A 56,597-nucleotide genomic window follows, 5' to 3' on the forward strand; every position below is an offset into this window, starting at 1 on the left:
TTCTGATGTGTTACCTTCGGGCCGCACTCCCTGTGCGGCAAAAGCCACTCGATTTGTTAAGCCATTGTTGGTTAAATAATTTTCTTAACATTTCTCGAAAGCAAAGACATTATCGCTGATTTACGATGTTTGCATGGGATTTCCGCAGCGCCAGGAAGTCCAGCAGTGTTCCCGTCACAATCCCGCCCAGTACCAGCACAATACCTGCTTCAAACAGACGGGTACTCAACTCGGGATAGGAGAACCAGTCCAGCGCGTCCATCGCCAGCACCAGCAGCCAGAAAGCCAGCAGTGCACAGCCAGCAATCAGTCCGCGTACTGCCCAGCGATAGCCGGAGCGATAGGCGGTTCGCGGCAGAAAGTCAGGGTGAGCTTGTGCATATTCCAGCGTCGAACGGCACCCGAGCAGTAATAGCAGTCCGGGCAGTGCTGCCACCACAGAGAAGGCATAAAACGTCGGCCAGCCCCAGGACTCAACAAACCATCCCGCCACAGGTCCCACATAGACACGCCCCACCGCTGAGAGCGCGGAGAGCAGGGCAAATTGAGTCGCCGAAAAGGAGCGGTTGCACAGTGTCATTAATAGCGCCACAAAGGCCGCAGTCCCCATACCACCACACAGATTTTCCACGGTCACTGCAGCTGCCATGCTGTAAAGGTGCTTGTCAGTCACTGACAGGATCCAGTAACCCAGATTGGACACAGCTTGTAAAATACCGAACAGCATCAGGGCGCGAAACAGGTTAAGACGTTGCATCAGCACACCGCCTGCCAGTGCACCGATGATGGTGGCGACCAGGCCGAGTGTTTTGTTGACCAACCCAACATCACCTGCATCAAACCCGACGCCACGGATCAGAAAAATAGTCGTCAGGCTGGCAGCGAAAGCATCGCCCAGCTTATAAAGGACAATCAGTGACAGAATCAGCCAGGCATTATTGCGGTTGAAGAAATCGCGCAGTGGAGCAATAACGGCTTCTTCCAGTGTCTGTGGGCGATCAACGGTAGCATCTGGCTCTTTAGCCAGTAAGGTTGCTATCACACCAGGCAGCATCATTGCGGCCATCAGCCACCAGATCGCCTGCCAGCCGAGAAAACGATCTGCCAGCCACAGTGCCAGTCCGCCGGAGACCAGCATCGCCAGCCGATACCCCAGCACGCTAATTGCCGCACCGCTACCGCGCTCAGTGGCGGACAGCACATCCGTCTTCCAGGCATCAAACACAATATCCTGAGAGGCCGAGCAAAACGCGACCAACACCGCCAGCGCTGCCAGTAGAGTCAGATCGCGTGAAGGCTGCATAAAGCCCATCAGTGCGATCCCGACGATCAGTAACAGCTGAGTCACTAACAACCAGCCACGTCTGCGCCCAAGAAATGGCGGCGTGTAACGGTCCATCAGCGGTGACCAGAGGAATTTAAAGACATAAGCCTGTCCAACGAGGGAAAAGAATCCGATGGTTTTAATATCGATATTCTCAACGGCCATCCACGCCTGGAGCGTACCAGACGTGAGCGCCAGCGGCAGACCAGAAGCGAAACCGAGTAATAAAAGAAGGGCAGAGTTGCGTCGGGTAAAGATGTGCAGATAGTTGTTAGGCATACGAACCTTAAATCAGGCCCGGCGTCCTGCCGGGCCAGAGGGATTAACGCGCGTTTTGCTTGATAAAGTCGTTAACGCTGGTGTCCTGCGCCATATCGGCAATCACGTCACCGAGGGTGCTGTTGACGACATTCGTGATTTTCTGATTATTCGCGGCGAACGCGCCTTCAACACTGCTGGTCTGGCGGTAGTTTTTCACCTGCTTACTGCCATTTTTAGCCGTAGCGATGATAGAAATATCCGCTTTAGTGGTGATGCTGTAACGCACATTACCCTGGGTAACGTCAGCGTACAGGCCATTCACCACGATTTGCAGATCAACAGCGCCGCTTGGGCCGACCATATAACCGCGTGCGGTCATCTGCTTCTCCAGAGTTTCCTGTAACAGGAAACGCAGATCGCGAGACGGGGTCAACGTAATCAGCTGGCCATCGCGGTTAACTTTCGCCAGCGCCTGATCGCTACGCTGATCGGCACCCGTGATGCTGATAGTGATGCCCATCAGGCTTGGATCACGCTGTGGCAACTGAATTTTTGGTGAAATGTCGAGCGTATTGCTGCTCCCTGCGCAGCCAGCCAGAATTAACACGGCCAGCAGAGGGAAAAATAATTTTTTTAACATGCTTATTTTCTCGATTACGTGAGTAGTATTGCTGACAAAACTGCGGTCATCATATCATTGCCTGTCGGCAGGGGAAGCCCCGATCGAGCGTAAATTCATCGCGTTGCGGAATTTTCAGACTTAATGAGACTCAGGCATTCGACCTCGTGAGAGACGATGGGTTGCATAGCGGCGGTTGAAAAGTAAAGGCCATCAGGAAAAAAACGTTAAAGTGCGTCGGTTTTACACAAAAACCGACTACGATTTAAAGGGATGGGGCGCAGTTCTCTGCATCAAAGGAGTCCAGGTATGATCCGTGAACAAATAGAAGAAAAGTTACGAACGGCGTTTTCTCCTGTGCATCTTGAGGTGCATGATGAAAGCTATCGCCACAATGTGCCTGCGGGCGCTGAGAGTCACTTCAAAGTGGTGATTGTCAGTGACAGCTTTAACGATCAGCGTTTCCTGACCCGCCACCGGGCTATTTACGGTGTGCTGGCGGATGAGCTGGCCGGCAGTGTGCACGCACTGGCACTTCACAGTTATACCTTGAAAGAGTGGGAGGGTTTACAAGATACCGTTCCGTCCTCACCCAACTGCCGTGGTGCCGGTACGCTGGCTTGACTCAACGCATAAAACTGAAAACGGCCTGTTGGCCGTTTTTTCGTTTATAGAGCCCGAAAAATGTGGCAGTCAGCAAATTCTTGCGATTTGGCAGCAAAAATGTAAAAAGTAGCGGGGTTCGGGCGAGAGTGTAGCCTCGACTCATTAAGACGTTGCCGCTATAATGCTGCGTCTATTTTTTTCCGGAATGTCTTCGGGATGCTTCTGTGAAACAGGGAATGTGGTTCTGACATCAGAAGCCGTCCCGGTTCTTAGATACACCCTGGTCATCCAGTGGTGTTTGTCTGAAGTTGACCGAGCACGTGATTTTTTGAGGTAATAAGATGCAAGTTTCAGTAGAAACAACTCAGGGCCTGGGCCGTCGCGTAACGATTACCGTTGATAAAGATGTGATCGAAAACGCGGTGAAAAGTGAGCTGGTCAGCGTAGCTAAGAAAGTGCGCATCGACGGTTTCCGCAAAGGAAAAGTACCGATGACTGTCGTTGAACAGCGTTACGGTGCTTCTGTTCGCCAGGACGTCCTGGGCGATCTGATGCAGCGCGGCTTTGTCGATGCGATCATCAAAGAAAAAATTAATCCGGCTGGCGCACCGCAGTACGTACCAGGCGAATACAAAACCGGTGAAGACTTCACATTCTCAGCTGAATTTGAAGTGTACCCGGAAGTTGAGCTGAAGGGTCTGGAAGCAATCGAAGTTGAAAAACCGGTTGTTGAAGTGACGGATGCTGACGTTGATACCATGCTGGACACCCTGCGCAAGCAGCAGGCCACCTGGAAAGAAACCGATGCTGCAGCGACTGCTGAAGATCGTGCAACCATCGACTTCTCGGGTTCTGTAGATGGTGAAGAGTTCGAAGGCGGCAAAGCGTCAGACTTCGTACTGGCAATGGGCCAGGGTCGTATGATCCCTGGTTTTGAAGAAGGTGTTGTTGGCCACAAAGCGGGCGAAACCTTTACTATCGACGTTAACTTCCCGGACGATTACCACGCTGAGAACCTGAAAGGTAAAGCAGCGAAGTTTGAAATCGTACTGAAGAAAGTTGAAGAGCGCGAGCTGCCAGAGTTTACTGAAGAGTTCATCAAGCGTTTCGGCGTTGAAGATGGTTCTGTCGCGGGTCTGCGTGCAGAAGTGCGCAAGAACATGCAGCGTGAGCTGAAAGGTGCCGTGCGTAACCGCGTGAAATCTCAGGCAATCGACGGTCTGGTGAAAGCCAACGACATCGATGTTCCTGCTGCTCTGATCGACGGTGAAATTGACGTGCTTAAGCGTCAGGCTGCACAGCGCTTTGGTGGTAACGAGAAGCAAGCTCTGGAGCTGCCTCGTGAACTGTTCGAAGAGCAGGCTAAACGCCGCGTAGTTGTCGGTCTGCTGTTGGGCGAAGTGATTCGTACTCACGAGCTGAAAGCTGACGAAGACCGTGTTAAAGCGCTGATCGAAGAGATGGCTTCTGCATACGAAGATCCAACAGAAGTGATCGAGTTCTACAGCAAAAATAACGAGCTGATGAACAACATGCGTAACGTTGCGCTGGAAGAGCAGGCTGTTGAAGCCGTGCTGGAAAAAGCGAAAGTGACTGAAAAAGCCACTAACTTCCAGGAACTGATGAACCAGACTGCTACGGCCTGATTCTGAACTCTGTTAGTTGACGTTAAGCCCCCTGCCTTCTGGCAGCGGGGTTTTTTGGTTTTTGGGGTAAAATCCCACTGCTTTTATGGGCTATTTGCGCATTTAATCTGCAAATTATCGACTAAGCTACTTTTCCTGGTTAGCAGTTGATAAAAACGTTGTTATGCTTGAAACAGCGGGGGATCATCCCCAAATTGGTACAACGAAGTCATCAGGCCCGATAACTGTCCGGACGGCATCGGGTGTAAGGCCTGGAATCATAGTGTTCCTGATCGCTCTCAAGTAGAATCGCTACAGAGTGTTGCCAAATGAAATTTATCCAGGAGACGATAATGTCATACAGCGGCGAACGTGAACTAACTGCACCTCATATGGCTCTGGTGCCAATGGTGGTCGAACAAACCTCTCGTGGAGAGCGTTCTTACGACATCTACTCGCGCCTGCTGAAAGAGCGCATTATTTTTCTGACCGGCCAGGTCGAAGACCACATGGCCAACCTGATCGTTGCGCAGATGCTGTTTCTGGAAGCGGAGAATCCAGAAAAGGATATCCACCTGTACATTAACTCTCCTGGTGGCGTCATCACCGCAGGGATGTCAATTTACGACACCATGCAGTTTATTAAACCTGACGTTAGCACCATCTGTATGGGCCAGGCCTGTTCGATGGGCGCTTTCCTGCTGACTGCGGGAGCGAAGGGCAAGCGTTACTGCCTGCCGAATTCACGTGTGATGATTCACCAGCCGCTGGGCGGTTTCCAGGGGCAGGCGTCAGACATTGACATTCATGCCCGTGAAATTATCAAGACCAAGCAGATGATGAATGAACTGATGGCAAAACATACCGGGCAGACGATTGAAACCATTGAGCGCGATACCAACCGCGACCGTTTCTTGTCGGCCAGTGAATCCGTAGAGTACGGCTTAGTGGATTCTGTGCTGTCCCAGCGTAACTGATTAAACATGTTGTGACATGCTGCCGTTGCCTCCGCAGGTTGCTATGGTGGCGGCCTGCGTAACTAACCCCTGGTGGGAAGGTGAGTGTGACAATGAGGGGGAAGTAAATGACTGATAAACGCAAAGACGGTTCAGGGAAACTGCTGTACTGCTCTTTTTGCGGCAAAAGCCAGCATGAAGTGCGTAAGCTGATCGCCGGCCCGTCTGTGTATGTCTGCGATGAATGCGTTGACTTGTGCAATGACATCATTCGCGAAGAGATCAAAGAAGTTGCGCCACACCGTGAGCGTAGCTCGCTGCCCACGCCGCACGAAATCCGCCACCACCTCGATGACTACGTTATCGGTCAGGAGCGGGCGAAGAAGGTGCTGGCGGTGGCGGTGTACAACCACTATAAGCGTCTGCGCAACGGCGACACCAGCAACGGCATTGAGCTGGGGAAAAGTAACATTCTGCTGATTGGCCCGACCGGTAGCGGTAAAACGTTGCTGGCTGAAACGCTGGCCCGCCTGCTGGACGTCCCGTTCACCATGGCTGACGCCACCACGCTGACTGAAGCCGGTTACGTGGGCGAGGATGTGGAAAACATCATTCAGAAGCTGCTGCAGAAGTGTGACTACGACGTGCAGAAAGCGCAGCGCGGGATTGTCTACATTGATGAGATCGACAAGATTTCACGCAAATCGGACAACCCGTCAATTACCCGCGACGTGTCCGGTGAAGGCGTACAGCAGGCGCTGCTGAAGCTGATCGAAGGCACGGTGGCGGCAGTACCCCCGCAGGGTGGGCGCAAGCATCCTCAGCAGGAGTTTTTGCAGGTGGATACCTCGAAAATTCTGTTTATCTGCGGCGGTGCGTTTGCCGGCCTGGATAAAGTGGTGTCACAGCGCGTGGATACCGGCACCGGTATCGGTTTTGGCGCATCGGTGAAGGGCAAGTCAGAGAAAGCGACAGAAGGCGAGCTGCTGGCACAGGTGGAGCCGGAAGATCTGATTAAGTTTGGTCTGATCCCGGAGTTCATCGGCCGTCTGCCGGTGGTGGCAACGCTGACGGAGCTGAGTGAAGATGCGTTAATTCAGATCCTGCGTGAGCCGAAAAATGCGCTGACCAAGCAGTATCAGGCGCTGTTTAATCTGGAAGGCGTGGAGCTGGAGTTCCGTGAAGATGCGTTAACGGCGATTGCTAAAAAAGCGATGTCACGCAAAACAGGTGCACGTGGACTACGTTCTATCGTGGAAGGCGCACTGCTGAACACCATGTATGATCTGCCGTCGATGGATGACGTGGAGAAAGTCGTGGTGGATGCACCGGTCATCGACGGTGACAGCGAACCGAAGCTCATCTACGGCAAGCCAGAAACTCAGCAGGCATCTGGCGAATAGCCGGGTGGAGTCCTGAAAAAAGGCCCGCATTTGCGGGCCTTTTCTTATACTGTGCAACGGTTATGCTTTCAGCTCGTCCCACTGGCTGATGACGTGGGTAGTGATTCCGTAATCAACGGCTTGTTCAGGACTCATCCAGTAGTTACTGTCAGTGTCTTTCTCTACTTTTTCCAGTGGCTGGCCCGTTGCTTTGCTGATCAGCTGGTTAATACGTGCACGTGCGCGCAACAGCTCTTTCGCTTCGATCTCAATGTCAGAGACTTTACCGCGCACGCCGCCCAGTGGCTGATGGATCATAAAGCGAGTGTTTGGCAGTGAGTAACGGTCATCTTTGTCAGCCGCAAGGAAAATGGTGATACCGGCGCTGGCAACCCAGCCAGTACCAATGACCAGTACTTTAGGCTTCACAAATTTGATCATGTCGTGGATGGTGTCACCGGCTTCAACATGGCCACCCTGGCTGTTAATGAACAGCTTGATTGGTTCATCGCCCATTTCTTGCAGGATCAGCAACTGTGCGGTCACTTTCTCAGCAAGCGCCTGATTAATCTCACCTGAAATGATAATAGAGCGTGACTGCAGCAGTTTATTGACTGCCAGCGATGAATTCTTCTCTTCCTGCCCGTTTTCTTCTTTAGTTGGCTCTTGAGGCATGCTTTACACTCCATCGGATAATCATAAGTGACCAGAGTTTAGCATAATCCAATTACCAGCTAAATCAACAGGAATAATAGGCGATCTTTATTATTTAAAACAGTATGTTAAATAACATTTCCCCTTGAAAATAAAGTGGCTGGGTGTTTTTTGTCCGGAGCGTGTGTGGCCACGACTATGTCTTGTGAACATGATGCACATCGGACTTTTACTCCCAATTACAGCGGGAAATGGGCTATATTAAGGATTGGTACGTGTAAATTAAGTAAGGCATGAGGTTAACTGATGACAGATAAACGCAAAGACGGTTCAGGGAAACTGCTGTACTGCTCTTTTTGCGGCAAAAGCCAGCATGAAGTGCGTAAACTGATTGCCGGTCCGTCAGTCTACATCTGCGATGAATGCGTCGACTTATGTAACGACATCATTCGCGAAGAGATCAAAGAAGTTGTGCCACACCGTGAGCGCAACTCGCTGCCCACGCCGCACGAAATCCGCCACCACCTCGATGACTACGTTATCGGCCAGGAGCGGGCGAAGAAGGTGCTGGCGGTGGCGGTGTACAACCACTACAAGCGCCTGCGCAACGGCGACACCAGCAACGGCATTGAGCTGGGGAAAAGTAATATTCTGCTGATTGGCCCGACCGGTAGCGGTAAAACGTTGCTGGCCGAAACGCTGGCCCGCCTGCTGGACGTCCCGTTCACCATGGCCGACGCAACCACGCTGACCGAAGCCGGTTACGTGGGCGAGGATGTGGAAAACATCATTCAGAAGCTGCTGCAGAAGTGTGACTACGACGTGCAGAAAGCGCAGCGCGGCATTGTCTACATTGATGAGATCGACAAGATTTCACGCAAATCGGACAACCCGTCTATCACCCGAGATGTCTCCGGTGAAGGCGTGCAGCAGGCGCTGCTGAAGCTGATCGAAGGCACGGTGGCGGCAGTTCCCCCACAGGGTGGGCGCAAGCATCCTCAGCAGGAGTTTTTGCAGGTGGATACCTCGAAAATTCTGTTTATCTGCGGCGGTGCGTTTGCCGGCCTGGACAAAGTGGTGTCACAGCGCGTGGATACCGGCACCGGTATCGGCTTTGGCGCATCGGTGAAGGGCAAGTCAGAGAAAGCGACAGAAGGCGAGCTGCTGGCACAGGTGGAGCCGGAAGATCTGATTAAGTTTGGTCTGATCCCGGAGTTCATCGGCCGTCTGCCGGTGGTGGCAACGCTGACGGAGCTGAGCGAAGATGCGTTAATTCAGATCCTGCGTGAGCCAAAAAATGCGCTGACCAAGCAGTATCAGGCGCTGTTCAATCTGGAAGGCGTCGAGCTGGAGTTCCGTGACGAAGCATTAACGGCGATTGCCAAAAAGGCGATGTCTCGTAAGACGGGTGCCCGCGGGCTGCGTTCTATCGTTGAAGGCGCACTGCTGAACACCATGTATGACCTGCCGTCGATGGATGACGTCGAGAAAGTGGTGATCGACGAATCTGTGATTGGTGGCGAGAGCGAACCGATGCTGATTTATGGCAAGCCAGAAGCACAGCAGGCATCTGGCGAATAAATAACCAAATCATTCCAGTCAGTTATCGAAAAGGGGGAAAATGTTCCCCCTTTTACTTTTCTCGTTACCCCAACATTGAATCTATTCCGTTCATCCCCATATACTCAGATACCTGTGGGTCAAACTGCACTTTTTCTGGATGATGTGGTTCCCCTTACCCTGGCGGAAATTAAACTAAGAGAGAGCTCTATGAATCCTGAGCGTTCTGAACGCATTGAAATCCCTGTGTTACCGTTGCGTGACGTAGTGGTTTATCCGCACATGGTCATTCCGTTGTTTGTTGGTCGTGAAAAATCAATTCGCTGCCTTGAAGCCGCCATGGATCATGACAAAAAGATCATGCTGGTCGCTCAGAAAGAAGCTTCAACGGATGAACCTGGCATCAACGATCTCTTCTCAGTCGGGACTGTTGCCTCTATTTTGCAAATGCTGAAACTCCCTGATGGCACCGTTAAAGTGCTGGTGGAAGGTTTACAGCGTGCACATATCACCACCTTATCCGATAACGGCGACCACTTTACTGCCCAGGCAGAGTACCTGGAGTCGCCTGAAATTGAAGAACGCGAGCAGGAAGTGCTGGTGCGTACGGCGATCAATCAGTTTGAAGGCTATATCAAGCTGAACAAAAAGATCCCCCCAGAAGTCCTGACCTCACTGAACAATATCGATGATGCTGCCCGTCTGGCCGATACCGTTGCTGCCCATATGCCGCTGAAACTGGCTGATAAGCAGTCTGTTCTGGAAATGTCAGATATCAACGAGCGTCTGGAATACCTGATGGCGATGATGGAGTCGGAGATTGACCTGTTACAGGTTGAGAAACGCATCCGTAATCGTGTCAAAAAACAGATGGAAAAAAGCCAGCGCGAGTACTATCTGAATGAGCAGATGAAGGCCATTCAAAAAGAACTGGGCGAAATGGATGATGCGCCTGATGAAAACGAAGCGCTGAAACGCAAAATCGATGCGGCAAAAATGCCGAAAGAAGCGCGTGACAAAACAGAAGCTGAACTGCAAAAGCTGAAAATGATGTCACCGATGTCAGCCGAAGCCACTGTTGTACGTGGTTATATCGACTGGATGGTTCAGGTGCCATGGAATGCACGTAGCAAGGTGAAGAAAGATCTGTTGAAGGCGCAAGAAACGCTGGATATGGACCACTTCGGCCTTGAGCGCGTTAAAGACCGTATCCTGGAGTATTTGGCAGTACAGAGCCGCGTCAGCAAAATCAAAGGCCCAATCCTGTGCCTGGTAGGCCCTCCTGGCGTGGGTAAAACCTCGCTGGGGCAGTCCATCGCCAAAGCCACCGGCCGTAAATACGTGCGTATGGCATTGGGTGGGGTACGTGATGAAGCGGAAATCCGTGGTCATCGTCGTACCTATATCGGTTCCATGCCGGGCAAACTGATCCAGAAAATGGCAAAAGTTGGCGTTAAAAACCCCCTTTTCCTGCTGGATGAAATTGACAAAATGTCTTCGGATATGCGCGGCGATCCGGCATCTGCTCTGTTGGAAGTCCTTGATCCAGAACAGAACATTGCCTTCAACGATCACTATCTGGAAGTGGATTACGATCTCTCCGATGTGATGTTTGTCGCAACGTCTAACTCAATGAACATTCCAGCACCCTTGCTGGACCGTATGGAAGTGATTCGCCTGTCGGGTTACACCGAAGATGAAAAACTGAACATTGCCAAACAGCACTTGCTGTCGAAGCAGATTGAGCGTAACGCACTGAAGAAAAATGAACTGAACGTGGACGATAGCGCCATTGTTGGCATCATTCGCTATTACACCCGTGAAGCGGGCGTGCGTAGCCTTGAGCGCGAATTATCCAAGCTGTGCCGTAAAGCCGTCAAAACGCTGTTGATGGACAAATCCATTAAACACATCGAAATTAACGGCGATAACCTCAAAGATTATCTCGGCGTGCAGCGCTTCGATTATGGCCGTGCCGATAGCGAAAACCGCGTAGGCCAGGTAACCGGTCTGGCATGGACGGAAGTGGGTGGCGATCTGCTGACCATTGAAACCGCTTGCGTACCGGGTAAAGGCAAACTGACCTACACCGGTTCACTGGGCGAAGTGATGCAGGAGTCTATCCAGGCCGCACTGACTGTGGTGCGTGCCCGTGCTGAGAAGCTGGGTATCAATGCTGATTTCTATGAGAAGCGTGATATCCATGTTCACGTGCCTGAAGGGGCAACGCCGAAAGATGGCCCAAGCGCAGGTATTGCGATGTGCACCGCGCTGGTTTCGTGTCTGACCGGTAACCCGGTGCGTGCAGACGTGGCGATGACGGGCGAAATTACGCTGCGTGGCCAGGTCCTGCCGATTGGTGGTTTGAAAGAAAAATTGCTGGCGGCACACCGTGGTGGCATTAAAACGGTCTTAATTCCGGACGAGAACAAGCGTGATCTGGAAGAAATTCCGGATAACGTGATTGCCGACCTGGATATCCATCCGGTGAAACGCATTGAAGAAGTATTAGCCCTGGCCCTGCAAAATGCCCCGTATGGCATGCAGGTTGTTACGGCAAAATAGTGATTTAAGGCAAACTCACTGTAAAACTAAGGCTGGTAAGTGAATTGGTGCTTGCCAGCTTTTTTTTGTGCCGCTAAGTTAGGATGCTGTTAAGCCAGTGACGGCAAAGGTTGCGGGTTGCTGAGGCTCAACAAGCTCGGGCTAAACAGCCATAACAAATCACGCACGTACGTGTCCGGCAGAAAGCCTGTTCACGGTGTAAAAATAAAAGAGGGGATGAGTGAGTGAATAAGTCACAGTTGATCGACAAAATTGCTGCAAACGCCGATATTTCTAAAGCTGCAGCGGGACGTGTATTAGATGCTTTTATTGGTTCAGTCACTGAATCTCTGCAGGCTGGCGATGAAGTGGCGCTGGTCGGCTTCGGTACTTTCTCCGTGCGTGAACGCGCCGAGCGTACCGGCCGTAACCCACAAACCGGTAAAGAAATTACGATTGCAGCGGGTAAAGTACCTGGCTTCCGTGCCGGTAAAGCGTTGAAAGACTCTGTAAATTAAGTGCATTAAGCCGCCGCAGGAGCAGATTTCTTCGGCGTATTGAGGATCGCCAACGCGTTCTCATGTAACATACGGGGCACATCAGCGACTTGATGTGCCTTTTTTTATGTTTCAATGACAAACGCGTGCTGCGATTGTCTAAAATGGCTAAGTGCGTCCTCGGGAACGCGGGACGGCAGCGCAAGGTTTTACATTCACACTACAGCGGAGTGTTGTCACACCATGATGGACAATTTACGCGCGGCGTCGAACCATGTCGTGCTCAAAATTATACTGGGCCTGATCATCCTGTCCTTTGTCCTTACCGGCGTAGGCGGGTATCTGACAGGCGGTTCCGGTGATTACGCAGCCAAAGTCAACGGCCAGGAAATCAGTCGTGCACAGCTTGAACGTGCTTTCAGCAGCGAACGTGCGCGTCAGCAACAGATGCTGGGCGAACAGTTCTCGGCTCTGGCAGGTAACGAAGGTTACATGCAGCAGATCCGGCAGCAGGCGCTCTCACAGCTGATTGATGAACTGTTACTGGACCAGTATGCCAAAGATATCGGCCTGGCCATCAGTGACGAGCAAATCAAGCAGGCCATCTTCACTCAGCCTGCGTTTCAGACTGAGGGTAAATTCGATAATGCCAAGTATATGGGCATCATCAATAACATGGGCTTCTCTGCCGATCAGTACGCTGAAGCACTGCGTAAGCAACTGACCACTCAGCAGCTTATTCAGTCCGTTACCGGAACCGATTTCGTGTTGGGTAATGAAACCGATTCGCTGGCTGCACTGGTGTCTCAGCAGCGCCTGGTGCGTGAAGTGACGATTAACGTCAACGCGCTGGTAGCAAAGCAAACCGTGACCCCGGAAGAGATCAACAACTACTACCAGCAGAATAAAAATAGCTTTATGACGCCTGAGCAGTTCCGCGTCAGCTACATCAAACTGGATGCGGCGAGCATGCAGCAGCCGGTGAGCGAGAGCGACATTCAGAGCTGGTACGATCAACATCAGCAGGATTACACCCAGCCGCAGCGCAATCGCTACAGCATCATCCAGACCAAGACTGAAGCCGAAGCGCAGTCAGTACTGGATGCACTGAAGAAGGGCGGTGATTTTGCGGCACTGGCGAAAGAGAAATCATCTGATCCTATTTCTGCCCGCAACGGTGGTGATATGGGCTGGCTTGAACCGGCCACTACGCCGGATGAGCTGACGAATGCAGGCCTGAAAGAGAAAGGTCAGTTATCAGGTGTGATCTCTTCATCGGTTGGCTTTATCGTGGCTCGTCTGGATGACATTCAGCCTGAAAAAATTAAAGCGCTGGCAGAAGTGCATGATGATATTGCCGCAAAAGTGAAGCAGGAAAAAGCGGTCGACGCTTACTACAAACTGCAACAGAAAGTGAGCGATGCAGCGAGTAACGATAACGAGTCTTTGGCCAGTGCTGAGCAGGTTTCAGGTGTTAAAGCCGTCGAAACAGGCTGGTTTGGTCATGACAGCCTGCCTGCCGAGCTGAACTTTAAAGCCGTACAGGATGCGATCTTCAGCGGTAATCTGGTGGGGGGAAACGGTACGCCGGGAAGCAACTCGGACATCATCACTGTCGATGGTGACCGTGCCTTTGTACTGCGCATCAGCGAACACAAGCCGGAAGCCGTGAAAGCACTGAATGAAGTGACTGCACAGATTACCGATACCCTGAAGCAGCAGAAAGCCCAGCAGGAAGCGAAAGCACAGGCTGATAAACTGCTGGCTGAGCTGAAAGCCGGCAAAGGTGATGATACTTTGAAAGCGGCGGGTCTGGCCTTTGGTGCACAGCAGACGCTGTCACGTACCGGTCAGGATGCGCTGTCTCAGGCAGCCTTTACACTGCCTCTGCCATCAGAAGGCAAGCCTGCATTCGGTGTCAGTGAAGATGCGCAGGGCAACGTCGTCGTGATGGCCCTCGATAAAGTGCAGCAGGGCACCATGCCTGAAGCACAGAAGCAGGCTCTGGTTCAGGGTATTACGCAGAACAATGCACAGCTGGCTTTCGCAGCCATGTTGAGCAACCTGCGTAAGGACGCCAAAATCAAATACGGTGCTGCCGCACAAGCACAGTAAGCCTCGCAGTTTTACTGCAACTGCTTGCAACACTAAAGGCCGCTTATGCGGCCTTTTCCATTTCTGAAATCTGCCGTTTGCCGGGGGGGCGGTGGGGCGTTAGGGTAGGGTTGCTGTCAAACACATGGAGGAAAACAGCATGATTAATCGTACCTTACAGGCTCTCTCGCTCGCTCTGGCTATCGGACTGACGTTGCCCATCAGTGTCAGTGCCGCTCCCACTGCTGCACCTGCCACTAAAACGGCGCCTGCGAAAGTGCCGGCTGAAAATGCAGCGCAGGTCAGTATCAATAGCGCCAGCGCCCAGGAATTAATGGCGGTGATGAACGGCGTTGGGATAAAAAAGGCGGAGTCTATTGTCAGTTATCGTGAGAAATATGGCCCCTTCACCGATCTCGAGCAATTAAAGGAAGTGCCTGGCATGGGTAATACATTGGTGGAACGGAATCTTGCGAATCTTAAATTGTGATCTGCATCCAGGGTCGGCAAGTCTTACTGCAAGTCGATCCGTCTGACTGCTAATATTGATGAGGTCATACCAGTTGGTGTGGCCTTTTTTATCACAGAGGACGCAGCACGATGCAGACCACCATTAAAGTACGCGGCTACCATCTGGATGTTTATCAGCATGTTAACAATGCCCGTTACCTTGAGTTCCTTGAAGAAGCCCGCTGGGCCTGGCTGGAAGAGAGCGAGGCGTTTCACTGGATGAATAAGCTCGGCATGGCGTTTGTGGTGGTGAATATCAATATCAATTATCGCCGTCCGGCGGTCATGGGGGATGTACTGGTTATCGACAGCCAACTGATGGCGCTGGGGGGGAAAAGTGGCGTCATTGATCAGCGGGTTTCCCTGCAATCCGATGGCAGTGCCATCGCCGATGCGTTGCTGACCTTTGTCTGCATCGATCTGCACTCGAAGAAAGCCCTGCCGCTGGAGGGCGAACTTCGGTTGCAGCTGGAAAGCATAAATCAGTAGGAGCGAGAGATACGTCGCTCCGGGGAGAAATCAAACCAGTCCGGTCTTGGTTTTCATTGCCTGCATAACGGCAGTCGTGTTTTGCTGGTATTAATGCAGGCCGTTGGCACGCAGATGGCAGGCGGCACATTCACCACAACCATCACCCTGAATGCCGTTATAACAGGTCAGTGTCTGGTGACGAATTAGAGGGAGCTGCTGCCAGTAATCTGCCAGTGCCCAGGTTTCCGCTTTATTCAGCCACATCAGCGGCGTTTCGAAACGGATATCCCGCGCCATACCGAGGTTAACCGCATGGTTCAGTGCTTTAACAAATTCGTCACGGCAGTCGGGATAGCCGGAGAAATCTGTCTCACAGACGCCAGTGATTACCGCTTCTGCTTCAATCTGGTAAGCATAGATTGCTGCGAAGGTTAAAAACAGGATATTACGGCCCGGTACAAAGGTGCTTGGCAGGCCACTGGCTGTCGGGTCGTAAGCCGGTACCGGGATGTTATCGCGTGTCAGGCTACTGACAGCCAGCTCGTTGAGCATAGTCACATCCAGCACTTTGTGTGCACGGGCGCCTAGCGACAGTGACAGTGTCCGGGCAACGTCGATTTCCGCTCGGTGGCGTTGGCCGTAATCAAAAGTCACGCAGTGTACTTCGTCGTACTGCTGTAAGGCCTGAATCAGACAGGTTGTTGAATCCTGTCCACCGCTGAATACCACCACTGCACGTTTCATACTTAATCTTTCCCGGTTAGTTTCTGCCAGCTATGGTAATACCTTGTCACACAGAAAGGTATCCCCTCTTCAGACGATGTGGACGGGCGGCGGTATCCACGCACGGGAGAAATCAAACCAGCCCCAGGCGTTTAATCGTATGCCTTCAACATCCGGCGGTGCACTGACCTGATAACGATAGTTAAACAGCGGGGTGATCACCGCATCTAACATCAGTTGCTGGTACAACGCTTTTAACCGCTGGTGGCGTTGCTCCAGATCCGGGTAACGCTGCAGGGCATCTAACCGTTTCATCAGCATTTTCCAGCCTGCGGCGCCGGATAATATCGTCCACATCGGGTCGAGCCGCAGCCAGCTCTCCAGCGTAAACATCGGCGCTTCGCCAATTAACCTGTCGCCCATAATCAGGTCAGCCTCTGCAAGTAACGGATAATCCTGCCAGTTTTTTTGTGGATGAAAATGCAGCGTAAGCTGACATCCCTGAGTCGCCAGCAATTGCTGAAGCTTTGCCGCCATAGCGTGCAGCTCCACCGGCAAGTGGTAGTGCAGGCTGAGTTGTGCAGGCAGGATGATATTGGGATCGGGTTGCCAGTCAGGTATGTTCCAGCCCGGCAGCATCTCACGGCTTGGCGTGATGAGCCCTTCTTCTAATGGCAGCTGTTCAATAATGCCGGACTGATGTACCAGCGACATAATATGCCGGGCCTGAGCGGGCGAGAGCCCCGCGCGTTGACCTATCGCCAGATAACAGAATCCGAGACTGATACGCTGACTAACCGGTTGAAGGGCGTTTAAATCCTGCTGCGCACCAATCGCGATCTGAACTGGATGGCGGCAGCTGGTACCCAGTCCGGGGTCGAAAAGCTGTGGTGCAATCCAGTATTCAATCGCCTGCATAAGCGGATGTGTGGCGTGATACCAGCCGTGACTTTCCAGACGCAGCAAGGCGGGTGAATTGACCATCAACCGCCATGGGCCGGCACCCATATCCGGGTTATCCGGATGCGGCAACAGGCAGGGGACGCTCGCCAGTCGATGTGCCAGCCAGTTGTCCTGAGTATGCAGATCAATGCGCAGGCACAATGCATGGGCCTGAATAACCGTTTTGACGCTGGACAACAAGCGTTGACCGACCGGGCTGGCCAGGATCATGAGAAGCCTTTGTTGCAGTTGCCCGGTGGTGACCGCTTCGCCGTGATGCCAGCGCAACTGCGGACGCAAAAAGAAGAACCAACTCAGGCCATCCTCGCTCACTTGCCAGTGGTGGGCCAGATCCGGCACGGCGTCATCGCCTGACAGGCGGCTTAATCCGGCAAAGACCTGCTGGGCCAGATGTTGTTCAGCGCGCCCGGGCTGCATGAGCGGGCGAAGGGGATCAAGCGAGCGGTAATAGGGAATACGTAACGTTGGCTGGTTGTTCTGCCATTGTCCGCCCATAAAGGGCTGGAGTAGTTGGCTAAGTTGCTCCGGGGCCAGAGGCACAAGTTGCAGTGCGTGCTGTGGATGGCCGTTGTCGAGCTGCTGCAACATCAGCTCACTGCGCAGCGTGGCGGGAGATTGCAGAAAGGTCAGAAGGCCACGTTTTCCACGCCCGGATGAGGCCTGCCATGTCAGCCAGCCGCATGCCTGCCACTGGCGCAGCAGGGTACGTATATGCCGCTCACTGCAAAAACAGCACTGAGCGATATCAGCGACACTGGTGGACTGAGGTTGCCCGGTGCTGTGTTGCCACAGACGCTGGTACTGGTTCAAACGATTGAGTTGTCTCATCTCACCTTAAACCCGGAACAGTTTAAAAAAAGTATTCACTATTAGTTCCGCAAATGCCAGAGGATACTCAGTGCAGATGAAAAACCCATCAACCGGAGAGAAAATGGTGCGTCTTGCTGCATTTGATATGGATGGTACGTTGCTGATGCCTGACCATCAGTTGGGGCAACAAACCCTGCGCAGTCTGCGCGCGCTCCAGGCGCACCCGGTACAGCTCACCTTTGCTACCGGCCGTCACTTTATGGAGATGCAGCCGCTCATGCGGAATTACGATCTGCCGGCTTTTCTTATCAGTGGTAACGGCACACGTATTCATGATCCCTTCGGTGAGTTGCTTTATGCCAGCGATCTGCCACCGGCGGTGGCAAGGCGGGTGATCCATAGCCACTGGGATACGTGTGCCAGCCTTCACGTTTTTAACGACAGCGGCTGGTTTACTCACGACGAGCTCCCGGAGATTTTACAAGCCCATCAGCTTTCTGATTTCCGTTATCAGGTCATCGATCTGCGTACTCTTCCCGAACACCAGGTGACTAAAGTCTGTTTTATCGCTGATTATCAGGAACTGTGCGCGCTAAAAGTTCAGCTGCGGGAGGCTCTGGGAAACAGCGCTCACCTCTGTTTTTCCGCGCAGGATTGTCTCGAAGTACTGCCACTGGACTGTAACAAAGGGGCGGCGCTGGCACATCTGACCGCGAGGCTCGGCGTGTCGATGGCGGAGTGCATGGCGTTTGGTGATGCAATGAACGATCTGGAGATGCTGGGGCGCGTGGGTCACGGTTTCGTTATGCGCAATGCGATGCATGAACTGAAATCACAACTGCCTCATTTACCGGTTATTGGCGATTGTGCGACACAGGGCGTGTCTCATTACCTCAACCACTGGCTTACCACACCGCACCTGGTTTATTCCCCCGAATAATCAGCTTATTGGTCAGTGTGCCGGACAAGGATGTCCGGCTTTTTCGTCTTTAGCGGCGCAAGAGGGGGGTTGCCACTGCTGAAATCTGGCGGCTACGTGTGCCACGATACAGTGTCAGTAAAATCCCCAGCAAAAATGGCAACAGCAGCAGTAACGATTCGCGGCTGATACTACTGCCATTGATTTCACTTTCCAGCGTGATGGCGATCAGCGGGAACACCAGAAAAACCAGTGATGCCTGAAACGGCCGGGCGACCTGCTGCAAAGCAAAGTAGGCCAGTATACCCCCCACGCCAGCGACGACACCCAAATAAGCGATAGCCAGCAGCGCCTGCGGAGCAAAGGTGGTGACATCGGGAGCTTCCGTCAGCCCCGCCAGCGTCAGTATTAATCCCGCACCGAGGCAGGGCAGTGCGTTGTAGCTCAGTACTGAAATTCCGGCACAGCGCTTTTTACACTGGACGTACATCACAGCGTGAATCAGCACGGCAGCGACCAGGGCCAGAATTCCCTGGATCTGACTTTCGCCACTATCGCGGGTTTCATGCCACAGGATCGTGCTTAATGCGCCAAGACTGATGGCCAGCCCCAGTAGCTGCTGTCGTGAGGTTCTTTCGCGCAGAAACAGCAGGGAAGCCGCCAGAACGGCGGCGGGCATGGTGGCAAAGATAATCGCCGCCAGGCTGGAAGAGGTATAGCGTTCGCCATAGATCATCAGCGTAAACGGAATGGCGAAATAGAACAGCATGACGCACAGCTGAAAACCGCGTTGGCCAGCCGGAAACAGGAGCGGCGCTTTTTTATAACGCGCCAGCAGCAGGAGCAGCGGGGCGGCGCAGAGGAAACGCAAACCGGTGGCAAAGACAGGGGGAACGGTGGCAACGGTAATTTTCATTGCCATCCATGTGGTGCCCCAGGTGAGGGCTACGGCGCTGAATAAACCTATGATCAATAGATTACGGCAAATGTTTGTATTCATCCTGTTCATCCCTGAGGTGGTAGTCTTGAGTAAACAGATTAACCAAACGACTGGGGAAAAGGTTGCTATAATAGTGCTGTATTTTTAGCTTGTCGGAGAAGGTTTTGCTACCAATTGCGCTGGATAAAAAAGATCGTTTGCTGTTAAACCTGCTCCAGCAGGATTGTACGCTCTCTCTGCAGGCACTGGCTGATGCCGTTAGCCTGACAACCACTCCCTGCTGGAAGCGCTTGAAAAGACTGGAGGATGAAGGCTATATTCGCGGCCGGGTTGCTTTGCTTGATGGTGAAAAGCTTGGGCTGGGGCTGACCGCTTTTGTTCTGATCAAAACTCAGCAGCACAGCAGCCTGTGGTTTCAGCAATTTGTTGATGTGGTACAGGCGATGCCGGAAGTCATGGGTTTCTACCGTATGGCAGGAGAGTATGACTATCTGCTGCGCGTGCAGGTTGCGGATATGAAAAGCTACGATAGTTTTTACAAACGGCTGGTGAACGGCGTTCCAGGTCTGATCGATGTCACTTCGAGTTTTGCGATGGAAGAGATAAAATACACCACCGCTTTGCCGGTTGCCCTTTAACCAGCCGATAATCAGGACATTTTTTTGCGACTTTTTAGCCAACTAAGCTGGTATTTTTTGCGCGAATGGCGCCGCTATCTCGGTGCGGTTTTGCTGTTAATCGTGATTGCCTTGCTGCAACTCCTGCCACCACATGTGGTGGGAAAGATCGTCGACGGCGTCAGTCGCGATGGGATGAGCAACGGCCAACTGATGATGTGGGTTGGCGTGATGCTGGCTACGGCAATCATCGTCTATTTATTGCGTTATGTCTGGCGCGTGCTGTTGTTCGGTGCCTCCTATCAGTTGGCGGTAGAACTGCGCGAAGATTTTTACCGCCAGCTCAGTCGTCAGCACCCCGGATTCTATTTACGCCACCGTACCGGTGACTTGATTGCCCGTGCTACTAACGACGTTGACCGCGTGGTATTCGCGGCAGGCGAAGGCGTACTGACGCTGGTGGATTCACTGGTGATGGGCATGGCCGTACTGATTGTGATGAGTACCCAGATTAGCGGTACCTTAACCCTGCTTGCCCTGTTACCGATGCCGATTATGGCGTTGGTGATCAAACGTTACGGCGACCAGTTGCATCATCGCTTTAAACTGGCGCAGGCTGCTTTCTCCTCGCTAAACGACCAGACGCAGGAAAGCCTGAGCAGCATCCGTATGATTAAAGCCTTCGGGCTGGAAGATCATCAGTCAGGCCAGTTTGCGGCGATTGCTAAAGACACCGGAGAGAAGAACCTGCGCGTGGCGCGGGTGGATGCACGCTTCGATCCGACGATCTACATCGCTATCGGCATGTCGAATCTGCTGGCGATTGGTGGCGGCAGTTGGATGGTCTGGCACGGCACGATGACCCTCGGGCAGCTCACCAGCTTTGTCATGTATCTGGGGCTGATGATCTGGCCCATGCTGGCGCTGGCGTGGATGTTTAATATTGTCGAGCGTGGCAGCGCCGCCTGGACCCGAATACAGGCGCTGTTAGCAGAAGCGCCTGCCGTGGTCGATGGAGACAAGCCGTTGCCAGAGGGGCGCGGCCTGTTGCAGATTTCGGTGCGGGAGTTTTGTTACCCCGGGGCGCAGCAACCTGCGTTGCGTAATCTGAAGGTTCAGGTTAAACCGGGGAAAATGCTGGGACTTTGTGGCCCAACGGGATCGGGTAAAAGCACTTTACTCAGTCTGATCCAGCGTCACTTCGATATTGATCAGGGCGATATTCGTTACCACGATATCCCTCTGACGCAGTTGCAGCTCGATGGCTGGCGTAGCCGACTGGCGGTAGTCAGTCAGACGCCGTTCCTGTTCTCCGACAGCGTGGCTAACAATATTGCGCTGGGGTGTCCTGGTGCAACGCAAAGTGAGATTGAGCATGCGGCACAGCTGGCCTTTGTACATGACGACATTTTACGGCTGCCCGAAGGTTATCAAACAGAAGTGGGCGAGCGTGGCGTGATGCTGTCGGGTGGGCAGAAACAACGTATCTCCATTGCCCGGGCATTGCTGCTGAATGCCGAGATTTTGGTGCTGGATGATGCTCTTTCAGCGGTAGATGGCCGCACCGAACACCAAATTCTGCATAACCTGCGCAGTTGGGGCGAAGGACGTACGATTATTATCAGCGCCCATCGTCTCTCTGCCCTGACCGAGGCCAGTGAAATTCTGGTTCTGCAGCACGGGCAGGTTGTGCAGCGTGGCGATCATGAGCAACTGGCCGCCGACGCCGGATGGTATCGCGATATGTACCGTTATCAACAGCTGGAAGCGGCACTTGACGACGATGAAACAGAGCAGGGAGCCGCGCATGGCTAATGTCACTCAATTGTGGCCAACCATTAAACGGCTGCTCTCCTACGGTGCGCCATGGCGTAAATCTCTGAGCCTGGCTGTGCTGATGTTGTGGGTGGCCGCTGCCGCCGAAGTGCTGGGACCTGTGCTGGTCAGCTACTTTATCGACAACATGGTGGCAAAACACCGGATGCCTGTGGGGCTGGCCGCCGGCCTGGTGGTCAGTTTTCTGCTGTTGCAACTGCTGGCGGCGGCGCTGCATTATTGTCAGGCACTGTTATTTAATCAGGCCGCTGTTGGCGTGGTACAGCGCCTGCGCACTGATGTGATGGACGCCGCACTGCGCCAGCCTTTGGGTGCATTTGATACCCAGCCGGTTGGGCAGATTATTTCGCGTGTTACCAATGATACCGAGGTGGTACGTGATCTCTACGTGACCGTTGTTGCCACTGTATTGCGCAGTGCGGCGCTGGTGGGGGCGATGCTGGTGGCGATGTTCAGTCTTGACTGGCGTATGGCGCTAGTTGCCATCACCATTTTCCCGGCGGTCTTGATCGTGATGCTGATTTACCAGCGTTATAGCACGCCGATTGTGCGCCGGGTGCGCAGTTATCTGGCAGAAATCAATAACGGCTTCAATGAAGTCATCAACGGCATGAGTGTGATCCAGCAGTTTCGCCAGCAGGCACGCTTCGGTGAACGCATGGGGGAGGCCAGTCGCTCTCATTATATGGCGCGTATGCAGACGCTAAGGCTGGATGGTTTTCTCCTGCGGCCGCTGCTCAGCCTGTTTTCTGCCATGATCCTGTGCGGATTGATGATGCTGTTCGGTTTTTCTTCTGTAGGGTCGATTGAGGTCGGCGTGTTATATGCCTTTATCAACTATCTCGGGCGCCTGAATGAACCGCTAATTGAACTGACGACCCAGCAATCGATGCTGCAACAGGCGGTGGGGGCGGGTGAGCGTATCTTTGAACTGATGGATGCGCCACGTCAGCCATATGGCGATGACAACACGCCACTCGCCAGCGGCAGCATCGATATTCGTGATGTGACCTTTGCTTATCGCACTGGCCGCCCGGTGTTAACGGATATTAACCTGTCTGTGCCCTCGCGCCATTTTGTCGCGCTGGTCGGGCACACCGGCAGTGGAAAAAGTACGCTCGCTAACCTGCTAATGGGGTATTACCCGCTCAGCCAGGGTGAAATCACACTGGACGGACGTCCGCTCGCCTCGCTCAGCCATGCCGCGCTACGGGGGAGTGTGGCGATGGTGCAACAGGATCCGGTGGTGCTGGCCGACACGTTCTTTGCCAATGTCACGCTGGGGCGCGATATTAGCGAAGAGGCCGTCTGGCAGGCGCTGGAAACGGTACAGCTGGCGGCACTGGCGCGTGAGCTGCCGGAAGGGATCCATACGCGTTTAGGGGAGCAGGGCAATAATCTTTCTGTCGGACAAAAACAACTACTGGCAATGGCGCGGGTGCTCGTGGCAACACCTCAGATCCTGATCCTGGATGAAGCGACCGCTAACATCGATTCCGGCACGGAACAGGCCATCCAGAAAGCGCTTCAGGCCGTACGTCAGCGTACCACGCTGGTGGTGATTGCTCACCGACTGTCAACCATCACCGACGCCGACACTATTCTGGTATTGCACCGTGGGCAAGCAGTGGAGCGTGGCAGCCATCAGCAACTGCTGTCTGCGCAAGGACGCTACTGGCAGATGTACCAACTCCAACTTGCGGGTGAGGAACTGGCAGTGGCAGAGAGCAGCTAAATCTCTGCCGCTGCGCTGCACCAAATTCAGGCGAATAAACACCCAATAATCCCACAAATGCACCGCTCTAACGCATGACGCACCTTTCTGGTGCGTTTTTTTCTATACTCCTCTCTGTGCCTTTCATTTCTCTGTGATCTGCGTCTCAGCTACGACTCAGACCAGCTCTGACTAATCGTCTGAAAAATTCAGATTTTTAAACTCTGGCACAGCCTTTGCTTTAATCATTTCGTGTCGCTGAAACAACCTATTTTTTTACCTGGAGGGGATCGTATGAAGCTGGTTACCGTGGTAATCAAACCGTTCAAACTGGAAGACGTGCGTGAAGCACTGTCGTCAATCGGCATTCAGGGTCTGACCGTCACTGAAGTCAAAGGTTTCGGCCGCCAGAAAGGGCATGCAGAACTGTATCGCGGTGCTGAATACAGCGTGAACTTCCTGCCAAAAGTAAAAATTGATATCGCTATTGCAGACGACCAGCTTGATGAAGTGGTTGATGTGATTAGTAAAGCGGCCTACACAGGCAAAATTGGTGACGGGAAGATCTTCGTTGCAGAACTGCAACGTGTCATCCGTATTCGCACCGGCGAAACTGACGAAGCAGCACTGTAATTCGGGGCTCAGAATTGTGATGGGATGGGACAAAATGAAAAAACTCGCTAAGTTTGGCCTCGCCGGTGTTGCTCTTTTACCGTCGCTGGCAATGGCCGCTGCGCCTGCAGTCGCCGACAAAGCTGATAACGCCTTTATGATGATCTGCACCGCGCTGGTGCTGTTTATGACAATCCCTGGTATTGCACTGTTTTACGGCGGCCTGATTCGCGCCAAGAACGTGTTGTCGATGCTGACTCAGGTTGCCATGACCTTCGCGATGGTCTGTGTATTGTGGATGGTTTACGGCTACTCACTGGCGTTCAGCGAAGGTAATGCTTTCTTCGGTAGTTTTGACTGGGCAATGCTTAAGGGTATTACGCCGACAGCGGTGATGGGCTCCTACTATCAGTATATCCACGTCGCGTTCCAGGCTTCTTTCGCCTGTATCACCGTGGGGCTGATTGTTGGTTCTATCGCAGAACGTATTCGTTTCTCTGCGTTGCTGATCTTTGCTGTGATCTGGCTGACCTTCGCTTACCTGCCGATTGCACACATGGTATGGGCTGGCGGCTTCCTGGCGGCTGACGGCGCGCTGGACTTTGCGGGCGGGACTGTCGTTCACATTAACGCCGCGGTAGCAGGTCTGGTGGGTGCTTATCTGGTGGGTAAACGTGCTGGTTTCGGTAAAGAAGCCTTCAAACCCCATAATCTGCCAATGGTGTTCACCGGTACGGCTATCCTGTACTTTGGCTGGTTCGGCTTCAACGCCGGTTCTGCCAGCGCAGCTAACGAAATCGCGGGTCTGGCCTTCCTCAACACAGTGATTGCTACGGCAGGTGCGATGCTGAGCTGGACCTTCGGTGAGTGGGCGCTGCGCGGGAAGCCATCTCTGCTGGGTGTCAGCTCTGGCGTGATTGCAGGCCTGGTGGCTATCACCCCAGCCTGCGGCTATGTGGGTGTGGGCGGTGCACTGATTATTGGCCTGGTAGGCGGATTAGCCGGTCTCTGGGGTGTGACCATCCTGAAGAAATGGCTGCGTGTTGATGACCCATGTGATGTGTTCGGTGTTCACGGTGTCTGCGGTATCGTAGGCTGTATCCTGACCGGCGTATTTGCCTCCTCTTCACTGGGCGGCGTGGGTTATGCAGAAGGCGTCACCATGGGCCATCAGGTCTGGGTACAGCTGTTCAGCGTAGGCCTGACCATAGTCTGGACTGCGGTTGTTGCCTTCATCGGTTTCAAAGTGGCAGATATGATTGTGGGTCTGCGTGTTCCAGAAGATCAGGAACGTGAAGGTCTGGACGTCAACAGCCACGGCGAGAATGCTTACAACCAGTAAGCCATTGCCGGGCTGAAGCCTGAAGAAAAGTAGTGCGCTAAAAATAATAAAAGACGAAGCGGGCCATTATGGCCCGCTTTTTTTATGTCTTTGACTACGAACGCTGGCGGATCACGCCTTCCTGCACCGTCGATGCTACCAGCACACCCTGTAGGTTCCAGAACTCACCGCGCACAAAACCACGGGCACTGGAGGCGGAAGTGCTCTCTACGCTATACAGTAGCCATTCGTTGAGGTCAAAGGGACGATGGAACCACATCGAGTGGTCAATGGTGGCGACTTGCATACCTGGCTCCAGAAAACCTTTTCCGTGAGGCTGTAATGAGACAGGCAGGAAGTTGAAGTCAGACGCATAGCCCAGCAGATACTGATGAATGCGTTTATCTTCCGGCATGGTGCCGTTGGCGCGCAGCCAGGTATAGCGGGCGGGTTCACTGACATGCCCTTTGAGCGGGTTATGGAACTCCACTGGGCGGATCTCAAAGGGTTTTTCGGATAAAAATTTATCACGTGCCTTCTCGGGAATGTACTGCGCCAGTTGGTGAGCAATGTCTGTTTCAGAGGGCAGGTTGTCCGGTCCGGGAACCTCAGGCATCGTTTTCTGATGTTCAAAGCCGCTTTCTGGCCCCTGGAATGAGGCCGTCATATAAAAGATGGGCTTGCCGTTCTGTACGGCTTTTACCCGGCGGGCGCTGAAGCTTTGGCCATCGCGCAGGTTTTCAACATCATAAATGATCGCTTTCTGGCTATCGCCCGGGCGCAGGAAATAGCTATGGAAGGAGTGGATGATGCGATCCTGTGGGACGGTTTGTTTGGCCGCATACAACGCCTGGCCGACAACCTGCCCACCAAACACCTGGCGCAAACCCAGATCTTCGCTCTGCCCACGGAACAGACCTTCTTCCAGCGTCTCCAGGTCCAGAAGATTTAACAAATTTTGTAGCGCCTGGCCCATATTCGGTTCCTCAATAGTTTTATCGCCACCAGTTTGCGAGATCCGACCAGTTAGCGTCAACGACTGTTTATGCGATCTGTGTGAGAAGCCGATAAAGCCAGACTTGCGGTGCTTCCAGGAAAAAATCAGCAACTTGTGCCAGAATTAAAGCTACGCAGACAGTCAAAACTGTCTTTATGCGGCGAAGTGACTGCCGTAAGCATTGATCGAAAGGAGAAGCTATCAATGAAATTCTGGCATGTATTAAGTGGTGCGGCGCTGGCTGTAGCAATTTCAGGCTGTGCAGATAAAGGCAAAGATGTACCGACGCCGACGCTCGGCTCCCAGGTGGCGGGCCAGCAGACGACGATGAAACAGCCTAATGTGAGCGGTACGGTATGGATCCGCCAAAGGGTGGCTCTGCCGCCGGATGCGGTACTCACCGTGACACTGTCCGATGCTTCGCTGGCGGACACTCCATCGAAAGTGCTGTCGCAGCGTGCCGTGCGTACCGAGGGTAAACAGGCGCCTTTCAAGTTTACCTTGCCGTTTAATCCGGCTGACATTCAACCTAATGCACGCATTCTGCTGAGTGCCGCCGTGACGGTCGACGGTAAAATGCTGTTTATTACCGATACGGTGAAGCAGGTAGTGACCACCGGTGGAACACATCAGGATCTGACATTGGTGCCTGTGCCTTCCATTGCTGTACCAACGCAGAACGGAGCCGCCACGACGATGCCATCCACATCGCCAACTCAGGTTTCCCCTTCTTCTGCTGTACCGGCCCCCACCTCACTGTAACGTCTGAACGCCCCGAAAGGGGCGTTATCACGGTTGCCAACGATAACGTTTGAGATCGACCTTTCCTTCCAGGGAGACTTGAATCCCTTCGTCCATTAATGCTCTGCGCTGTCGACCGAGATCGTCCCCCACCAGCGAGATTTCTCCTTTACGGTTAATCACGCGATACCAGGGAAGTTTACTACCAGCGGGCAGGCGTTTCAGTACGCCTCCAACTTGACGTGCGGCACGAGGAGAACCGGCTAGCTGAGCGATTTCGCCGTATGTGGTCACATAGCCAAAAGGAATGGCGGCGACAATATTGTAGATGCGTTGTTGAAAGCTATCGTCTTCGAAGGTCATGGTGTTCGGTACCGGGGAAATAAACTGCAGATCGTGCAAGAAACCAACGGTCATCCCGGGGTCGCTTGCAATTGGCAGGGGCATCATTGATAATGCCTGCGCTCTGGTTACCCAGGGCACTCAATGGGGGCCCGGTTGGTTCTCCCGCAATGCTAATTTGTGAACTCGGTCAGATCCGGAAGGAAGCAGCCGTAACAGATGACGCGTGTGCCGGGATGTAGCTGGCAGGGCCCCCACCCAATTCTGCTCTTACCAGCTTTTCTCGCCTGACTCAAACCAACCACACCTTCATTAACGAACAAACTTCCAGACCGCTACCGGTATCTTGTCATAAAGCTTATTCATTGTGAGTTCTGCCAAACGGTGATCGGCAGCAGAATAAAATATGGCTAATTCGTCATCAGATAATTCGTACTTGTTCTTTTCAATCACGCGTTCAAGCGTGTCGATAGAACGACAACGCCTGAGGCGCATAAGATAATCAGTTTTCGTTAAAAGTTTGTCTGTCATTATTAAACCGTAGAAAAAGTAATGGGTTGCTAAAAGGAATGGCTGGTCTGCGTCCGACTCGTTACACACTCTTCTGCAAAAATGTTGAACAGTCTCTTTGCTGATTTCTGCCAGCGCTGTAAGTCCTGAGCATTAATGCCATAATTGCTGAACAACATGAAAGTGTCATCAAGGTATTCATCAACCTGAGTAATCAGGTCACTATCCTCAATGTGCTTAATTTTGTAATTCATCGTGAATGCCGCAATATGCTCAATCAGATCGTTAAGCTGTAGATTAGCTGCAGAGGTAGGATCATTAACCCAGCCATGATGGCTGTCGCCTAACGTTGCAAGGCTTTCATCATACAGGCTTTCACTCAAGAATTTAAGCTGGGCAATATCATGCCTTCTCGGCGAGTATTCGTCCATCTTTTTCCCCTCCTAAGCTTGCGAAACATGCTATTTAACTACACTTTTAAACATGGTGTGCCAGGAAGTGATAAATACAACTCAACTAAATTTATCTATACAAAATATAACTAAAATTAAAATAAACGTTAGGCGTTTGACTCATTATTACAATTCATCTGACATTCCACTGCGCTCGTTATCAATGAAATCAAACACCAGTGCATCTGCGTTCCAGCTAAAATTGACCGACTGGTTGGTTGTTTCAAACGCATCAATATCCAGGCAGGCATTGAACACGTTCCAGTGAAAACTATAGTTAAGTTTATAACGCGATTGCTCCAAATGTTCCAGGGAAATAATTCTGATACTGTCGGGAACATATCGCGCATTTGATGAATACCATTCAAGAGATCCCACAAGGTCATCTTCTATTTTGGGAATTATCTGTTGTATCTCTTGCATTAATTCTAGTGGATTAAGCTCGTCTTGACGATATTTTAACAGTAGAGTTTTGCGCATTTTTTCCCCACAGAGTTAATGTTTACTAATCAGGATAATTGCTTCTGATGGTAAAGCAGACCACTGTATAATGGAAGTGTAGTCTATAGTGATGATTTTTCAGTTAATTATTTTGTCGCTAAATGCTATAGATGTCACGGACGTAAAGACTTGTTGAGTTTTTTTAATATATATAGGGGCATATTACTTATCGAAAAGTGAAATACTTAGATACATTTTTGCTTTGCCGTTAGTTCCCGATTCGCGCTATTTTGTTGTTATGTTATAACATTAAAGTGTCGTCTCCATGAATTCCTCCCCCTTGTTTTTACGTATTGGCACGCTGCTGAGTTGCCCGGCGTGGCTGCGCATGGTCCTCACCGCGCTGCTGGTGAGTCTGCTGGTTCTGCTAACCTGGTGGGCCATTATCTGATGATCGTACTCAATCAACTCGTTGTTGGCTATCAGCACCGTGCAGTGAGCCCGGTGCTGGGCGGTGAATTTGCGCGTGGCAGCATGACGGCGCTGGTCGGCGCAAACGGCTGTGGCAAGTCGACACTACTGAAAACCTTATGTGGGATGCTGCCTGCTGTTAGTGGCTCGATCAGTTTTACCACGCCACGCCCCTCCATAGCCTGGCTGCCACAGCATTCTGACATTGAAAAAAGTTTTCCGCTTACCGTGTTTGATTTGGTGGTGATGGGATTCTGGCGGCACTGCGGCTGGTTCAGAGGGATCTCCCGTCAACAGCGTCAACAGGCTCTGTCGGCGCTGGATCGTGTCAATATGCTTCCCTTTGCGGAAGCGGCACCTGGAACGCTATCAGGGGGGCAACTCCAGCGCGTACTGTTTGCCCGACTGCTGGTGCAGGATGCTGAATTGCTGTTACTTGACGAACCCTTTAGCGGCGTTGATAGCGACACCATTGCGCTACTCCTGGCACTGTTGGCAGAACGTCACCGCGCGGGCTGCACACTCATCGTCGTTCTGCATGATATGGCGACGGTGGCACAGCATTTTCCTCAGGTATTACGTCTGAAAGAACAGCACAGCGAGTGGTCATGCCACGACTGCGGGGTGACCGGGCTGAACTTCGGACGCAGCGGAGGAGCCAGCGCATGATGCTGCTACACCCTTTTATTGAATTTGGTTTTATGCGTCGTGCGCTGGTTGCCTGTGTGGCGTTGTCGCTCAGTGCCACTCCGCTGGGCGTCTTTCTTTTACTACGCCGCATGAGCCTGGTCGGGGATGCGTTGTCCCATGCGGTTCTACCCGGTGCGGCGATTGGCTATTTGCTTTCCGGTCTCTCACTGGTGGCGATGGGCATTGGTGGTGCCATTGCCGGACTGACGGTGGCGCTTTTGTCTGGTGCAGTAAGTCGTTATACCCCTTTGCGCGAAGATGCCAGTTTTGCCGGTTTCTATCTGGGATCACTGGCGCTGGGCGTTACGCTGGTGTCATTACGCGGTTCCAGCGTGGATCTGCTGCACGTGCTGTTTGGCTCGCTGCTGGCGGTGGATGTTCCCTCTATCGTGCTGGTCAGTACCATCAGCGGCGTTTCTCTGCTCATTTTTTCCCTGATCTATCGGCCGCTGGTTATTGACGCATTTGATCCCACTTTTTTGCGCGCCCAGAACCGTTGGGCCTCACCACTGGTTCACGGAATTTTCCTTGTATTGGTCGTGGTCAATCTGGTGGCAGGTTTTCAGGTACTCGGCACGCTGATGAGTGTCGGATTGATGATGCTGCCCGCTGCCAGCGCCCGTTTCTGGAGTCGGCACCTTTCCGGCACGCTGGCAGCTGCAATGATACTGGCGACCATCGCCAGCTTTGGGGGTCTTTACGCCTCATTTTATCTCTCATTACCCGCCGGGCCTGCTGTGGTGCTCAGTGCGGCAATTTTATTCTTTATTTCTATTTTAATCGGACCTTGCGGCGGAATTTTTTCCTCACGCAAAACATTGTCTATGGTGAAGGAGTAAGTATGAAGAAGTTACCTGTAGCGCTGGCATTATCAGCATTAATGGCCACCCCACTGGCGATGGCAAAAACAGTCGAGGCGGTAGCCAGCTTTACCGTACTGGCTGACATTGTGAAAAATGTTGGCGGTGAACATGTCGTCGTCAAAAGCCTGGTAGGGCCAAATGGTGATCCTCACAGCTTTGAACCAACGCCGAAAGACAGCCAGGCGCTTGCCCATGCCGATGTGGTTTTTGTCAGTGGTCTGGGGATGGAAGGGTGGATGGACCGCCTGATCGCGGCATCTGGCTATAAAGGCCAGACGGTGGTGGCATCCAGTGGTATCAATACCCGTAAAATGGAAGAGGATGGACAGGCTATTACCGATCCGCATGCATGGAACAGTATGCAGAATGGTGTGACTTATGCCACCAATGTGATGAATGCGCTGATTACCGCTGATCCGGAGGATGCGGATTACTTCCGTCAACACGGGAGCGCGTATATTGAACAACTGAAGCAGCTGGATAGTTGGGCACAGAAGGCATTCAGTACAATCCCTCAGGAGAAACGTAAGGTACTGACCAGCCATGATGCGTTTGGTTATTTCGGCCAGCGTTATGGCGTGAAATTCCTGTCGCCAGTGGGTTTCTCCACGGAGTCAGAAGCCAGCGCCTCTGATGTTGCCGGGTTGATTACCCAGTTGAAGCACGAAAAAATCCACGTGTACTTTATTGAAAACCAAACCGACCCGCGCCTGGTGAAGCAAATTGCATCCTCAGGAGGAGCCAAATCGGGCGGAGAGCTTTATCCTGAGGCGTTGACTGTACAGGGCGGTCCTGCTGATAGTTATGTCGCAGCGTTCAAACACAATGTGAATGCGATGGTCAGCAGCATGAAGTAAACCGTGTGCCGGGTTCGCCCGGCCACGTTAGGTTAGCTCATACTGTTGTCAAAAAGATAAAAAAAGGGATAGCGCAAGCTATCCCTTTTGGCATGACGACATGGCTATAGCAATCAGCGTTTCTTTCCGCCCCGACCCTGTACGGCTTTGAAGCGGGGGTTACTCTTACAAATGACAAATACACGCCCGTGACGGCGAACAATTTTGCAATCTTTGTGACGCTTTTTGGCCGAAGCCAGAGAACTTAATACCTGCATGATGGCTCCTTATTTTTTCATCGCGCCAAGAAAACCGCCAAAACGCTGGCTGAAGCGTGCTGCACTGCCTTCTTTAGCAAAATCTTTCTGTTTACCGGTGTAATAAACATGTGAAGCAGAAGAGACGTCCAGCAGGACGTATGGCATCTCTTTGCCTTCGTGTTCGATTGTACGGTCAGTTTTGATGGTGGAACCCACCACAAAGTAAGCATCAGCCGTGGTGTCATGGAATACCACCTGGCGGTAAGCAGGATGAATACCCTGTTTCATTTTCTACCCCTAATGTAATGTTATACTATAACAATAGTATGCGCTGCCGCTTTTTAAATTGCAACCGCAGAAAGGGCAGGAAAATCGCAAAAAAAGAGGCCACCCGAAGGCAGCCTCTTATTCACATCAACTCAGCGTTGATCAGTGATGCTGTGAATCAACCGGATGGCTGTGTTCCAGCTCCTCTTTGTTCTTACTAAAGCGGCGGCGGACCACCACGAAGAACACAGGAACGAAGAAGATCGCCAGAACGGTTGCAGTAACCATACCACCCATTACGCCCGTACCAACGGCGTTCTGAGCACCGGAGCCTGCACCGCTACTGATAGCCAGCGGGAGAACCCCCAGGATAAAGGCCAGAGAGGTCATCAGAATCGGACGTAAACGCATACGCACCGCTTCCAGCGTGGCCTCAACCAGTCCTTTGCCTTCTTTTTCCATCAGGTCTTTAGCAAACTCGACTATCAGGATGGCGTTCTTCGCCGACAACCCTATGGTTGTTAGCAGCCCCACAACAAAGTAAACGTCATTACTTAACCCGCGCAGGGTGGTGAAGATCAGCGCACCGATCACACCCAATGGCACCACCAGCATGACAGAGAACGGGATTGACCAGCTCTCATACAGCGCTGCCAGACACAGGAACACCACAATCAGTGAGATGGCGTACAGCGCCGGAGCCTGGTTACCAGATAAACGCTCCTGGTAAGACATGCCCGTCCAGTCATAGCCGATACCGGTTGGCAGCTTAGAGGCCAGATCCTGCATCAGGTCCATGGCTTCACCGGAGCTTTTACCCGGTGCTGGTTGCCCTAACAGCTCCATAGATGGAAGGCCGTTATAACGCTCCAGACGTGGCGAACCATAAACCCAGTTGGCTGACGCAAAGGCATTAAATGACACCATTTCGCCGCTGGTAGAACGCACATACCAGTTGCCGATATCACCAGGCAACATACGGTAAGGTGCTTCACCCATCACGTAGACTTTCTTAACGCGACCACGGTCAATGAAGTCATTGACATAGGAGCCACCCCAGGCGGCTGCCAGTGTGGTGTTGATATCAGACAGCGATACTCCCAGCGCCTGTGCTTTCTCCTGGTCGATAGTCAGTTTGTACTGCGGAGTGTCTTCCAGTCCGTTAGGACGCACACCCACCAGTACATCTGGATGTTGGGCAATCATACCCAGCAGCTGGTTACGTGCGGCAGTCAGTTTTTCATGGCCTAAACCGCCCTGATCGATCAGCTGGAAGTCGAAGCCTGTTGCCTGACCCAGTTCAACAATGGCTGGCAGGTTGAAAGGAATCACCATCGCATCTTTAATGACGGAAAGTGCGCCCATTGCCCGCCCGGCAATGGCAGGAACCTTATTGTCGGCACCTGGACGTTCATCCCACGGCTTCAGACTGACAAAGGCGAGGCCGGTGTTCTGACCACGACCTGCAAAGCCAAAGCCGTTAACGGTAAACACAGAGTTAACCGTAGCTTTTTCTTTATTCAGGTAGTAATCCGTCACCTGGTCCAGCACTTTCTGAGTACGCTCCTGAGTCGCACCAGCAGGGAGCTGGGCCATCGTCAGGAACACACCCTGATCTTCTTCCGGTAGGAAGGAGGTCGGCAGACGCAGGAACAGGAAGGCCATGCCCACGAAAATCAGTAGGTAAATCACCAGATAACGACCGGTACTGCGAACGATGTGGCCAACACTTTCGGTATAATGATTGGTACTCTTGTCGAACAGGCGGTTAAACCAGCCGAAGAATCCAGTCGTCTTACCGTGATCGCCTTTCGCAATCGGTTTCAGCATTGTTGCACACAGTGCCGGGGTCAGGATCAACGCCACCACTACCGACAACACCATCGCAGAAACAATGGTAATTGAGAACTGACGGTAGATAACGCCGGTAGAGCCGCCGAAGAATGCCATCGGGATAAATACCGCCGACAGTACAAGGGCAATACCAACCAACGCCCCCTGGATCTGATCCATTGACTTACGTGTGGCTTCTTTCGGTGGCAGGCCCTCTTCGGCCATGACGCGCTCGACGTTTTCCACCACCACAATGGCGTCATCCACCAGCAGGCCGATGGCCAGCACCATCCCGAACATCGTTAACGTGTTTATCGAGTACCCGAAGGCGCTGATAATGGCAAACGTTCCCAGCAGTACAACTGGCACGGCAATCGTTGGGATCAGCGTTGCGCGGAAGTTTTGCAGGAACAGATACATGACCAGGAACACCAGCACGATAGCTTCGACCAGCGTCTTCACCACTTCGTTAATCGAAATCTTAACGAATGGCGTGGTGTCATACGGATAAACCACCTTCATCCCGGCAGGGAAGAAAGGCTCCAGCTTGGTGAGTTCTGCCTTAACGGCGGCGGCGGTATCCAGTGCGTTAGCACCCGTTGCCAGCTTGATCCCCAGACCGGAAGCCGGTTGTCCATTATAACGGGCAATAATCTCGTAGTTTTCACCACCCAGCTCAATGTGCGCAACATCACTCAGACGTACGCGTGAACCGTCACTGTTGACCTTCAGTAAAATCTTTCCGAACTCTTCCGCTGAGGTCAGACGAGTCTGCGCAATGATGGAGGCGTTAAGCTGCTGGCCTTTCACCGGAGGTGAGCCGCCTAGCTGACCCGCTGCCACCTGGGCGTTCTGGGTGTTGATGGCACTAATGACATCAACGGGCGTGAGCGAGTAGTTATTGAGCTTGTGAGGATCCATCCAGATGCGCATAGCGTACTGAGCACCGAACAGCTGTGTATCACCCACGCCTGACACTCGACTGATAGGGTCTTTAATATTCGACCCGACATAGTCGGAGAGATCGTTCTGGGTCATGGTGCCGTTGTCATTGATGAAACCGGCGACCATCAGGAAGCTGCTGGAGGATTTCTGAACCTTAATCCCCTGTTGTTGTACTTCCTGCGGCAGTAGCGGCATCGCCAGTTGCAGTTTGTTCTGCACCTGTACCTGGGCGATGTCAGCATTAGTCCCTGATTCGAAGGTCAGCGTCAGCTGCAGCGTCCCGGAGGAGTCACTGCTGGAGCCCATATACATCAGGCCGTCGATGCCGTTCATGTTTTGTTCGATAACCTGCGTGACGGAGTCTTGCAGTGTTTTCGCATCAGCGCCAGGGTAGGTTGCTGTGATCTCAATTGCCGTTGGAGCAACGTTTGGATATTGCTCGATCGGTAGTTTAAGAATCGACAGCGCGCCCGCCAACATAATAATGATGGCGATTACCCAGGCAAAGATGGGGCGATCGATAAAAAACTTAGCCATGTCTCAGTGGCTCCTGTTAAGACTTCGGTTGTTCAGACTTCGCCTGAGACTCGGAACCTGCTTTGGCGCTGTCATCGCTGACTTCCTGAGGCGTTACCGTTGCACCAGGTTTCACGCGTTGCAGACCGGTCACAATCACACGATCGCCATCTTTCAGACCGGCAGACACCAGCCACTTATCACCAAATGCCTGGTCGGCAGTCAGATTACGCACTTCAACCTTGTTGTCCGCGCCCACCACCATGGCAGTTGCCTGACCGGTTGGCGTACGGGTCACACCCTGTTGAGGAACCAACAGCGCATTCGGGTTGGTGCCTTCATCCAGACGGGCACGTACGAACATACCTGGCAGCAGACTGTGATCAGGGTTAGGGAACACGGCACGTAATGTGATGGAACCTGTGGTTTCATCCACAGTCACATCAGAGAATTCTAATGTTCCACTCTGCGCGTATTCGCTACCATTTTGCATCAGTAGTTTGACTTCAGCTTTACCGTTAGTCTGCTGAAGTTTGCCGGTATTCAGTTCATCACGCAGGCGCATGAAATCTTCGCTGGATTGGGTCACATCAACATAGATAGGGTCAAGTTGTTGTACGGTTGCCAGCGCAGTGGTTTGCGCACTGGCGACTAACGCGCCTTCCGTCACCGATGATTTACCGATGCGACCGCTGATAGGCGAGGTCACCCGAGTATAGGCGAGGTTGATGCGCGCTGTTTCTACTGTCGCTTGAGCAGCCTGAACGGCAGCGGCGGTCTGGCTTTGCGTTGCCATTGCCTGGTCGTAGTCCTGCTGGCTGATGTACTTGGTGCCCAACAGAGGCTTGTAGCGTTTTACCGTTAATGCGGCAATTTGTGCATTGGCTTGTGCCTGTGCCAGATCACCTTTTGCACTGCTGTAAGCAGCTTGATATGTGGCGGGGTCAATTTGATATAAAGACTCGCCAGCCTTGATATCGCTACCCTCAACAAAGTTGCGTTTCAGAATAATGCCAGATACCTGTGGGCGAACTTCTGCAATACGGAAAGATGAGGTTCGACCTGGCAGGTCGGTAGTAATTTTAAGCGGGGCGCTTTTCAACGTTGTGATACCCACTTCAGGTGCCTGCTGCTGCTGTCCGGCTTGCTGAGAATCTTTGTTGTCACAACCCGTTAGCACTAAGCTGCCTGAGAGCATCAGAACGGCCGCCAGAGGCGTTAACCCTCTGTTTTTGTTCATAAATAAACCTCGAGTGTCCGATATCGATTGTTCAATGGATTACAAACCCATAAACCCATTGCTGCGTTTAAATTATGGTCGTGATATGGTACATACATTCGGAAATGTATGTAAGTCTAACCCTTTGTAAATCACACCCTCATGGCACGAAATACCAAACAACAGGCGCAGGAAACGCGCAATCACATCATTGATGCCGCAATTAAGCGCTTCTCTGAACATGGCGTATCCAAAACGTCACTGGCGGATATTGCCTCAAGTGCTGGCGTGACGCGGGGTGCTATTTACTGGCATTTCAAAAATAAAACTGATTTGCTGAATGAAATCTGGGCGCAATCCGAATCCGGAATGGCGGACCTGGAGCTTGAGTATCAATCAAAATATCCTTCGGATCCACTATCTGTAATGCGCGCAATGTTGTTGTATGTCCTTGACGCAGCAGCCAGTGACCCAAGAAGACGTGCACTTATGGAAATTATTTACCACAAATGTGAGTTTGTTGGAGAAATGACTACCCTACAACTGATGCAACAAAATCTCTATCTGGAATGTTATGAAAAGATAGAAGAGGTTTTAGCGCAGTGCATTGATGCAAAACAACTCCCCGAAAATCTGGATACCCGGCGTGCTGCTGTTGTGATGCGTGGCTACATCAGTGGCATCATGGAAAACTGGTTATTCATGCCGAGCAGTTTTGATTTAGCCGGTGATGCGCCGCAATTAGTGGCAACCCTCATTGATATGCTGGCGCTCTGTCCGACGCTACGTAAGCCAGTTTAACCACCGATTATGACTGGCTGGCGACTTTCTGCTCAAAGTCCCGCTGTACAATCGCCAGCGCAGCCAGGACCGTCTCTGGTGCAACGTGATTTTCTTCCAGCAGCATAATCAAATCAACGGCGAGTTTGATTTCTTCCGGCGCGGTTTCCAGTGACATACTTTCTCCTTATTTCTGAATGCAGACAATCAGCGGTCAGATACGTAAAATTTTGACGATGCCCGTCATTACCAGTGCACCCACCAGTGCAGTCAGCATCGTGTGTGGGTCGAAGGTGGCAAGCGTGCCGTTATTCATATAGGTACTAATATAGCCACCAATCAACGCACCCACAGTGGCAAGTACCAATGTGGGTACTAGCCCGCCCGGGCGGCCAGGAAAAAAATAGCGCGCAATAAAGCCCACCAGAAGACCGATGATTATCCAGAAAATCAGACCCATTTTCGCTCTCCATTTACAGGGAAATGTGATTGTTATCGTCCCGGCACCGGCAAGGAATGAGGACGAGGCTAGCTGCTACGTTCACGATTTTCAATGCCGCGTTCAATTCGCTTGAGGGCTTGCAAACATCGCTGTAACCGTCCCTCGAGGGCCGCGATTTCACGTTGCAACTGTTGCTGTTGCGTCAGCGTTTCCTGCACGGCAAGCAGACTCTCACGGTCGATAATCATGGCACGTAAGCGACGTTCAAAATCCTGGTGCTCTGCCAGTTTCTCATACAAATTCTCTTTGACCGGAACCGGGCGAGACTCGCTGCGACGCATTTTCTGCGTTGCCAGCTCACGTTGCAGAGCGCTCATTTGCATCACCACCCGTTCAGCCATCCAGGCCACGCTCTCCATGCGATTATCACGTACGCTTTGTTTCAGCTGTTCCATCGTCTGGCGCACTTCCAGTAAATAATCGCCCAGTCGGGTGGTGTGACAGTGAAATAATTTAATATCGAAGCGCGCCTGTGCAGTGCGATTATTGGCATGAGGTTCCACGGCGCGCGCAAGTTGTTCGAGTTGCATATCGAGTTGTTGCAGTAAACCTGCGCTTTTCATCTTAATTCTCCGTGGCGGTAATGCTCTGTATGATACCCTGATTCTGAGACATTTTTCCGGGTGTGCCATGCAACGTTATATTCTTATTGTTTTAGGCTGGCTTGCTGTGGTGTTAGCGACGTTGGGAGTAGTGTTGCCGTTGCTGCCAACCACGCCATTTTTGCTGCTGGCCGCCTGGTGTTTTGCCCGTTCTTCACCGCGTTTTCATTACTGGCTGCTGCACCGCTCGGTATTTGGTCGATATTTGCGCCACTGGCAGCAGCACCGGGCGATGCCTCCAGGTGCTAAGGGCAGGGCTATCCTGTTTATTCTGATCACCTTTGCTTTTTCGCTGTGGATGGTCAAGATCCTTTGGGTACGCCTGTTACTGTTGGTGATCCTCTGCGTGTTGCTGGTCTTTATGATTCGTTTACCCGTGGTTGACGAAGGGCAAGAAAAGTTGTGATTTTGCTTAACACGGTTGCAATTGTCCGGCGGTTTGCATAGATTTGGTCGTTTTCGTGCGCGGCTTCCCCTCAACGTCTGAATTTCACCCGGCAACCCTGCCGCAGCGTGAAATGAAGCTGCGCGAGTCAGATTTGTATTTACCAGGCATAACATTATGACCGCGACTGCGCAGCAGCTTGAATTGATTAAAAACAGTATCAAAAGCATCCCGGATTATCCAAAGCCGGGTATTCTCTTTCGTGACGTGACCAGCCTGCTGGAAGATCCGAAAGCGTTTGCATTGAGCATTGAACTGTTGGTTGAACGCTATCGTGACGCTGGCATCACCAAAGTTGTGGGCACTGAGGCTCGAGGGTTTTTGTTCGGTGCACCGGTTGCGCTTGGGCTGGGCGTAGGTTTTGTGCCAGTCCGTAAGCCGGGCAAACTGCCACGTAAAACCTTTGCTGAAACCTATGAGCTGGAATACGGCACAGACACGCTGGAACTGCATTGTGATGCGATTCAGCCGGGTGATATTGTGCTGGTGATCGATGATCTGCTGGCAACGGGTGGCACCATTGAAGCAACGGTGAAGCTGATTCGTCGTGCAGGTGGCAGCGTAAAAGACGCCGCATTTATCATTAACCTGTTTGATTTGACCGGCGAATCTCGCCTGAAAGCGCAGGGTATTGAAAGCTACAGCCTGGTGAACTTCCCCGGTCACTAAGCTTGATCAGGCCGGGTTAACCCCGGCCTTGTTACGACTCTCTTCTGTTTCCCGCTTTTCGCTTCCCGCCCCCTTTATCAATACTAAAAATGCGCTCGCCCGCTCTTCGGCACGATTCGCGGCGAACGGTTGATTCTCTGCTCTAAAATACGACAGCCAACATCAGGCTAAGATTTCACAGGCGTCAGGGAAGAGTGAAATGAAAAAAACCATGACTGCATTGCTGCTTTTTCCCCTGCTTGCCGGGGCTGAAGACGTTGCTGCCAGCACCACACAAAAGCCGTTACAGCAGGACTCTCCGCCGGAAAGCTTTAGCGGGCGGCATACTTTCACGCTGGGTTACACTGAAAGCCACATCTCACATTTCAAAGCCATGAAAGGGGTCAACGCGAAGTATCGCTATGAAATCCCGGAATTACCTCTGAGCGCGATGGTCTCTTTCAGCGGCATGAGCAGCAGGGGGAGCCAGAGTGTCGGGGGAAGCGATGCCCGTGAGGTGAAGCACCACCGCGTGCGTTACTACAGCCTGATGGTCGGGCCTGCGTGGCGGGCGACGAGCTGGGCCAGTTTTTACTTGCTGGGCGGGGCAGGCTGGGAAAGCAGCAGCAACCAGATTGACTACCACAACCCTGGCGGGGACAGTACCGGGCGCTATAGAATCTTTGATGCGCGTTTTGCCTGGGGAACAGGGATGCAGTTCAACCTGATGGATAATGTGGTAGTGGATGTTGGCTACCAGGCCGGACAGGTGCAGAAAACGTCCAGCAACGGCTTTAATGCTGGGGTGGGTTATCGATTTTGATTGGAAGACGAAGAGTAAAAAAAAGGGCAGAAAAGCTGCCCCTGATAGTCATTAGAACGCGAACCTGATCCCGGCATAAATGGTGTTATCGGTGATGTGCGATGACTCATTCAACTGGTAGTTAAGGCTGTAAGACAGTTGGTCGTGCGACAGCTCAACCCCAATGTTACCAGTGAACACCGAATGATCAGTGATGCTTGAATCGGTCATTGAGTAGCTGGCTTCCTCACCAGGAAGCCAGCTACGGCTGTTCGCTCTGACGTCACCGCTGTTGCCGGTCCACGTCAGGTCCAGTAAAGGCTTAACCTGGTAGCCTGCTTGGGTTGTGAACGTTTTGGACAGTGAAACGCCCAGTGGGAATGACCAGATTTTCTGTGAGTCACGCCCCGTTTCAAACATTCTTCCCAGCTCGTTATGCGTCGCAAAGCCCTCGCTTTGCAGTCGCGTATAATGTATTCCCGCATGGGGTGTCACATCGGCCAGTTTGTTGTTCCACTGGTAACTGGCCTTGATTCCACTGCTCAGCGCCCAGCTGTTCATTCTGGCCCGCAGTGACCCACCTTCAATCTCCGCCGGGCTTTGTTGTTTCATTCTGTTGCGGCTGCCGGTGTAGCTGACATCTGCCATCACATTCAGCGCGCCTTGCTGCCAGCTGCTGTACAGCGAGCTTCCCCAAAAGTTGAAGTCATTACGCGTTGGGCTCACGTTTCCATGACTGGTACTTTTGCCCCCGCCCGTATTCAGCGCCAGACCGGTCGTCATCATGCCGAAATCGCCGGCATCAAAGCGGTAATCGCTCCCTAATGCCAGTCCACCGAGATTCGCAGAAGAGCGAGCCTGCCAACGCCCTGAAGAAAACCCACGAGAACTGCTGTTATCAGACAGTAGCGTTGCCCATAGATTAACGCCTGTCGCAGCCTGTGCCCCGGGCATTGAGGCAATACCAGAGAGATGATGCTCAACGGCATGACGAGCCGCTGACAGCGCCATAAAGGTGCTGTGCTGTACACCCACCACAGAGGCGAGATGTAATGCTGACTGCACGATTTTACTGGCGAGAACTTCTTCGCTGATGTAACGAATATCCATTGCCTGGGAAATAAAGCGCTGGCCTGCATCGTCAGAGTGAGTATTGACACCCTGTGTTTTAGCCATATTGGCCATCAGGTCCTGTGTGTCCTGTGGCAGGAGCGGCTGACTGGCCCGTTCAGCGGTCAGATGATGGCTATTGCCCTCCACACTGCTGCCCATATTAAACAAACGGCTACTGCTGGTAATATTCTGCTGTTGCCAGAAACCCTCCGTCGCATTGCCTCCTTCGCTGGCGATGAAACGTTCCCCCGTTTTGAGATTGTCATCTGCGATGACCAGCATCTTCGCAGCCGAGGACACGCTCCCGTCTCCGATCAGCAGGGCGGATGAACCCTGATCCACATAGGGTTTCGCGGAAACGATCGTCAGTGATGCATCATCGAATCGATTCAGATGGCTGTCGCTGCCAATACTCCAGTGAAGATCCGGGCTGGACAAATCGACGGTTTCACCTGCCGCGATAGCCAGCGTGCCGGCAAACGGGGCAGACTGTTGCCGGGCCATCCAACCGGCGCCTTGCTGCCAGCGTTCAGCGTTCAGTTCGCGAGTTCCGATAATCACGGTACCCTTGCCCATGACATCCATCTTCCCTTGTGAGGCGTCAAGGTGCGTACTGGCAAACATTCCACCATTAACGCGTAGTGCACCCGAGTGCAACCCGGTATTGTCAGTTGTGAAGATGCCGCCAGTTTGCAAATACTGGTTTTCACTGCCGTAACGGGTGCCTGCCTGGCCGATGGTTAAGCTGTCTGCTGTGTAGTTACCGCTTTCGATGGTGAGCTGCCCACTTCCCGCCAGACCTGACTCAGTGTCCTGTCCGCCATCTTTGCCGCCGAGCACGATGTCAGTGGCAATCTGGCCACGACTGTTTTTAAACAGAGCAGACCCGGTGCCCCCATTGCCACCCTTGCCACCGAGACCTGGACCCGCGCCGCCAGAAGCGGTGCCGCTAGTTCCTGCCTGGCTGCCGTTCCCCCCCAGCTGGAGGAAGCTGCTATTGGCGATATGACTATCCTCAACATTCAAGGTGCCGCTGCCCCCGTGACCGCCTGCACCTCCCTGGCCACCGATAGCCTCTGAAGCGCCATTTCCGCCTGCACCACCACTGGCTCCGTCAGCCCCCAGCGTCATCGAGTTAATGCTAAGATTGCTGGTGTTGACGTTGAAGGTCGCGTTTCCGCCATCACCGCCAAGGCTACCTTTGCCGCCATTTCCTCCAATGCCGCCAATACCGCCGTTACCTGACAATGTGGTGCCATTTACGCCCGTTCCTCCGCCATCTCCACCACGGGAACCATGATTACCTGCACCACCAACCTGCAGGTTGGCACCTACTGTGAAGTTGGTATGGTTTATTGTCAGGCTGGCATCCCCCCCTTTTGCACCGTTGCCCCCGGCACTTCCCATTGCACCGGCGCCGCCCTGACCACCATTGCCACCCTTACCACCGCTACCTCCGGTGCCACCTGTACCACCAGATCCACCCGGGTGTGTATGATCAGCCCCCGGGACTTGACCTTCTTCACCCTGCTGGCCGTGGGTCCCAGAACTGCCACTTACACCACCCTGGCCACCGTTGCCACCCTGACCACCAGAAGAACCGTTACTGGCGGCACCAGCATGGCCACCTGTTCCCCCTAATGTGATCTTATCGGCAGAAAAATTACCGTTATTTAGCGTGAGTTTGCCGTTACCGCCTGCGGCAGCCTGACCACCGTTGCCACCTTGTGAACCAGATGCCCCATCAGCACCGATACCGCCCGCGCCGCCTGTACCAGCACGGCCACCATCACCACCATCGCCACCATTAAAGTGTTCTGTATTGGAACCATCGCCGCCGTTACCACCGTTGCCACCATCACCGCCGGTGCCTCCATTACCGCCATTCCCTCCTGCGGTTCCTGCTGAGGCATTACCTGCAGCACCGCCATCACTGCCGTTACCACCCAGAGTGATGGAGTCAAACGAGGCATCCCCGCCCTCAACAGTCAGTGTTCCTGAACCACCAGCTTGTCCTGAAGTGCCGTCACCCCCCTGGCCACCACGGGTACCGCTGCTTCCATCTTTCGCCGGGTTGGCATTGCCGCCTGAGCTTCCACTACTGCCTGGAACAGCGTTAAAATCCTCACCGTTTTTGCCATCCGTGCCATTGCCTCCGCGGCTCCCGTGATATCCATTGCCCGCACTTCCGCTAAGGCCGGCATCGGCGCCATCACCGCCATTGCCACCTTTACCCCCTAGCGTAATAGTGTGACGTCCTGTCATCTCGCTGAAGCTCTGGGTTTCGTTCGTGCCTGGTGCAACGGTATTGCGCCCACTGCCCGGCAAACCTGCAATCCCTTGTTCTCCTTTGGCACCTGTTGCTCCAGCTGCACCAAGATGAATCTCTGCAGCCGTAGCTGAGGTAAGAGGGATGGCGTTCAATATCGGCAGTGAGAGCAAGGCCAGTGTAGAAATGGAGGAGCGCAGACTGTGCTTTTTAAGGGGAAGATCCGTAAGCTGTTTAGCTGTTGTATGTTTCATAAATTAGTCCGTTAATAAGTGGAGATCCTTGTGGCGCGGCAATTCTTTGAAAAAAAGGCAGCGCCAACTCTCCGGAAAATGGGAAACCGGATGATTGCGTATCAGAGGTGTGGGGAACGTTGTTGCACTGTTATTCCTTTAATCCAGGGGGAAAGCACATCCTGTGCTTTTGTGGAAAACATGGACAATTTGCCACATACTTCGGGGGAGGAAGTTAGCATTTCGTGTTACGTGTAGCGGTAAAACGATTTTTGGATATTTTATGAATTGATTGGTTTTTTCCACCTGTTCTCGTCGAAAAAGAGCAAGTCTGCATGGCAAAATAAGCGTGTAACAGCATGGCGACAGGTAGACCTTCTGTTATAGTACATTCCCTTAATCCGCTTATTGACCGTGAACACGGTTGATCTTGCCGATACTCGTCAACAGGCTAAACTGCGGTTTCTCACGGTTTGGGTAAGTAATTTTTAAAAAAATGATGAAGTCTTAATGAGCTATCAGGTACTGGCCCGCAAATGGCGTCCGCAAGCGTTTACTGAAGTTGTCGGTCAGCAACATGTTCTGACCGCGCTGGCTAATGGTTTGTCCCTTGGCCGCATCCATCACGCTTATCTTTTTTCTGGCACCCGTGGCGTCGGAAAAACCACCATCGCCCGTCTACTGGCAAAGGGACTGAACTGTGAAACCGGTATTACCGCTACCCCTTGTGGGAAGTGTGATAACTGCCGTGAAATTGAGCAGGGCCGTTTTGTCGACTTGATTGAAATCGACGCTGCTTCCCGAACTAAAGTGGAAGATACGCGTGACCTGCTGGATAACGTGCAGTACGCCCCGGCACGTGGCCGCTTTAAAGTTTACCTGATCGATGAAGTCCACATGCTCTCGCGTCACAGCTTTAACGCGCTGTTAAAAACGCTGGAAGAGCCACCAGAACATGTAAAATTTTTGCTGGCGACCACCGACCCGCAAAAACTGCCGGTAACGATTTTATCGCGCTGTTTGCAATTCCATCTGAAAGCGATGGATCAGGAGCAGATCCGTGGTCAGCTTGAGCACGTGCTGCACGCTGAGCATATCAGTGCTGAAACCCGTGCATTACAGCTGCTGGCACGCGCTGCTGACGGCAGTATGCGTGATGCACTGAGCCTGACCGACCAGGCGATTGCGATGGGCCAGGGGCAGGTGACTACCTCCACTGTCAATGACATGCTGGGCACGCTAGATGATGAACAGCCACTGGCGTTGATAGAAGCACTGGTCCATGCCGAGGGTGCAGAGGTCATGGCGTTGCTCAACCAGGCCGTTGCGCGGGGTGTGGAGTGGGAAGCGCTGCTGGTTGAAATGCTCACGCTGCTGCATCGTGTGGCAATGATTCAACTGCTGCCTTCGGCACTGGGCGACGATATGGCTGCCATTGAACAGCGGCTGCGTGAACTGGCACGGGTACTACCGCCCGCAGATGTTCAGCTTTATTACCAGACGCTGTTAGTAGGCCGCAAAGAGTTGCCGCTGGCACCGGATCGCCGTATGGGTGTGGAAATGACGTTGCTGCGTGCACTGGCTTTTCACCCTAAAGCCGTGATCGCCGATCCGGTCGCGCGCCCAACCATGACACTGCAGACGCCGGCAGAACCCACACCAGAGCCAGTACCCCACGCGCCATCGTCGTCACCGACTCAGGACGCGCCACCCCTCCAGGGATTATCTGACGCTACCAGCCAGCTCCTCCAGGCGCGAACGCAACTGCTGCGTCATCAGGGGGCGAGTAAGCCAAAAAAGACTGAGCCGGCAGCGCAGGGTGCGCGGCCGGCGAGTTCGGCACTGGAGCGTCTTGCTGCGGTTACCGAACGCGGGCAGCAACGTCTGCAACAGGCAGCGGCAGAAGTGGTTCCTGTAAAAGAAGAGGCCTATCGCTGGAAAGCGCAAAACCCAACGGAAGTGAAGGCCGAAGTGGTTGCAACGCCCAAAGCGCTACGTACGGCACTGGAACATGAGAAAAACCCTGAGCTGATGGTGAAGCTGGTGGCGGAATCGTTAGAACGCGATCCCTGGGCGGCCGAAATTTCGATGCTGATGATACCAAAACTGGTCCAACAGCTTGCGTTGAACGCCTGGAAAGAGCAGACCGATAGCGGTATTTGCCTGCATTTGCGCTCCAGCCAGCGTCACCTGAATTCCCCTTCTGCGCAAAAAGCGCTAAATGATGCCTTGAATGCTGTTGCCGGGCACCCCATTGAATTAACCGTGGTGGAAGATGATAATCCTGCGGTGCTGACGCCGTTGGAATGGCGGCAAAAAATCTATGAAGAGAAGCTGGCGCAGGCGCGTCAGTCGATTATCACCGATACTCATATTCAGACGCTGCGTCGGTTTTTCGATGCCGATGTGGATGAAGAAAGTATCCGACCTGTTTAACCCGCCGCATCGCAGTTACGTTGATGCGGCCTGAGCTGAAGAGAGAGAACTTATGTTTGGTAAAGCCGGATTGGGCAACCTGATGAAGCAGGCCCAGCAAATGCAGGACAAAATGGCCCAGGTGCAGGAAGAGATTGCTGCCATGGAAGTGACCGGTGAATCAGGCGCAGGCCTGGTGAAAGTCACCATCAACGGGGCTCACAATTGCCGTCGCGTGGAAGTAGACCCAAGCCTGCTGGAAGATGACAAAGACATGCTGGAAGACCTGGTGGCTGCGGCCTTCAACGATGCGGCACGCCGCGTTGCTGAAACCCAGAAAGAGAAAATGGCTGCGGTATCAAGCGGTATGCAGTTGCCACCTGGCTTCAAGATGCCATTCTGATGCAAACCAGCCCGCTCCTTGAAGCCTTAATGGAGTCGCTGCGTTGCCTGCCAGGCGTTGGGCCGAAGTCGGCGCAGCGCATGGCATTCCAGCTGTTACAGCGTGACCGCAGCGGTGGCATGCGTCTGGCACAGGCGCTGACGCGGGCGATGTCGGAAATCGGCCACTGTTCTGATTGCCGCACCTTCACCGAGCAGGAGATCTGCACCATCTGCGCCAACCCACGGCGGCAGCAGAATGGATTGATCTGCGTGGTGGAAAGCCCGGCGGATATCCATGCCATTGAACAGACCGGGCAGTTTGCCGGGCGTTACTTTGTGCTGATGGGGCACCTGTCACCGCTGGATGGCATCGGGCCTAATGATATTGGCCTCGACCGCCTGGAACAGCGTCTGGAAAAAGAGACGATTGTTGAAGTTATCCTCGCCACCAACCCAACGGTGGAAGGGGAGGCGACCGCTAACTACATTGCCAGCCTGTGTGAACAGTACGGGGTGGAAGCCAGCCGTATTGCTCACGGTGTTCCGGTGGGCGGTGAGCTGGAGATGGTTGACGGTACTACGCTCTCGCATTCGCTGGCAGGGCGTCAAAAGTTTAAATTCTGAGCAATCAACGGCACGAGTCCTTCGTGCCGTCTTGAAATCCTTTATGTCACCCCCATTTAATACCTCAACGTTCATCATCTGTTTTTAGTTGAGGGTAGCAATGACCATGAAAGGACAAGAGACACGTGGCTTCCAGTCAGAGGTAAAACAGCTTCTGCACCTGATGATCCACTCACTCTATTCAAACAAAGAAATTTTCCTGCGTGAGTTAATCTCTAACGCTTCAGATGCTGCTGACAAGCTGCGTTTCCGCGCGTTATCCACTCCGGATCTCTATGAAGGTGATGGCGAACTGCGTGTGCGCGTTTCTGTCGACAAAGAAAATCGTACGCTGACGCTGAGTGATAACGGTATCGGTATGCGTCGTGATGAAGTCATTGAAAACCTCGGGACCATTGCGAAATCTGGCACCAAATCTTTCCTTGAATCGCTGGGTTCTGACCAGGCGAAAGACAGCCAGCTGATCGGTCAGTTTGGCGTCGGCTTATATTCTGCGTTTATTGTCGCCTATAAAGTCTCCGTACGGACCCGCGCCGCAGGCGCTGCCGCGTCAGAAGGCGTGTTCTGGGAATCAGCCGGTGAAGGTGAATACACCATCGCCGACATTGAAAAAGCCGATCGCGGCACCGAAATCACTCTGCATCTGCGCGAAGGCGAAGATGAGTTCCTCGATGCCTGGCGTGTGCGCGGCATCATCAGCAAATACTCAGACCACATTGCACTGCCGGTTGAGATCGAAACCCACAATGAAGAAGTCAACACCACCACGTGGGAAAAAATCAACAAGGCGCAGGCGCTGTGGACGCGTAACAAGTCTGAGATCAGTGCTGACGAATACAAAGAGTTCTACAAACATGTCGCCCATGACTTCACCGATCCGCTGACGTGGAGCCACAACCGGGTAGAAGGGAAGCAGGAGTACACCAGCCTGCTCTATATCCCGGCCCAGGCGCCGTGGGATATGTGGAACCGTGACCACAAACACGGCCTGAAACTGTACGTGCAGCGCGTGTTCATCATGGACGATGCCGAACAGTTTATGCCGAACTATCTGCGCTTCGTCAAAGGGCTGATTGACTCTAACGATTTGCCGCTGAACGTCTCGCGCGAGATCCTGCAGGACAGCCGCATTACTCAGAGCCTGCGCGGTGCGCTGACCAAGCGTTCACTGCAAATGCTGGAAAAAGTGGCGAAAGATGACGAGGAAAAATACCAGTCATTCTGGCAGCAGTTTGGTCTGGTCCTGAAAGAAGGCCCGGCAGAAGACAGCAGCAATGCTGAAACCATCGCGAAACTGCTGCGCTTTGCCAGCACCAGCAGCGAAGGCCCGGCGCAAACCGTGTCGCTGGAAGACTATGTCAGCCGCATGGTGGAAGGGCAGGAGAAGATTTACTACATCACTGCCGACAGCTATGCCGCCGCGAAAAGCAGCCCGCATCTGGAGCTGTTCCGTAAGAAAGGTATCGAGGTTCTGTTGCTCTCCGATCGTATCGACGAATGGATGATGAGCTACCTGACTGAGTTTGACGGGAAAACCTTCCAGTCAGTGAGCAAAGCGGATGACGCGTTAAGCAAACTGGCTGATGAAGAAACCGAAGAGCAGAAAGAGGCGGAAAAAGCGCTGGAGCCGTTCGTAGAACGTGTGAAAACGCTGCTGGGTGAGCGCGTCAAGGAGGTGCGTCTGACACACCGTCTGACCGATACTCCGGCCATCGTCACCACTGAAGCTAACGAAATGACCACTCAGATGGCAAAACTGTTTGCTGCTGCGGGTCAGGACGTGCCTGAGGTGAAATATCTGTTTGAGCTGAATCCAGACCATGCGCTGGTGAAACGTGCTGCCGATACTCAGGACGAAGCTCGCTTTGCCGAGTGGATTGAGCTGCTGCTGGAGCAGGCACTGCTGGCAGAGAAGGGATCGCTGGAGGATCCTAACCAGTTTATCCGCCGTATGAATCAGCTGCTGCTGGGATAACGAGCCACGGGCGAGGCATGCCTCGCCCCTGCGTTATGTTGCAATAATCTGTAGGGGTCGGGCATGCCCGACCCTGTTTTATTCCCGTAAACACCAACGTAATGGGTTATTCAACATATACTCCCGCACGTTATACAACTCACCCTCGTCGCGAATCACCCGATCCCAATATCCTCGCTGCCATACTGTTAACCCCACATGTATTCGACGTACTCTATTCGTCACTGCCGATTTATAGCTGCCCACGAGTGTCGCCACCGAAAACTGATACCTCTCCGGTATCACTAAGATACAGTGCAGATGGTCGGGCATAATGATACTGCTGTCGATCTGGCAACCGGGAAAATGGTGCGGTAATGCGTAAAGATAGTCCCGGGCGATGATACCGTATGGATTAAGATAGCTGCGGTACTCTAAGCAGTGGCCGAACAGTGGCCTTCTTTGCTGACAGCACAGTGTCAGATAGTAGTATCCGGGCTGGCGATAATCGTAGTGTTTAAGGCGCAGAGATTTCCTTTGTTGCATGACATCCTCCTTTTTTGGGAGCATATCAGTACCGGATATATTGCGTATTTTCGGAGTAAATATCGTCAGCACGGCTCGCAAAAAAACGGGCGAGGCGTGCCTCGCCCCTACGATATACCGCGATGCTGTATCGGGCGAGGCATGCCTCACCCCTACGATATACCGTGATGCTGTACAGGGCGAGGCATGCCTCGTCCTGTGTTATGTTGCAATAATCTGTAGGGGTCGGGCATGCCCGACCCGGCCGGGCGTTGTTGAGGATCTCGATAGGGGTCACGCATGCCTGACCCGTTTTATCCTGCGATCGACGCCTCTTCTAACAACCACCGCCGAAACAACTCAATCTCTGCTTCTTCTTTACGGGCTGTTTTGGCCATCATCCATGTTGCACGATCCACCTCTGCAAATCCCAGCGGAGCAATCAATGACCCGTCACGGATCTCTTTTTTTACCAGAATCTGCGGGGTCATAATAATTCCCATTCCGTTACGTGCCGCCTGAATCGCCAGTGTCAGATTGTCGAAATGACGGCCCGCCCAAAAATCGCCTCTTGCCCCGGTTTTCTTTGCCCACTCCGCCCAGGCGTGCAGTTTGGTATCGGCATGTAGCAGTGGCAGGGTGGAAAAATCTGTCTCGTAGGTGAAACGATGACTGAACTTCGGAGCGCATACCGGGCCAATATAGTCGACGGTAATCAGCGTGGCGGTAATATCCTCCTGCAACGGCTGCTCGTGGCTGACAATAAGCACATCGGTATGCTCGCTGCGTACCCGCTCAATATCAACATGGGTCTGAAAGGTGAGGGCAATATCGCTGTGCCGTTCTGAGAAACGACTGATACGCGGGATCAGCCACTGTGCCAGAAAGCTGGGGGCACAGGAGATGGTCAGGCTGTGCAAATTGCGTGCGCGAATTTTCTCACAGGTCAATTCGATCTCGCGAAAGGTCTGTATGCAGCACACTTTTAGCCGTTCGCCATCCGGGGTCAACTGCACCCGTCCGTTCACCCGTAAAAATAACGGTTTGCCGAGCCACTCTTCTAACTGCTTGATTTGATGGCTGACAGCGCTGTGCGTCACGTTTAGCGATTGCGCCGCCAGGCTGAAGCTTTGATGCTGTGCTGCCTGATGAAAGTAGCGCAGGGCACGCAGTGAAGGAAGGCCAGACATAATCATACCTTGTTAGAAAAACTAACAAGGAGTGTCTGTTTATATCATTTTCAAGTCCAGCATAATTTCCCTACTCTGGCTTCCTGGTCGGGGTGCTGTCCTGTCAGCCACCAGCAAACACCCCCGTCTGGTTTCTCTTGTTACACAGCCGTATTTTCCCCTTGTCAGCCCACGATTACATTCATCATCTATGCGAAGGAAAGGAAAATGACAAATCAGCATTCTGTAAAAACACAGCTCGTCATGTTTACCGGCGGTCGTGATAGCACCCTGGCAGCGTGTTATCTGATGTTACAGGGTATCCCTGTACACCTCTGGTCAGGAAACAGCGGATGTTCACTGCATCGTGGCATTTTGTCGCACCGTGTTGATGAATTGAAAAGCCGGTTTGGCGACTTAGTCGTCGCCCATACCATTGCCGATATCAGCGGTGCTTTCCGTTCAATTGCGATTGAACATCTGGAAAGTGACATTCTGAAATATCGTAAAAACCTGGTGCTGCTGGGAGAGAAACTGGCAATCCATGCCCATCTGGTCGATTTCTGCCACCGCAACGACATTAACACCATTAATGATGGCATCACCCATTATCAGATGGAATTCCCGGAGCAGCGTCAGGTCGCGAAAACCTTCCTGATGGAGATGATGGCGCAGTACGACATCAACTACCAGTCGCCGATTTATGAGTTTGCTCAGTCAGCGGATGACGTGAAATACCGCCTGCTGCAGCTGGGTATTTCGACCAAATCACTGGAAGGGATCAGTATTTTCGCCGACAGCTTCTCGACGCCGAATGATGATGTGATCCTCGCTTATCTGCATGACAAAGCGCCACTGGCACACAACATCGTCCGTTTCCTGTCAGGTGAAACCCTGATGACGCCGGTGCTGAAAACCAGCGCTGCTGCCTGAATCTGAACGTCAGAGGTGGCGTAGCCTGCGGGTTACGTCACCCGGAGTCTGAGATGAAAATAATCGTTAAATGCGCGGCCATTATTATTTATCAGCGTTCGCTGTTACTGACCCGTAAACGCGGCACCGAGATTTTTATCTCCCCCGGCGGTAAGCCACATGCGGGAGAAGACCATCTGAGTTGCCTGAAGCGTGAGCTTCAGGAAGAGCTGGGTGTGAAGATTAAAGGCTTCCGGCCTTTTGGCCTGTTTCACGGGCAGGCTGAATTTGAAGCGATGGCCATCGAGAATCATGTTTACCACGTTGAAATTGATGGGCAACCGCGTGCGGGCAGCGAAATCGAAGAGATTGCCTGGGTGAATTACCGCATGCCTCCTTGTGAAATCGCTGTCGGGTCGATCTTCCGTGACAACGTTATGCCACTGCTTTTCCAGCAAGAGTTGATAAATTAATGGACGCATCCTCACTTTCCCCTCAGTTACAGCAGATCCATGGCGATCGGTTTTATAAGCGAGTTTCTATGCTGAAAGATGAACTCCGGGAAGAGTTAACCCGCATATATCAGCTGCAAGAATACGATCTGTTTTTTGTTCAGTCGGTACGCGTTGGACTGGTGATCTTGTCGCATCTGTTTCATAAGCAGGAAACGACACTGTGCCTGGCAAAACACGCGCATTATCTGCCCATTACTGAGCTGTTTAGCCCTCCGGCCTCACATTTTACCGAGCCTGGCAGCGTGCGTATCATTACTCACGTCAACCCGTATACCGGTGAACTCAACAGTCTGAAAGACAGTAAAGGTAAAGGCGTAGTGGATGCCTCGCACAGTTTTGCCACCAACCGCCATGGCGAGCTGATTGCAGATAGTTCCATTTTTGTCGCCCCTCTCCATAAACATGCCTCGTTAACCATCGGCCTTGCGGTTATCGCCCTGCGTCCTGAGGACTTCAGTACCCTGATGCGCAGTGAACTGCGTTTGTTTGAAGAGTCCACCTCGTCGGCAAAACCACTGGAAGAAGCACTGCAAAACATCCGTAGCACCCACTGGCAGCCGTATAACGTGGCGCAGGTCGGGCCTGTAGAGCTGAACGATGTCGCGGGTATGGATTTCACCTCAATCAGTGCACCGGATTTGCCCTTTAGCTGTTTCCCTGTTCCTGCGCTCAGCGAGAGTCTGCAGCAGCAGGTGAAAGCGGCTGGGGCCAGCTATTTCCCACATGCCAAAACCCTGCGTTTGTCATGCTGGGTACGGGGTGACGGCAGTGAGCCTATCGATATGACGGAACAGGTAGAACACAAACTGAGCACCCTGTGGGAGGTGAAATGAAAAGTACCTTTGCCGTGAATGGCAATATGATTGGCATCATGGGCGGTGTGATTCTCAGTACGGATTCAGTGTTTATCCGCATGATGGGCATTGAAAATTCCTGGCTGATTGTGGCCCTGCGCGGCCTTTGCATGTGGGGTGTCTGCGTGCTGATGTGGGCCTTTTGGCGCCAGAGCCGCTCCACTCTTGGCACGCCGTGGCTGACCAAAGACAATATTCTGTCTGCGCTGTTTTTTTGCATTGCTTCCGCCTGCTTCGTCAATGCGCTGAACCGGGGCAATGTGGCGACGGTACTGGTGATTATCTCTTCCACGCCGTTTATTTCGGCACTGATTACCCGGCTGTTCTTTAAAGTGGCTATCGATCGCAGCGTGATGCTGGCCTCGCTTGCGGGCATTGTTGGCGTGGTGATTGTGATGTCAGGCCGTGGTCTGGGCCATAATGGCATTGCCAATGTTTATGCGCTGGGTACAGCAGTCTCTATGGCACTGGCGTTTATCTTTACCTCACGCGTGAGGGGAGGTACTGCGGGTTTACCGTCATTGGGTGCGGTGCTGGCATCGGTGTTGATTGTGCTGTGGCCGGACTCAAACATGGTCGATAGTCTGAAAGTGTTGTCGGCTGCGCAATATGGTTGGGTGATCGCCGAAGGGGCGATAATTATGCCGCTGGCGATGGGGTTAATCACGTTATCCACGCGTTTTGTCTCTCCGGCCAATGCCGGGCTTTTTTTATTGCTTGAGACCGCGCTGGCGCCATTATGGATGTTTCTATTTATGGACGAAATCCCAACAATTCAGGCAGTTATTGGTGGCGCCATTATCATCGTTGCGGTGATTTCTCAAACGCTGTATGCCCGCCGTCAGGTATCGCTACAACGTTACGCGGATGCAGGATAACCGCGCCCTTCCTTGTGGACAGCGGGCCAAAATGGTATGTTCTTGCCCTCAGATAAAGTGATCAATTAAGCGATTCGCAAGGGGATTTACGCAATGCGTATTATTCTGCTCGGAGCTCCGGGTGCAGGTAAAGGGACTCAGGCTCAGTTCATTATGGAGAAATACGGTATTCCGCAGATCTCCACGGGTGACATGTTACGTGCCGCTGTTAAAGCCGGTTCGGAGTTGGGTCAGAAAGCCAAACAGATTATGGATGACGGTAAACTGGTGACTGACGAACTGGTTATCGCGCTGGTCAAAGAGCGTATCGCTCAGGAAGACTGCCGTAATGGTTTCTTGCTGGATGGCTTTCCACGCACCATTCCTCAGGCTGATGCCATGAAGGAAGCGGGCATCAAAGTGGATAACGTGCTGGAATTCGCGGTGCCAGATGAACTGATCGTTGATCGCATCGTCGGTCGTCGCGTGCATGCACCATCAGGCCGTGTTTACCACGTCACCTACAATCCACCGAAAGTGGAAGGTAAAGATGATGTGACCGGTGAAGAACTGACCATCCGTAAAGATGATCAGGAAGCCACCGTACGTAAACGTCTGGTGGAATACCATGAGCTGACCGCACCGCTGATTGCTTACTACAGCAAAGAAGCTGCCGCAGGTAATACTGCGTACCACAAGATCGACGGCACCCGTAACGTGTCTGAAGTCAGCGCCGAGCTGGCGAAGATCCTCGGTTAATGCTCTTTGAGCCAGGGTCTCCTGGCTCAATCACAGCAATTGGTTTATCCCCCGCTTTTTTCCGCTAGAATAAGTCTCGTTTTCATCTCCGACGATGCCGTAAAAAGGAATAACAATGAGGCAAGACAAGCCCGGCGTGTTACTGGTTAACTTAGGTACACCAGATGCCCCAACCACACCTGCCGTAAAACGTTATCTTAAACAGTTTCTTAGCGATAAACGCGTGGTCGATACCCCGCGCTGGTTGTGGTGGCCGATCCTGAATATCGGCATTCTGCCGCTGCGCTCTCCGCGTGTGGCAAAACTGTATGCTTCCGTCTGGATGGACGAAGGTTCTCCGCTGATGGTGTATAGCCAGCGTCAGAAAGCCGCGCTGGCCGCACGGCTGGATATGCCTGTGGAGCTGGGGATGAGCTATGGCAATCCGAGCCTGAAAAGTGCTCTCGACAGCCTGATGCAACAGGGTGTTAATCGCCTGATTGTCCTGCCGCTCTATCCGCAGTTCTCCTGCTCGACCGTCGCTGCGGTGTGGGATGGCATTACCGACGTCTTCGCGGGTTACCGCAGCCTGCCGTCCGTGCAGTTTATCCGTGATTATGCCGAGCACCCGGCCTATATTGCTGCGTTGAAGGCCTCGGTTGAACGCTCTTTTGCACAGCACGGCAAGCCCGATCTGCTGGTGACCTCGTTCCACGGCATCCCGCAACGCTTCGCCAATGAAGGTGATGATTATCCCCAGCGCTGCTATGACACCTTTAACGCGCTTACGGCGTCACTGGGGTTGGGCAGCAGCGAAGCGATGCTGACGTTCCAGTCACGTTTTGGACGTGAGCCGTGGCTGATGCCATACACCGATGAAACCATGAAATCCCTGCCTGCCAAAGGCGTGAAGCATGTGCAGATTATGAGCCCGGGCTTTTCATCTGACTGCCTGGAGACGCTGGAGGAGATTAACGGTGAGAACCGTGAGATCTTCCTCCATGCGGGGGGGACGCGTTTTGAATACATTCCGGCGTTAAATGATGATGAAGCTCATATCACCATGATGCTGGAGTTGGTCAACCAGTACCGCTAAAACAGCGGCAGGCCATGTTCCCTCGGTGATCGTCACAGAGCGCAATTGTGCTATGATTGCGCTCTGAACCCCTTCTGTAGCCTGCAATGATGAAATTCCCCGGTAAACGTAAATCCAAACACTATTTCCCCGTCAGTGCGCGTGATCCCTTACTACAGCCGGTTCTGCCGGAAAACGATGCAGCTAACAGCTGGATTGTCGGTATTGATCAGATCCTCG

57 protein-coding genes, 1 other RNA gene and 1 other annotated feature (1 of these 59 only partly in view) are annotated in these 56,597 nt (G+C 52.8%); of the genes, 37 read left to right on the forward strand and 21 right to left on the reverse strand.

Features of this window, described 5'->3' with window-relative positions; translation table 11 throughout:
- Positions 1-109: 109 nt before the first annotated feature.
- Both ampG and WH279_RS09280 read right to left on the reverse strand, forming a co-directional pair.
- On the reverse strand, positions 110-1,603 hold the full coding sequence (ampG, locus tag WH279_RS09275) for a muropeptide MFS transporter AmpG (protein WP_339456005.1): 1,494 nt from the start codon (positions 1,601-1,603) through the stop codon (positions 110-112).
- A gap of 43 nt (positions 1,604-1,646) precedes the next feature.
- A complete protein-coding gene (locus WH279_RS09280) occupies positions 1,647-2,225 on the reverse strand; it encodes a lipoprotein (RefSeq protein ID WP_133846316.1) in 579 nt (192 codons plus the stop codon).
- 288 nt (positions 2,226-2,513) lie between these two features.
- On the opposite strand from WH279_RS09280, the gene bolA reads away from it, so the two are divergent.
- The 4 genes from bolA (at position 2,514) to clpX (WH279_RS09300) (ending at position 6,794) form a co-directional block, all read left to right on the forward strand.
- Positions 2,514-2,828, forward strand: coding sequence for a transcriptional regulator BolA (gene bolA / locus WH279_RS09285; RefSeq protein WP_133846317.1), 315 nt, complete (start codon positions 2,514-2,516; stop codon positions 2,826-2,828).
- 323 nt (positions 2,829-3,151) lie between these two features.
- Entirely contained in the window at positions 3,152-4,456 is a 1,305-nt protein-coding gene (gene tig, locus WH279_RS09290; RefSeq protein WP_133846318.1) for a trigger factor, read from the forward strand.
- A gap of 332 nt (positions 4,457-4,788) precedes the next feature.
- Positions 4,789-5,412: an ATP-dependent Clp endopeptidase proteolytic subunit ClpP gene (gene clpP, locus WH279_RS09295; RefSeq protein ID WP_133846319.1), complete on the forward strand. Its 624-nt coding sequence runs from the start codon at positions 4,789-4,791 to the stop codon at positions 5,410-5,412.
- 107 nt (positions 5,413-5,519) lie between these two features.
- Complete coding sequence (gene clpX / locus WH279_RS09300; protein ID WP_159337676.1) at positions 5,520-6,794, forward strand: ATP-dependent protease ATP-binding subunit ClpX; 1,275 nt, start codon at positions 5,520-5,522, stop codon at positions 6,792-6,794.
- Positions 6,795-6,854: 60 nt separating this feature from the next.
- On the opposite strand, the gene WH279_RS09305 is transcribed toward clpX (WH279_RS09300), so the two are convergent.
- Positions 6,855-7,448 (reverse strand): ATP-dependent Clp protease proteolytic subunit, encoded by a 594-nt coding sequence (locus tag WH279_RS09305; RefSeq protein ID WP_339456009.1) that lies wholly within the window; start codon positions 7,446-7,448, stop codon positions 6,855-6,857.
- A 285-nt stretch (positions 7,449-7,733) separates the two neighbouring features.
- Between WH279_RS09305 and clpX (WH279_RS09310) the strand changes: the two genes are divergently transcribed.
- The 6 genes from clpX (WH279_RS09310) to WH279_RS09335 all read left to right on the forward strand — a co-directional run bounded on the left by clpX (WH279_RS09310) (position 7,734) and on the right by WH279_RS09335 (position 15,121).
- Positions 7,734-9,008, forward strand: a complete 1,275-nt coding sequence (clpX, locus tag WH279_RS09310) for an ATP-dependent protease ATP-binding subunit ClpX (RefSeq protein WP_200641363.1) — start codon at positions 7,734-7,736, stop codon at positions 9,006-9,008.
- Between the two features lie 189 nt (positions 9,009-9,197).
- A complete protein-coding gene (lon, locus tag WH279_RS09315) occupies positions 9,198-11,552 on the forward strand; it encodes an endopeptidase La (protein ID WP_339456012.1) in 2,355 nt (784 codons plus the stop codon).
- Positions 11,553-11,776: 224 nt separating this feature from the next.
- Complete coding sequence (gene hupB, locus WH279_RS09320) at positions 11,777-12,049, forward strand: nucleoid-associated protein HU-beta (RefSeq protein ID WP_062744954.1); 273 nt, start codon at positions 11,777-11,779, stop codon at positions 12,047-12,049.
- Between the two features lie 222 nt (positions 12,050-12,271).
- Entirely contained in the window at positions 12,272-14,143 is a 1,872-nt protein-coding gene (gene ppiD / locus WH279_RS09325) for a peptidylprolyl isomerase (protein WP_339456013.1), read from the forward strand.
- A 139-nt stretch (positions 14,144-14,282) separates the two neighbouring features.
- Positions 14,283-14,612, forward strand: a complete 330-nt coding sequence (locus WH279_RS09330) for a helix-hairpin-helix domain-containing protein (protein ID WP_200641365.1) — start codon at positions 14,283-14,285, stop codon at positions 14,610-14,612.
- A 110-nt stretch (positions 14,613-14,722) separates the two neighbouring features.
- Positions 14,723-15,121: an acyl-CoA thioesterase gene (locus WH279_RS09335; RefSeq protein WP_339456015.1), complete on the forward strand. Its 399-nt coding sequence runs from the start codon at positions 14,723-14,725 to the stop codon at positions 15,119-15,121.
- A gap of 90 nt (positions 15,122-15,211) precedes the next feature.
- On the opposite strand, the gene queC is transcribed toward WH279_RS09335, so the two are convergent.
- Both queC and WH279_RS09345 read right to left on the reverse strand, forming a co-directional pair.
- A complete protein-coding gene (gene queC, locus WH279_RS09340) occupies positions 15,212-15,847 on the reverse strand; it encodes a 7-cyano-7-deazaguanine synthase QueC (RefSeq protein WP_339456017.1) in 636 nt (211 codons plus the stop codon).
- A 69-nt stretch (positions 15,848-15,916) separates the two neighbouring features.
- Entirely contained in the window at positions 15,917-17,617 is a 1,701-nt protein-coding gene (locus WH279_RS09345; protein WP_339456019.1) for an SgrR family transcriptional regulator, read from the reverse strand.
- 103 nt (positions 17,618-17,720) lie between these two features.
- On the opposite strand from WH279_RS09345, the gene cof reads away from it, so the two are divergent.
- Positions 17,721-18,539: an HMP-PP phosphatase gene (gene cof, locus WH279_RS09350; protein ID WP_200641610.1), complete on the forward strand. Its 819-nt coding sequence runs from the start codon at positions 17,721-17,723 to the stop codon at positions 18,537-18,539.
- Between the two features lie 49 nt (positions 18,540-18,588).
- Here cof and WH279_RS09355 read toward each other — a convergent pair whose 3' ends face one another.
- A complete protein-coding gene (locus tag WH279_RS09355) occupies positions 18,589-19,527 on the reverse strand; it encodes a DMT family transporter (protein WP_445235210.1) in 939 nt (312 codons plus the stop codon).
- Between the two features lie 95 nt (positions 19,528-19,622).
- On the opposite strand from WH279_RS09355, the gene WH279_RS09360 reads away from it, so the two are divergent.
- From WH279_RS09360 to amtB, 5 genes are all read left to right on the forward strand, one after another.
- The gene (locus WH279_RS09360; RefSeq protein WP_200641369.1) at positions 19,623-20,096 is read left to right on the forward strand and encodes an Lrp/AsnC family transcriptional regulator; all 474 of its coding nucleotides are present in this window, start codon (positions 19,623-19,625) and stop codon (positions 20,094-20,096) included.
- A 24-nt stretch (positions 20,097-20,120) separates the two neighbouring features.
- Entirely contained in the window at positions 20,121-21,890 is a 1,770-nt protein-coding gene (locus WH279_RS09365) for a SmdA family multidrug ABC transporter permease/ATP-binding protein (RefSeq protein WP_339456024.1), read from the forward strand.
- Positions 21,883-23,646: a SmdB family multidrug efflux ABC transporter permease/ATP-binding protein gene (locus tag WH279_RS09370; RefSeq protein ID WP_339456026.1), complete on the forward strand. Its 1,764-nt coding sequence runs from the start codon at positions 21,883-21,885 to the stop codon at positions 23,644-23,646. Before WH279_RS09365 ends, WH279_RS09370 begins: the two co-directional genes overlap by 8 nt.
- Before the next feature lie 273 nt (positions 23,647-23,919).
- Positions 23,920-24,258 (forward strand): P-II family nitrogen regulator, encoded by a 339-nt coding sequence (gene glnK / locus WH279_RS09375; RefSeq protein ID WP_007886947.1) that lies wholly within the window; start codon positions 23,920-23,922, stop codon positions 24,256-24,258.
- Between the two features lie 19 nt (positions 24,259-24,277).
- Entirely contained in the window at positions 24,278-25,579 is a 1,302-nt protein-coding gene (amtB, locus tag WH279_RS09380) for an ammonium transporter AmtB (protein ID WP_418903894.1), read from the forward strand.
- Between the two features lie 94 nt (positions 25,580-25,673).
- On the opposite strand, the gene tesB is transcribed toward amtB, so the two are convergent.
- Positions 25,674-26,534 carry an acyl-CoA thioesterase II gene (gene tesB / locus WH279_RS09385; RefSeq protein WP_339456028.1) on the reverse strand — a complete coding sequence of 287 codons (861 nt, stop codon included), beginning with the start codon at positions 26,532-26,534 and terminating at the stop codon, positions 25,674-25,676.
- 225 nt (positions 26,535-26,759) lie between these two features.
- Between tesB and WH279_RS09390 the strand changes: the two genes are divergently transcribed.
- The gene (locus WH279_RS09390; RefSeq protein ID WP_200641374.1) at positions 26,760-27,317 is read left to right on the forward strand and encodes a YbaY family lipoprotein; all 558 of its coding nucleotides are present in this window, start codon (positions 26,760-26,762) and stop codon (positions 27,315-27,317) included.
- A gap of 27 nt (positions 27,318-27,344) precedes the next feature.
- On the opposite strand, the gene WH279_RS09395 is transcribed toward WH279_RS09390, so the two are convergent.
- Positions 27,345-27,659, reverse strand: coding sequence for an MGMT family protein (locus WH279_RS09395; RefSeq protein WP_200641611.1), 315 nt, complete (start codon positions 27,657-27,659; stop codon positions 27,345-27,347).
- A gap of 133 nt (positions 27,660-27,792) precedes the next feature.
- Here WH279_RS09395 and ffs point away from each other — a divergent pair.
- Positions 27,793-27,889: signal recognition particle sRNA small type (gene ffs, locus WH279_RS09400), an RNA gene on the forward strand.
- A gap of 61 nt (positions 27,890-27,950) precedes the next feature.
- On the opposite strand, the gene WH279_RS09405 is transcribed toward ffs, so the two are convergent.
- From WH279_RS09405 to WH279_RS09415, 3 genes are all read right to left on the reverse strand, one after another.
- Positions 27,951-28,169: an HHA domain-containing protein gene (locus WH279_RS09405; RefSeq protein ID WP_133845760.1), complete on the reverse strand. Its 219-nt coding sequence runs from the start codon at positions 28,167-28,169 to the stop codon at positions 27,951-27,953.
- Positions 28,170-28,198: 29 nt separating this feature from the next.
- Positions 28,199-28,579, reverse strand: coding sequence for an Hha toxicity modulator TomB (gene tomB / locus WH279_RS09410; RefSeq protein ID WP_200641375.1), 381 nt, complete (start codon positions 28,577-28,579; stop codon positions 28,199-28,201).
- Between the two features lie 147 nt (positions 28,580-28,726).
- A complete protein-coding gene (locus WH279_RS09415) occupies positions 28,727-29,080 on the reverse strand; it encodes a hypothetical protein (protein ID WP_339456031.1) in 354 nt (117 codons plus the stop codon).
- Positions 29,081-29,366: 286 nt separating this feature from the next.
- Between WH279_RS09415 and WH279_RS09420 the strand changes: the two genes are divergently transcribed.
- The 4 genes from WH279_RS09420 to WH279_RS09435 are packed head-to-tail and all read left to right on the forward strand — an operon-like array spanning position 29,367 to position 31,922.
- Positions 29,367-29,492 (forward strand): hypothetical protein, encoded by a 126-nt coding sequence (locus tag WH279_RS09420; protein WP_339456033.1) that lies wholly within the window; start codon positions 29,367-29,369, stop codon positions 29,490-29,492.
- Complete coding sequence (locus tag WH279_RS09425; protein WP_339456035.1) at positions 29,492-30,181, forward strand: metal ABC transporter ATP-binding protein; 690 nt, start codon at positions 29,492-29,494, stop codon at positions 30,179-30,181. The genes WH279_RS09420 and WH279_RS09425 overlap by 1 nt, the downstream gene beginning before the upstream one ends.
- Positions 30,178-31,041: a metal ABC transporter permease gene (locus tag WH279_RS09430; protein WP_339456037.1), complete on the forward strand. Its 864-nt coding sequence runs from the start codon at positions 30,178-30,180 to the stop codon at positions 31,039-31,041. Before WH279_RS09425 ends, WH279_RS09430 begins: the two co-directional genes overlap by 4 nt.
- A gap of 2 nt (positions 31,042-31,043) precedes the next feature.
- Positions 31,044-31,922 carry a metal ABC transporter substrate-binding protein gene (locus WH279_RS09435; protein ID WP_339456039.1) on the forward strand — a complete coding sequence of 293 codons (879 nt, stop codon included), beginning with the start codon at positions 31,044-31,046 and terminating at the stop codon, positions 31,920-31,922.
- Between the two features lie 113 nt (positions 31,923-32,035).
- On the opposite strand, the gene ykgO is transcribed toward WH279_RS09435, so the two are convergent.
- The 4 genes from ykgO to WH279_RS09455 all read right to left on the reverse strand — a co-directional run bounded on the left by ykgO (position 32,036) and on the right by WH279_RS09455 (position 36,962).
- On the reverse strand, positions 32,036-32,179 hold the full coding sequence (gene ykgO / locus WH279_RS09440) for a type B 50S ribosomal protein L36 (RefSeq protein WP_012442195.1): 144 nt from the start codon (positions 32,177-32,179) through the stop codon (positions 32,036-32,038).
- Between the two features lie 9 nt (positions 32,180-32,188).
- Positions 32,189-32,449 carry a type B 50S ribosomal protein L31 gene (locus tag WH279_RS09445; RefSeq protein ID WP_133845754.1) on the reverse strand — a complete coding sequence of 87 codons (261 nt, stop codon included), beginning with the start codon at positions 32,447-32,449 and terminating at the stop codon, positions 32,189-32,191.
- Positions 32,450-32,590: 141 nt separating this feature from the next.
- Positions 32,591-35,743, reverse strand: a complete 3,153-nt coding sequence (acrB, locus tag WH279_RS09450; protein WP_339456044.1) for a multidrug efflux RND transporter permease subunit AcrB — start codon at positions 35,741-35,743, stop codon at positions 32,591-32,593.
- Positions 35,744-35,759: 16 nt separating this feature from the next.
- Positions 35,760-36,962, reverse strand: a complete 1,203-nt coding sequence (locus WH279_RS09455; protein ID WP_200641382.1) for an efflux RND transporter periplasmic adaptor subunit — start codon at positions 36,960-36,962, stop codon at positions 35,760-35,762.
- 141 nt (positions 36,963-37,103) lie between these two features.
- Between WH279_RS09455 and acrR the strand changes: the two genes are divergently transcribed.
- On the forward strand, positions 37,104-37,742 hold the full coding sequence (gene acrR / locus WH279_RS09460; RefSeq protein WP_339456047.1) for a multidrug efflux transporter transcriptional repressor AcrR: 639 nt from the start codon (positions 37,104-37,106) through the stop codon (positions 37,740-37,742).
- Between the two features lie 7 nt (positions 37,743-37,749).
- Here the strand turns inward: acrR and rsmS are convergent, their stop codons facing one another.
- From rsmS to priC, 3 genes are all read right to left on the reverse strand, one after another.
- Positions 37,750-37,899: a pleiotropic regulatory protein RsmS gene (gene rsmS, locus WH279_RS09465; RefSeq protein ID WP_133845750.1), complete on the reverse strand. Its 150-nt coding sequence runs from the start codon at positions 37,897-37,899 to the stop codon at positions 37,750-37,752.
- Positions 37,900-37,935: 36 nt separating this feature from the next.
- Complete coding sequence (locus tag WH279_RS09470) at positions 37,936-38,181, reverse strand: GlsB/YeaQ/YmgE family stress response membrane protein (protein ID WP_339456049.1); 246 nt, start codon at positions 38,179-38,181, stop codon at positions 37,936-37,938.
- A gap of 68 nt (positions 38,182-38,249) precedes the next feature.
- Positions 38,250-38,786 (reverse strand): primosomal replication protein, encoded by a 537-nt coding sequence (gene priC / locus WH279_RS09475; protein WP_339456051.1) that lies wholly within the window; start codon positions 38,784-38,786, stop codon positions 38,250-38,252.
- Between the two features lie 67 nt (positions 38,787-38,853).
- On the opposite strand from priC, the gene WH279_RS09480 reads away from it, so the two are divergent.
- From WH279_RS09480 to WH279_RS09490, 3 genes are all read left to right on the forward strand, one after another.
- The gene (locus WH279_RS09480) at positions 38,854-39,231 is read left to right on the forward strand and encodes a DUF454 family protein (protein ID WP_339456053.1); all 378 of its coding nucleotides are present in this window, start codon (positions 38,854-38,856) and stop codon (positions 39,229-39,231) included.
- A 156-nt stretch (positions 39,232-39,387) separates the two neighbouring features.
- Complete coding sequence (gene apt / locus WH279_RS09485; RefSeq protein ID WP_133845746.1) at positions 39,388-39,939, forward strand: adenine phosphoribosyltransferase; 552 nt, start codon at positions 39,388-39,390, stop codon at positions 39,937-39,939.
- A gap of 199 nt (positions 39,940-40,138) precedes the next feature.
- The gene (locus tag WH279_RS09490; RefSeq protein WP_339456055.1) at positions 40,139-40,741 is read left to right on the forward strand and encodes an Ail/Lom family outer membrane beta-barrel protein; all 603 of its coding nucleotides are present in this window, start codon (positions 40,139-40,141) and stop codon (positions 40,739-40,741) included.
- 51 nt (positions 40,742-40,792) lie between these two features.
- Here the strand turns inward: WH279_RS09490 and WH279_RS09495 are convergent, their stop codons facing one another.
- Positions 40,793-44,356: an autotransporter outer membrane beta-barrel domain-containing protein gene (locus tag WH279_RS09495; protein WP_339456057.1), complete on the reverse strand. Its 3,564-nt coding sequence runs from the start codon at positions 44,354-44,356 to the stop codon at positions 40,793-40,795.
- A 489-nt stretch (positions 44,357-44,845) separates the two neighbouring features.
- On the opposite strand from WH279_RS09495, the gene dnaX reads away from it, so the two are divergent.
- The 4 genes from dnaX to htpG all read left to right on the forward strand — a co-directional run bounded on the left by dnaX (position 44,846) and on the right by htpG (position 49,733).
- Positions 44,846-46,771, forward strand: a complete 1,926-nt coding sequence (gene dnaX / locus WH279_RS09500; RefSeq protein ID WP_339456059.1) for a DNA polymerase III subunit gamma/tau — start codon at positions 44,846-44,848, stop codon at positions 46,769-46,771.
- Positions 46,110-46,171, forward strand: a sequence feature (DnaX frameshifting element). (Overlaps the previous gene by 62 nt.)
- A 52-nt stretch (positions 46,772-46,823) precedes the next feature.
- On the forward strand, positions 46,824-47,153 hold the full coding sequence (locus WH279_RS09505) for a YbaB/EbfC family nucleoid-associated protein (protein ID WP_017799391.1): 330 nt from the start codon (positions 46,824-46,826) through the stop codon (positions 47,151-47,153).
- Positions 47,153-47,758, forward strand: coding sequence for a recombination mediator RecR (gene recR, locus WH279_RS09510; RefSeq protein WP_154752341.1), 606 nt, complete (start codon positions 47,153-47,155; stop codon positions 47,756-47,758). Before WH279_RS09505 ends, recR begins: the two co-directional genes overlap by 1 nt.
- Before the next feature lie 100 nt (positions 47,759-47,858).
- Complete coding sequence (gene htpG / locus WH279_RS09515; RefSeq protein ID WP_339456065.1) at positions 47,859-49,733, forward strand: molecular chaperone HtpG; 1,875 nt, start codon at positions 47,859-47,861, stop codon at positions 49,731-49,733.
- Between the two features lie 78 nt (positions 49,734-49,811).
- On the opposite strand, the gene WH279_RS22730 is transcribed toward htpG, so the two are convergent.
- Both WH279_RS22730 and WH279_RS09520 read right to left on the reverse strand, forming a co-directional pair.
- Positions 49,812-50,282 carry a transposase gene (locus WH279_RS22730; RefSeq protein WP_445235211.1) on the reverse strand — a complete coding sequence of 157 codons (471 nt, stop codon included), beginning with the start codon at positions 50,280-50,282 and terminating at the stop codon, positions 49,812-49,814.
- Positions 50,283-50,551: 269 nt separating this feature from the next.
- Positions 50,552-51,427 (reverse strand): LysR substrate-binding domain-containing protein, encoded by an 876-nt coding sequence (locus WH279_RS09520; RefSeq protein WP_200641392.1) that lies wholly within the window; start codon positions 51,425-51,427, stop codon positions 50,552-50,554.
- A gap of 207 nt (positions 51,428-51,634) precedes the next feature.
- Here WH279_RS09520 and WH279_RS09525 point away from each other — a divergent pair, with 207 nt between their 5' ends.
- The 7 genes from WH279_RS09525 to WH279_RS09555 all read left to right on the forward strand — a co-directional run.
- Positions 51,635-52,339, forward strand: a complete 705-nt coding sequence (locus WH279_RS09525; protein ID WP_133845738.1) for a hypothetical protein — start codon at positions 51,635-51,637, stop codon at positions 52,337-52,339.
- Between the two features lie 53 nt (positions 52,340-52,392).
- On the forward strand, positions 52,393-52,791 hold the full coding sequence (locus WH279_RS09530; RefSeq protein ID WP_339456067.1) for an NUDIX hydrolase: 399 nt from the start codon (positions 52,393-52,395) through the stop codon (positions 52,789-52,791).
- The gene (locus WH279_RS09535; RefSeq protein ID WP_339456069.1) at positions 52,791-53,666 is read left to right on the forward strand and encodes a DUF6024 family protein; all 876 of its coding nucleotides are present in this window, start codon (positions 52,791-52,793) and stop codon (positions 53,664-53,666) included. Before WH279_RS09530 ends, WH279_RS09535 begins: the two co-directional genes overlap by 1 nt.
- On the forward strand, positions 53,663-54,565 hold the full coding sequence (locus tag WH279_RS09540) for a DMT family transporter (RefSeq protein WP_339456071.1): 903 nt from the start codon (positions 53,663-53,665) through the stop codon (positions 54,563-54,565). The genes WH279_RS09535 and WH279_RS09540 overlap by 4 nt, the downstream gene beginning before the upstream one ends.
- A 93-nt stretch (positions 54,566-54,658) precedes the next feature.
- Positions 54,659-55,303: an adenylate kinase gene (gene adk, locus WH279_RS09545; protein ID WP_200641396.1), complete on the forward strand. Its 645-nt coding sequence runs from the start codon at positions 54,659-54,661 to the stop codon at positions 55,301-55,303.
- 115 nt (positions 55,304-55,418) lie between these two features.
- A complete protein-coding gene (hemH, locus tag WH279_RS09550) occupies positions 55,419-56,378 on the forward strand; it encodes a ferrochelatase (protein WP_200641397.1) in 960 nt (319 codons plus the stop codon).
- Positions 56,379-56,467: 89 nt separating this feature from the next.
- On the forward strand, positions 56,468-56,597 hold the start of the coding sequence (locus WH279_RS09555; RefSeq protein ID WP_200641612.1) for an inosine/guanosine kinase. The gene runs 1,175 nt beyond the window's last position; only the first 130 of its 1,305 coding nucleotides appear in the window; it begins with the start codon at positions 56,468-56,470; its stop codon lies beyond the right edge, outside the window.

It is taken from the genome of Erwinia sp. MYb375, from assembly GCF_037479175.1.
Lineage (GTDB): Bacteria > Pseudomonadota > Gammaproteobacteria > Enterobacterales > Enterobacteriaceae > Erwinia > Erwinia rhapontici.

Bases quoted from the DNA above. Each gene is read 5' to 3' on its own strand.
- ampG (WP_339456005.1), bottom strand. From the start codon at position 1,603: ATGCCTAACAACTATCTGCACATCTTTACCCGACGCAACTCTGCCCTT.
- WH279_RS09280 (WP_133846316.1), bottom strand. From the start codon at position 2,225: ATGTTAAAAAAATTATTTTTCCCTCTGCTGGCCGTGTTAATTCTGGCT.
- bolA (WP_133846317.1), top strand. From the start codon at position 2,514: ATGATCCGTGAACAAATAGAAGAAAAGTTACGAACGGCGTTTTCTCCT.
- tig (WP_133846318.1), top strand. From the start codon at position 3,152: ATGCAAGTTTCAGTAGAAACAACTCAGGGCCTGGGCCGTCGCGTAACG.
- clpP (WP_133846319.1), top strand. From the start codon at position 4,789: ATGTCATACAGCGGCGAACGTGAACTAACTGCACCTCATATGGCTCTG.
- clpX (WP_159337676.1), top strand. From the start codon at position 5,520: ATGACTGATAAACGCAAAGACGGTTCAGGGAAACTGCTGTACTGCTCT.
- WH279_RS09305 (WP_339456009.1), bottom strand. From the start codon at position 7,448: ATGCCTCAAGAGCCAACTAAAGAAGAAAACGGGCAGGAAGAGAAGAAT.
- clpX (WP_200641363.1), top strand. From the start codon at position 7,734: ATGACAGATAAACGCAAAGACGGTTCAGGGAAACTGCTGTACTGCTCT.
- lon (WP_339456012.1), top strand. From the start codon at position 9,198: ATGAATCCTGAGCGTTCTGAACGCATTGAAATCCCTGTGTTACCGTTG.
- ppiD (WP_339456013.1), top strand. From the start codon at position 12,272: ATGATGGACAATTTACGCGCGGCGTCGAACCATGTCGTGCTCAAAATT.
- WH279_RS09330 (WP_200641365.1), top strand. From the start codon at position 14,283: ATGATTAATCGTACCTTACAGGCTCTCTCGCTCGCTCTGGCTATCGGA.
- WH279_RS09335 (WP_339456015.1), top strand. From the start codon at position 14,723: ATGCAGACCACCATTAAAGTACGCGGCTACCATCTGGATGTTTATCAG.
- queC (WP_339456017.1), bottom strand. From the start codon at position 15,847: ATGAAACGTGCAGTGGTGGTATTCAGCGGTGGACAGGATTCAACAACC.
- WH279_RS09345 (WP_339456019.1), bottom strand. From the start codon at position 17,617: ATGAGACAACTCAATCGTTTGAACCAGTACCAGCGTCTGTGGCAACAC.
- cof (WP_200641610.1), top strand. From the start codon at position 17,721: ATGGTGCGTCTTGCTGCATTTGATATGGATGGTACGTTGCTGATGCCT.
- WH279_RS09355 (WP_445235210.1), bottom strand. From the start codon at position 19,527: ATGAACAGGATGAATACAAACATTTGCCGTAATCTATTGATCATAGGT.
- WH279_RS09370 (WP_339456026.1), top strand. From the start codon at position 21,883: ATGGCTAATGTCACTCAATTGTGGCCAACCATTAAACGGCTGCTCTCC.
- glnK (WP_007886947.1), top strand. From the start codon at position 23,920: ATGAAGCTGGTTACCGTGGTAATCAAACCGTTCAAACTGGAAGACGTG.
- amtB (WP_418903894.1), top strand. From the start codon at position 24,278: ATGGGATGGGACAAAATGAAAAAACTCGCTAAGTTTGGCCTCGCCGGT.
- tesB (WP_339456028.1), bottom strand. From the start codon at position 26,534: ATGGGCCAGGCGCTACAAAATTTGTTAAATCTTCTGGACCTGGAGACG.
- WH279_RS09390 (WP_200641374.1), top strand. From the start codon at position 26,760: ATGAAATTCTGGCATGTATTAAGTGGTGCGGCGCTGGCTGTAGCAATT.
- WH279_RS09395 (WP_200641611.1), bottom strand. From the start codon at position 27,659: ATGACCTTCGAAGACGATAGCTTTCAACAACGCATCTACAATATTGTC.
- WH279_RS09405 (WP_133845760.1), bottom strand. From the start codon at position 28,169: ATGACAGACAAACTTTTAACGAAAACTGATTATCTTATGCGCCTCAGG.
- tomB (WP_200641375.1), bottom strand. From the start codon at position 28,579: ATGGACGAATACTCGCCGAGAAGGCATGATATTGCCCAGCTTAAATTC.
- WH279_RS09415 (WP_339456031.1), bottom strand. From the start codon at position 29,080: ATGCGCAAAACTCTACTGTTAAAATATCGTCAAGACGAGCTTAATCCA.
- WH279_RS09420 (WP_339456033.1), top strand. From the start codon at position 29,367: ATGAATTCCTCCCCCTTGTTTTTACGTATTGGCACGCTGCTGAGTTGC.
- WH279_RS09425 (WP_339456035.1), top strand. From the start codon at position 29,492: ATGATCGTACTCAATCAACTCGTTGTTGGCTATCAGCACCGTGCAGTG.
- WH279_RS09430 (WP_339456037.1), top strand. From the start codon at position 30,178: ATGATGCTGCTACACCCTTTTATTGAATTTGGTTTTATGCGTCGTGCG.
- WH279_RS09435 (WP_339456039.1), top strand. From the start codon at position 31,044: ATGAAGAAGTTACCTGTAGCGCTGGCATTATCAGCATTAATGGCCACC.
- ykgO (WP_012442195.1), bottom strand. From the start codon at position 32,179: ATGCAGGTATTAAGTTCTCTGGCTTCGGCCAAAAAGCGTCACAAAGAT.
- WH279_RS09445 (WP_133845754.1), bottom strand. From the start codon at position 32,449: ATGAAACAGGGTATTCATCCTGCTTACCGCCAGGTGGTATTCCATGAC.
- acrB (WP_339456044.1), bottom strand. From the start codon at position 35,743: ATGGCTAAGTTTTTTATCGATCGCCCCATCTTTGCCTGGGTAATCGCC.
- WH279_RS09455 (WP_200641382.1), bottom strand. From the start codon at position 36,962: ATGAACAAAAACAGAGGGTTAACGCCTCTGGCGGCCGTTCTGATGCTC.
- acrR (WP_339456047.1), top strand. From the start codon at position 37,104: ATGGCACGAAATACCAAACAACAGGCGCAGGAAACGCGCAATCACATC.
- rsmS (WP_133845750.1), bottom strand. From the start codon at position 37,899: ATGTCACTGGAAACCGCGCCGGAAGAAATCAAACTCGCCGTTGATTTG.
- WH279_RS09470 (WP_339456049.1), bottom strand. From the start codon at position 38,181: ATGGGTCTGATTTTCTGGATAATCATCGGTCTTCTGGTGGGCTTTATT.
- priC (WP_339456051.1), bottom strand. From the start codon at position 38,786: ATGAAAAGCGCAGGTTTACTGCAACAACTCGATATGCAACTCGAACAA.
- WH279_RS09480 (WP_339456053.1), top strand. From the start codon at position 38,854: ATGCAACGTTATATTCTTATTGTTTTAGGCTGGCTTGCTGTGGTGTTA.
- apt (WP_133845746.1), top strand. From the start codon at position 39,388: ATGACCGCGACTGCGCAGCAGCTTGAATTGATTAAAAACAGTATCAAA.
- WH279_RS09490 (WP_339456055.1), top strand. From the start codon at position 40,139: ATGAAAAAAACCATGACTGCATTGCTGCTTTTTCCCCTGCTTGCCGGG.
- WH279_RS09495 (WP_339456057.1), bottom strand. From the start codon at position 44,356: ATGAAACATACAACAGCTAAACAGCTTACGGATCTTCCCCTTAAAAAG.
- dnaX (WP_339456059.1), top strand. From the start codon at position 44,846: ATGAGCTATCAGGTACTGGCCCGCAAATGGCGTCCGCAAGCGTTTACT.
- WH279_RS09505 (WP_017799391.1), top strand. From the start codon at position 46,824: ATGTTTGGTAAAGCCGGATTGGGCAACCTGATGAAGCAGGCCCAGCAA.
- recR (WP_154752341.1), top strand. From the start codon at position 47,153: ATGCAAACCAGCCCGCTCCTTGAAGCCTTAATGGAGTCGCTGCGTTGC.
- htpG (WP_339456065.1), top strand. From the start codon at position 47,859: ATGACCATGAAAGGACAAGAGACACGTGGCTTCCAGTCAGAGGTAAAA.
- WH279_RS22730 (WP_445235211.1), bottom strand. From the start codon at position 50,282: ATGCTCCCAAAAAAGGAGGATGTCATGCAACAAAGGAAATCTCTGCGC.
- WH279_RS09520 (WP_200641392.1), bottom strand. From the start codon at position 51,427: ATGTCTGGCCTTCCTTCACTGCGTGCCCTGCGCTACTTTCATCAGGCA.
- WH279_RS09525 (WP_133845738.1), top strand. From the start codon at position 51,635: ATGACAAATCAGCATTCTGTAAAAACACAGCTCGTCATGTTTACCGGC.
- WH279_RS09530 (WP_339456067.1), top strand. From the start codon at position 52,393: ATGAAAATAATCGTTAAATGCGCGGCCATTATTATTTATCAGCGTTCG.
- WH279_RS09535 (WP_339456069.1), top strand. From the start codon at position 52,791: ATGGACGCATCCTCACTTTCCCCTCAGTTACAGCAGATCCATGGCGAT.
- WH279_RS09540 (WP_339456071.1), top strand. From the start codon at position 53,663: ATGAAAAGTACCTTTGCCGTGAATGGCAATATGATTGGCATCATGGGC.
- adk (WP_200641396.1), top strand. From the start codon at position 54,659: ATGCGTATTATTCTGCTCGGAGCTCCGGGTGCAGGTAAAGGGACTCAG.
- hemH (WP_200641397.1), top strand. From the start codon at position 55,419: ATGAGGCAAGACAAGCCCGGCGTGTTACTGGTTAACTTAGGTACACCA.